The following is a 57,671-nucleotide window of genomic DNA, read 5'->3' as shown; positions in this document are numbered from 1 at the left end:
ATGGTCGCCGATCCGGCAATCGGGCGGCATCTGGAGACGCGCACTTCGCTGGGTCGTTGGGGCCGCCCGCAGGAAGTGGTCGGCCCCGTGGTCTTCCTTGCCTCACCCGCCGCGTCTTATGTCACCGGCCAGGTGCTTGCGGTGGACGGCGGCTATCTGGCGCACTTCTAGCTGTTCAAGTGGCCGACCACTGCCGCAGCAGGTTGTGGTAGACGTTGGTCAGGGTATCGACCGAGGGGTGTTCGGGGTGATCGGTCGCGACGGATTGGATCGCGCCGTCCAGTTCGAACATCAGCCGCCGCCGCTCGGGCGAGGCGACGAAGCTTTGCGTCCAGAAGAACGACACGAAGCGAACTCCGCGCGTCACCGGCATGACCCGGTGCAGGCTGCTGCCCGGATAGACCACCAGATGCCCGGCCGGCAACTTTACCGTGTGGCTGCCGAACATGTCCTCTATCACCAGTTCGCCGCCATCGTATTCGTCCGGGTCGCTGAGGAATAGTGTGCTGGATATGTCGCTGCGCAAATGTTCGCCGGTGCCGGGGATCGGAAAGATCGCGTTGTCGACGTGATTTCCATAATGCCCGCGCCCGTCATAGCGGCTGAACCGGGGCTGCAGCACGCGCTGGGGCAGGGTAGCGGCGACGAACAGCGGCGTCTGGAACAGGCGTGCGATCACCCGATCGGCAAGTTGCCGTGCCAGCGGGTGGTCGAGCGCCAATTGCTCGTTCTCCTTGACCTGCGCGGCCCGGTGGCCGGCAGTGGCACGCCCGTCCGTCCAATCGGCAGAGGCCAGCGCAGCGCGGATTTCGCGCACTTCGTCTGGCTGGAAAATTTCCGGAATTTCGATGACCATCCGTCATCTCTTGCCGAATACGCCGGCCCTGACAATGACCGCGATCAAGAATGTCCGCGCCGTCAGTCTTTTCCGGTGAACGCGCTTTCCTCCGCATAGAAGGCATCGGCGAAGTCGAATGCGTCGTAGACGATCCGGCGATAGGTCTCGTCGAAGGTCTTGCGGATGCTGCCGTCGCTGATGACCATCGGCCGGTCTTCCTCCACCGCCTTCACCACCAGCTTGCCCACCAGCTCGGCGGGCCGGAAAGTGACCTGCGCATGCCACTGCGCGCCATCGGGGATCTGCACTTCGCCTTCGCCAGGGCCGCCAAAGCGGGCGGGACGATAGCGGGCATTGTTCGCCTTCATGTTGCTGACCACACCATGCGGCACGAAGGCGGTTGTGCCCACACCATATTCGCGCGCCTCCACCGCCAGGTTCAGCATCATGCCGATGATGCCCATCTTCGCTCCCGAATAGGCGGCGTGATAGGGGATCCAGCTGGGCAGCAGGCCGGCGGTGGATGCCGTGGCGCAGACATGGCCGTCGCGCGCGGCCACCATGTCCGGATAGAACGTCTTCACGCAGTTCAGCACGCCGATCAGGTTGGCGTGGACGATCCAGTCGATATCGTCCGCGCTCATGTCGGTTATCCGCTCGAACGAGGTGGCGCCGGCATTGGCGAACAGCAGCGAGACCGGGCCGAGCCGATCACTCGCCATCCGTTTGGCATCGGCCAGGGAGGCCATGTCCGTCACGTCGCATTCGATGGCCAGCGCCTTGCCGCCCTTCGCTGCGATCTCTTCCGCGACGGTACGGGCATTATCCGGCAGGATATCGGCGATGGCCACCGATGCGCCCTTTGCGGCCAGTTCCAGTGCCAATCCGCGCCCGATTCCGCTGCCGCCGCCGGTCACCAAGGCCGTGCGGCCCGCCACCTTCGTCATCCGTGACTCTCCCTTGGGCTTCTGTTCGTCAACCTATATTGTCACCGTTGTCGTTTCAATGTCTCTCATTTCACGGGGTGGGAAGGCGCCTTTCCCGGCAATCGGTTATGACTGAGGCGGAAATTAATCACCTGTTCGGTTTCTAATTCATTGACCGACCATCCCCGGCCAACCACCGTTGCGGATGTGCGCTGCCGGAGGGTGCCGACCGCACAAAGCCATAAGGCGAGGCGCGAGGGTGCGACTTCGCAAAGGGAGAGGCGCCACGCACTGCGCGCGGCGCAATGCACGATGTGGAGGCCTTACCATGAACGGACTTCGTCTGCCGTCCAGCCGCGTTCTGCCGCGTACTCGCCGCGGAACGCTGGCTCTTTTGCTGGCGGGTGCGCCTGTCGCAGCCCTGGCGCAGGAAGCTCCGCCGCCGGCCGCTTCCGCCTCGGCCGGGCAGGATGACAGTCACGGCGTGAAGGAAATCATCGTCACGGCGCAGCGGCGTGCCGAAAATCTGCAAGACGTTCCCATCGCGATCACGGCCGTCGGTTCCGAAGCGCTGAAATCCGCCGGCATTTCCGAAACCAACACGCTGACACAGGCGGTTCCGGCGGTCCAGTTCTCCCGTTCCGGTGCCAGCGGACTGTTCTTCGTGCGCGGCGTGGGCACGACGAACGCCTCGATCGGGGACGAGGGCTCGAACGCCTTCTACGTCGACGGCGTCTACATGCCGGATCTGTCCAGCACGGTCATGCAGTTCAACAATATCGAACGCGTGGAAGTGCTGAAGGGGCCCCAGGGCACGCTGTTCGGCCGTAATGCCTTCGGCGGCCTGATCCACGTCATCACCAAGGAGCCGGGCGACCATCTGGAGGCATCGGCGCAGGCCGGCTATGCGAATTACAACACGATCCAGGGGCAGGCCTATATCGGCGGCCCGATCACCGAAGGGATCAGCGCCGACCTTGCACTGACCGGTTACGACCAGCAGGACGGCTGGGGCCGCAACGTCACGCTCGATCGCGACATCAAGAAGATGAAATACTGGGGCGCCCGTTCCAAGATCGTGGTGCGGCCCAGCGATGCCGTGAAATTCGTGCTGGCGGGAGATTATTACGACACCGACGACAATACCGCCATCGGCTGGAGCGTGGATGAGGATTTCCTCGTCACCGGCGGAATCCGCTCGATCGGGAGCATGGACACGGCATCGAACGATTATTCGCTGACGCAGCTTCGGAACTGGGGCGTAAGCCTGACCGGCGAATTCGATCTGGGCTTTGCAACGCTGACCAGCATCAGTTCGCTGCGCGACAGCCGCAACCATTCGGACTTCGACGTGGACGCGACGCAAGTGCCTTACCTGCGGATCGCCTTCACGTCCGGGTCGCGCGCCTATCAGCAGGAACTGCGGCTCGCCTCGGCAGACACCGATCCGATCAGCTGGCAGATCGGCGCCTTCTATCTCCATTCCGAAGTCTACAACCGGTCGCGCTTTACCGGGCTTGCGCTGGGCGGGCTGACAACGGGGCAGTACATCGATGCCACGCTGGATACCGACTCGATTGCCGGCTTTGGCGAGGTAACCTGGGCAATCACGCCCACCACGAAACTGACCGGCGGCGTGCGCTATACCAACGACAAGCGGCAACTGGGCGGCGGATATGCCGCGCTGGTCAGCGACGTGGTGGGGCCGCTGATCCCCACCGATGATGAACTGAGCTACGGCAAGTTTACCTGGCGCGCCGCACTGCGGCAGGACATCACGCGCGACATCAGCGTCTACGCCTCATACAATCGGGGCTTCAAGGCGGGCACGTATTCATTGCAGAATCCGCAGCTGCCGCCGGTGAAGCCGCAATACATCAATGCCTATGAAGTGGGCATCAAGTCCGAACTGTTCGGCCGCGCGCTACGTCTGAACGCATCGGCGTTCCACTATGACATTTCCGACTATCAGGTCCGCTCCGCCGCGGTCGGCACGCTGGGGTCGGCAGTGCTGCTCAACGCCGCGTCGGTAAAGGTGGACGGCGTGGACGTCGATTTCGAAGCGGCGCCGGTGGAGGGCATTCGCCTGTTCGGCGGGTTCACCTGGCTCAATTCGCGGTTCCACTACTTCGGGCCGACCGATACGCTGGCCGGCGCGCCGTTCATCTATCCCAACCCGGCGGTCTGCGATGCGCAGGGCACCAGCGATCCAGGCACCACCACCGGGCCGCAGACGGGCGGTTTCAAGACTTGCTTCGGCGACGCCTCCGGCTTCCAGACGCCTACTGCGCCCGATTTTTCGGCCAGTTTCGGCGCCAGTGCGACGATCCCGATCGATCAGGTGCAGCAACTGCGCGCGACGATGCTGGCCAGCTACAACAGCGGCTATCCGTTCGAGAGCGACGGCGTTCTGCGGCAGGATCCCTACATGCTGCTGAATGGTTCCGTGGAATACCGGCCGACTGACAAGTGGGGGCTGGAATTCTGGATGAAGAACATCTCCGACACGAAGTACTTCCAGCAGAAGATCTCGACCGGGCTGGGCGCGACCACCGCCCGCGCCGCGCCGCGCACTTACGGCGTGACGGTGCGCTTCGATTATTGAAGGTAAACCGGGGACGCTGACGGCAGAACGGCCCCGTTACATCATAATATCGGGCACGGCAACCATGGGCGCGGATTCAAAACGGCCCAGGCCATAGTCCCCGGCGATGGTGGTGCGCTGCATCGTCCGGCCATGGGCGGGATCGTTGCCCGAAACGGCATGGAGCATCCGCCAGTTGTCCCAGATCAGCATCTGGTCCAGTCGCCAGGCATGATGGTAGCTCTGGCCGGCGGCAATTCGGTTGATCGTCTGGCAGACTTCTTCCAGCAGCGCCTCGCCCTCCGCCGTCTCCAACCCGAGAATCCCTTCCGCCATGTAGGGGGAGACGTGAAGACAGCGATCGCCGTTGGCGCGGGTCCAGATTGCCGGATGGATCGCGCGCGGCGATCCCTTGCGGTTCGCCATCATCTCCAGCGCGCCGGGCTTTTCGCGAACGATCCGGATGTCTTCCGGCTGGCCGAAGCGATTGGTGCCGTAGGCGACATTCAGGGTGTAGAGGATTTCCGCCTGCTCCAGCCTGTCTCGCAAATGGGCGGGAAAGGCGCGGTAGAGTGCCACTCCGTCGACGAACCCGGTCAGCCCGCCTTCCGGCGTGATCCGGGTGGCACGCAGCACGCCGGCGCGGTTCAGTTCATCGTTGTAGCAGTGATCGAAATGCCAAGGCAGCCAGTGGGCGAGCGGGCGGCCTGCAATCTCGACCACGCCGGAGGCATTGGGCTCCTGCCTGATCTCCACCACGCCGGGCAGGCGATCGCCGTCCACGCGGCTGACTTCCTTCAGCGGGTGTTCTTTCAAGGGGCCGAACACGCCGCTCAGCGCCACCTGCATTTCGTCGCTCTGCTCGATGGCGTCGAAGACTATCAGGCCCTCGCGTTCGAAGGCATCGGCGATCGCGCGGCGATTGGCCGCGTCCGCCAGAGCCTCATGCGTGACGCGCGAAATCCGCACGCCGAACGGCAGATCCGGCCGAAGCGGTGCAATCGTCAATTCGCTCATGTTGTTGCTTCCTTCCCGTGTGACGCTCCGGCGTTTTCGCCGGTAGCGGCGCGCCCTAGGGCGCCTGTGTTCGCAGCATGGAATCGACCAGCAATCGCCGCAACTGCTCGTTTTCGTGCTGGAGCCGCTCGATTTCGGCGATGTCCGACGCTTCCGCCGACATGCGCGGGGCGGCGGTGTGCAGCAGACCATGGAGCAGCACATGCACGGCGTAGCGAATGTTGGCGTCGATTTCCTCGGCGCTGACGGGAACACCCCAGGCGGCGGCAGTCGGCGGCCCACCGACGGCGATGTTCATGAAGGCGATCGCCGCCTTGCGCGCATCGGCCTCCCCGCAATCCAGGCGGCGGCGGAAGAGCTGGGCCAGCCAGTCGATCGTGGGGCCGGTGCCGGCCTCGTACGTAAAGGCGCCGATCTCGGGAATGCGGGGACTTTCCGCGTTGGTGATGCGCAATAGCCGGATGCCGTCCTCGCTCATCACATTGGCCACAAGGCGGCGGCCGATCAGCAGGAGCGTCTCCTCCAGATCGTCCTTTACGCATTCCTCCAGCGCTTCCAGCGGCAGGATCCATTGCTCTATCGCGCGTTCCAGCGTGGCCTTGAAGAAGGTCAGCTTGTCGCCATAGCGCTGGTAGAACGTGCGCTTCGCCATGCCGGCCGCGCTGCAGATGGCATCGATGCTGGTCCGTTCGAAGCCGTTTTCCAGAAACAGCACCAGCGACCGATCCAGCAGTTCCTGATTGCTGAGCGAGGGACGGCCTGGTCCGCGATTGGGCGCGGCAAGATTGCGCACTTCGCCCTCATCGTACGGCACCTTCATACCAATGCTCCACTAATTAAAACGATGTAGGTATTAAATGCTTGCATGGCGCCATCTTATGAGAGAGTGTATAACGCACAAAGCGATTTTTGAAACGGATTGGGTGATAATCGGCGGTCGCAAGGCCGTGGTCAAGTCCCGAAAGTGCATCCGGTATCGCGCGGCGCAAATGTCGGCACCAGAACCGGGAAAGGAGAGGCGGAGCATGGCATTCGCAAGCGGAACGCCCGAGGCGGGCGCCATTCAGGCGGTGGACCTGACGCCGCGCATCGCTTCCCGCATCATGATCGACAAGCCGGCGCTGCTGTCCGGCACACATGCCGAGGAAATTCGATCCTTGCTGATCGCGCGCGGGGTGGTGGTGGTCCGCGACATTGCGCTGGATGATGACGAACTTCGCACGATCGCGCGCACGCTGGGCCAGCTTCGCATCGGAGCCGTCCGGCGCGGGGCCGATGGCGCGATTCTGACCGAGGGAGACGGCGGCATCCTGCGCGTCACGCTGGATGAGACGCGAAACCCTGAATATGCGCGCTTTCTGTTCGGCAACCAACTTTGGCACATGGACGGCACTTACGAGGAAGTACCGCCGTTTGCGACGCTGCTGGCCCCGGTGCGCCTTTCCGCCCGAGGTGGCGACACCCTGTTCGCCAACACCGCCGCCGCCTTTGCCGACCTGCCCGAGGACGAGCAACGCCGGCTGGAGACGCTGCGCGTGCTCCACACGATGCAGGCGGCATTGTTTCCGGCGAAACGCGATTGCTCCGTCGAGGAATTCGCGCTGTGGAGTTCCTATCCCCAGCGCTCGCACCCGCTGGTGTGGCAGCATCGGTCGGGCGTGCGCTCGCTCGTGCTCAGCACCTCTGGTGCATATGTGGAGGGCATGGAGCCGGCCGAGAGCCACGATCTGCTCCAGCGCCTGATGATCCACGCCACGCAGGACCGCTACGTCTATCGCCACAAGTGGCAGCCCGGCGATCTCGCGATCTGGGACAATACCGCGACGATGCACCGCGTGGAGCCGTTCGACCGCGAAAGCGGCCGCGAACTCCACCGCTGCACGCTGAATGGCGAGGAACCCGTTACCGCGCCGGCCTGATCCGGCGCGCCGTCGAAACCGAAAAATCAGGGAAAGATCCATGCAGGTTGGCATTCATCTGGGCTTTCAGAACCTCCACGGCATGCCGGATGGAGACTTCTTCCGCCGCGAAACCCAGCTGGCGATCGAGGCGGAGGCGATGGGCTTCGACTTCGCGGCGGCGGTGGAGCACCACTTCACGGACTACGCCGCGTGCCCCGATCCGCTGCAATTGCTGACTTATGTCGCGGCGAAAACCAGCACGATCAAGCTGATGCCTGCGGCGGTGATCCTGCCGTGGAACGATCCGTTGCGCGTGGTGGAGAAGACCGCGATGCTGGATCACCTCAGTAACGGGCGGGTGATCCTGGGCATGGGGCGCGGTGCGGCACGGCGCGAATTCACCGGCTTTCGCACCGATCTGGCCGATTCCCGCGATCGCTTCGACGAGGCTGCGCCGATGATCCTAGCGGGGCTGGAAACCGGCTTCGTGGAAGGGGCGGGACCGCATTTCCCGCAGCCACGCGTGGAGGTGCGGCCGCGGCCGGAGGGATGGTCGAAGGATCGCTGCGTCATGGTCTCCATGTCGCGATCGTCGGTGGAGGAAGCGGCCGAACTGGGGCTGCGCACGCTGCGCTTTTCGCAGGGGGACTGGACCAAGGCGCTGCCCGAAATCGAATTCTATCGCGATACTTTCGCCCGGCTGCACGGCAAGGCCGCGCCACCCTTCGTCATCAGCGACTTCGTAGTCTGCTTCGAGGATGAGGCGCAGGTGGTCGACTATACGGACAAGTATTTTTCCGCGCAGTTCCAGCAAGTTGCCGAACACTACGAATTTGGTGCCGAGCACTTCCGCAGCCTGCCGTCCTATTCCACCTACGTCTACATGGGCGAAGCGGCAAAGGCGGCAGGGGGGCCGGACAAGGCCTATCGCGACTATATTTCGGGCAACATGATCGGCACGCCGGATCAGTTGGTGGAAAAGCACTTCACGCGTCAGCGCATGGTGGGCGACTATTGGATCATCGCCAATTTCAGCTTCGGCGGAATGCCGTACGAGGATGTCTATCGCCAGATGCGCGTCTTTGCCGAAAAGGTGATGCCGCGGCTGAAGGAAGGCGCGCCCGTGGCGGCCTGAGGCGATGCATCCGCGCTATCCGCACGTCTTCTCGCCAATCGCGCTTGGCCCGGTCACGATTCCGAACCGCTTCTTCTTCGCGCCGCATGGCAGCGCGCTGAGTGTGGGGACCAAGCCTTCGGACGACCTTGTCGCCTATAGCGCCGAGCGGGTGAGGGACGGCGGTTGCGGACTGGTGATGGTGGCGCTGGTTGCGCACGAACGCGGGCGTACGCGGCAGCCGTCGCCGCACCTTGACGAGAACGTTGCCGCCTTCGCCCGCATGGCGGATGCCATTCACGCGGCCGGCGGCAAGATTTTCGGGCAGATCTTCTACTGGTGGGGCGGCGCTGGCTGGTGGCAGCCGTTGAGCCCGCCGGCACCGGCGCTGGGCCCATCCAGCCGGCAGTTTGCGCATGGCCGCCGGGCATCGACCACGCGGGCGATGACCTTGGGAGAGATCGCGGGAATGCACGAGGCCGTCCGCCGCTCTGCCGCCAACTTGCGCAAGGCGGGTTTCGACGGAGTGATGCTGCACGGATCGCATGCCGGCCTGATCGAGCAGTTCCTTTCGCCCTACTACAACGCGCGGGAGGACGATTACGGCGGAAGCTTTGCCAACCGTATACGCTTCGTGGCGGAATCGCTGGAGGCCGCGCGCGCGGGGGCCGGCCCCGAGATGGCCGTGGGGATGCGCTTCAACTGCGACGAGGGCGTGGCGGGCGGCTATGGCATCGACGGGGCGCGCGATGCGGTCTCGCATCTGACAGGGCGCGGCTTGCTGGACTTTCTGGACCTCGATCAGGGCATGGAGCCGCAGCAGTTCGCACATGGAATGCCGACTGGCTTCTCGGAAAAACAGCTCTATCGCCCGGCAGTCGCACAAGTGCGCGAGGCGGCGGGCACGGTGCCGTTGCTTTCCGTGCTTGGCCGAGTGACCCGCATGGCGGAGGCGGAGGAGGCCATTGCGTCGGGTGTGATCGACATGGCGGGGTGCGCACGGCAATTGATTGCGGAACCGCAATTCGTCGCCCTCGCGCGGGAGGGGCGCGAAGCGGAAGGGCGCACCTGCATTGCCTGCAACTGGTGCACAGCGGCCGGCGGCGATGGCGCGCAAGGCTGCACGATCAATCCGGCCAGCTATCGCGAACGGCTATGGGGCGTGGACAGTTTCGGACCCGCGCCGCAACCGTCGCGCGTGGTGGTCATCGGGGCGGGGCCCGGCGGGATGGAGGCGGCGCGGGTTGCGGCGAAACGCGGCCACCGGGTCTCGCTGTTCGAAGCGCGCGCCGAGCCCGGCGGCGCGCTGGCGGATTGGGCGCGCTTGCCCGGACGGGCGCATTATGGCGATGCCGTGCGCTGGTGGTGGGCCGAACTCGAACGTCTTGGCGTCGATCTGCGCTTGGGCATTCGCGCCTGTGCCGAAACGGTGCTGGCCGAGGCGCCTGATGCGGTGATCGTCGCGACCGGTGCGCGCTATCGCTCCGGCGGGCAGGGGATCGCGAGCGAAATGCCGATTCCCGGCCATGATCGGCCCTTCGTTCATACACCGGAAGCGGTCTTGGCCGGTGGGCTCGATCTTTCCGGCCACGTGCTGGTGACCGATGGGGAGGGCTATCACGCCGGCAGTGGTATCGCCGAGATGCTGGCTGCGCGCGGCGCGCAGGTCACGCTCGTCTCCGCCGAGATGTCGCCCGTTTCCGCACGGCTGAGCGATGCGTGGGAAGAGCGCTTCGTGCTCGCACGGCTGAAACAGGTCGGCGTCACTCTGCAGACGGGAACGTGGGTCGATGAGATCGGTGAACGCCGGGTGACGCTGCGCGATGTCCATACCGGCACGACGCGGACGGCCCCGGTGGATGCGGTGATCCTGGCCACCTCGCGCGAGCCGGTGGACGATCTGGCCCGTGCTCTGGAGGGACGTGTGCGGCAACTCTTCACGATCGGCGATGCGCTGGGGCCGCGCATGTTCGCGGCGGCAAGTTACGAAGGGCAGATGTTCGCGCGCATGATCGGCGAACCGGACGCCCCCCGCGATTTCGAACAGGCCTGGTTTGCTGCCGACGCGGCCTGCCTCAATCCCCTGCCTGCCGACATGGTTCGCCCTGCGGGTTGAGGGCGCCCCCGGGTGTATCCCAAGGGCGCACGCAATCAGTATTTCACGCCAAGTGTCACGCCGTAAGTCGCCGGTTCGGCCCAGACGCTGCCAATACCGAGCGAGGCGTAGTTGACGGCGGAGCGATAGCGGTGGTCGGTGACGTTCTCACCATAGACTGCGATCGAGTACTTGTCCGAGGCGTCCGTCCATTCCGCGCGCAGGCCCAGTTGGGCGTAGCCGCTCTGCTTGAATTGCTCGGCAATGCCGAAATAGAAGGATGAGGTGTAGTAGAGGTTGCTGGACAGGTTCAGGCGCCCGCCGGCAAGATCCAGCCCGTAGGAAGCGGCAAGGTTCGCGGTGAATTCCGGCGAGCGCTGCATCTTGAAGCCGCTGGCGTCGGTGGTCGTTTCCACCAGCGATCCCGGCCCAAGGCCGCCAAGGCTAGTAGGTACGCAGGCCACCGGCGAAGTGCCGAAGGTGAGCGACGGATCGCAGAACTGATAGAACGGCGCATTGGGGAACTTCTTGTACCGGGCGTGGGTCCAGGCCGCGCCGCCGGAGATCGTGAAGTCGGACGTCACGCGGGCGCTGACCTGCCCCTCGATGCCATAGATTTCCGAACTGGCGGCATTGGTGATCCGCGCCGTACCGGCCTGGAAGCTGGATACCTGCAGGTTCTTGTAGTCATAGTAGAACCCGGAAAGCTCCGCAGAGAACGGGCCCTTGGCATACTTGTATCCCAGTTCGTAGGCATTGATCGTTTCCGGCTTTACGGGGCGGTACGAATAGCCGCCGACGTTCAGCAGGCCGGCCTTGTACCCCTGGGTGAACGAGGCATAGAGGCTGGATTCCTCATTAGGCTTGAAACGCAGCACGAAGCGCGGTGTCACGCGGTCGTTGGTGAGGTTCGGCACGTCGTAGCGCGTGTAGAGCGGCACGTTCGACGGGAATGCCACCGGATTGCCGTTGGCGTCTTCGTAGACCGAGGCGGTAAGCGCGCGCAGAAAGTAGGCGTCGGACACCCAGTCATGGCTGTAACGCGCGCCAGCGGTGACGAAGAGTTGCGGCGTGATTTCGTAAGTGGCGTCCCCGAAGACCGCGATCGACTGGGTCAGGGTGCCGGATTCGCCATTGCGTACGAACGGGTTGGTGCCCAACTTGGCGTCGGTGGGCCAGGTGTCGCGGTTGTTGAAGTAGTAGACGCCAGTGGTCCACTGCAGCCGCGAACCGGCCTTGGAGTTCAGCAGCAGTTCCTGCGTGAAGGTTTCGCTGTTCGATCCGATGCGGATGGTGAAGATTGGCAGCGCCGTCGCGTCCAGGTCCTGCACGCTGGTCACCCGCTCATTGCGGTACTGCGTGTAGGAGGTGAGGTCCGCGAAGCCGAGGTCAGCCTTGATCGTGCCTTGCACGATATCCGAATTGCTGTGTGCACCGATGCCGTCGCTGGGCTGCAGGGCCACCTGATTGGGCTTGGTCGCGTAATAGCCGGTGGGTGTATACTGGTAGATCCAGCGGGTTCCGTCCTCATCCACGAAGGCATTGTGCATCAGTGCCGAAGGATCGTCGGTGGCGGAATGGATATAGCGCAGCAGGAAACTGACGTCAGGCGTCACTTCCACTTTCAGGCCGGTGCGCACTGACCAGCGGTTGTATTTGCCGACATGGTCGTTGTCGTCGATGATGTTGGTCTGGAAGCCGTCACCACGGCGGTAGAGCCCCTCCACATCGAAGGCGACGCCGGGCGCGATGCCCGATGTGGCATAGCCTTGCACTTCCACGGTGTTGAAGCGGCCATAGGTGGCCTTCATCTCGCCGCCGGGCGTCTCGCTGGGATCGGCGGTGGTCACCAGGATCGCGCCGCCTGTGGTGTTGCGGCCGAACAGCGTGCCCTGCGGCCCCTTCAGCACCTGCACCGACTGGACCTTCATCAGCTGGAAGTCGGTTGCCGCCGCGCTGGGCGAGAAGAAGCCGTCCACATACGTTGCGACGTTGGGGCCGCCGCCAGAGGTCGTGATCGCCGTACCGACACCGCGGATGGTCGGCTGCGTGTAGACGCCCGACTTGTCGAAGCGCAGTGCGGGCACCACGCGCGACATGTCGGAAAGCTGGCGGACGCCCGCATCGATCAGCGCCTTATCGCTGACCGTTGTGATCGTGATCGGCACGTTCAGCGAGCGTTCCGAACGCCGCTGCGCGGTCACGTAGATTTCACCGGTGGGTGCGGATGGAGCGGCCTGTGGAGCGGGCCCCTGATCGGCGGATGTTTGAGCGGCATCCTGTGCGAAAGCCTGTTGTGAGAGCAACGCGGTTGCCAGAACGGCAGCGGACGATACGGCAAGGGACGATGTTGCGCATCGCCGGAAACGGTTTGACATTTTTTCCTCCCGATGTGTCGTTGGCCCGGTCTTTTCAACGCGGTGCCTAGTACGTTTTCGCACTAGCCCGGCTTCCGGCAAAGTTTGGCGACGGGCATATCGTCACGGCGCTTTCGCTAGCGAAAGCGGCTCGTCACCAGCCATCTCGCCCGGCGATGAAGGCGGCGACCGCACGGCGGATCCAGTCCTGCCGTGCCGGGCGGGGAACCGGCCGGTTGGTCAGCATGACGTTCACGTAATAGCCGCGCAGCATCAGGATGAACGCTTCGGCCGCCGCCTGCGGATCGGCAGGCACGCGGCCCTGCGCGGCCGCGCAGTGGACGATGAAGTCCGCGATCTGCCCAACGCCGATCTGGGTGCGTTCCGCTGCGGCGATGCCCAGTTCGGGAAACCGGTGGGATTCGCTGTAGATCAGCCGGTTCACGCTCAGAAAGCTGCCCTGGAAGCTGAGATCCAGAGAGCGGTCGGCATAGGCGACAAGGCCTTTCTCCAGATCCGTGTCGCTGATCTGCAATTGCACCAGCGTCGCCCCCAGCGCACGGTCCATCTGCTGCACCATGATGGCGCGAAACAGTTGCTCTTTCGAGGAATAGCGCGAATAGAGCGTGGTCTTGGAAATACCCGCCGCCTTCACGATCCGCGTCATGGAGGTGCCGCCATATCCGTGGCGCAGGAATTCCTGCAGGGCGACGTCCAGCAACTGCCCGTCTATTTCCGCACCTTCCTCCAGCGTCGGTCGCCCCGGCGCCCGGGGTGTTGTCGGGCGGGATGTTGTCGGGCGCGCGGCCGACGACGGAGTGGCAATGTTCATGAACCGGCCATTCCGCGCATGTCAGCGCTCTTCCATTTCATGGCGCCGACGCTCGACATCGGCGAGCAGGGGAAGGATCTTCTCGTCCGCCAGCAGCGTGCAGTAGTATTCGTTGACGTGCCGAATCCTGCCTTCGTGCAGGGTGAAGGCCATGCAGTACTGGTTGCAATAGGCCTCCCCATTGGCCAGCACCGCGTCGCCTTCGAATTCCACGACGACACGGTCGTCCTCGGCAGTCACCGTCTTGAACGCGGGGCGAAGCCCGGTGGGGATGAGGTCGCGGAACGCGGCCGTTGTCGCCAGGATCATCTCGCGGACCCGCGGGCCGGAGAGTTTGCCGAAGCCCTTGGCGTCTGTCACCGCATCAGGGGCAAGGCACTTTTCGGCGGCCACGGCATCGCCCCGGCTGAATGCCTCTATGAATTCGATCACGATCCGCTTGTTCGCTTCGCTCATGACATTCCCTTTCTTTCGATCGCGGCGGGCCGTCCGAACAGCTTCCCGATCAGCCGGAGCAAGCGGGCCAGCACAGAGGGGCGGGGGGCCGTTTGGGCCATCGTTTCCCGTGCAGCCTCTACCTCCGCCGTCTCGATCTCGGCCTTCAACTGCTGGGCGAAACTCCGCGCGAACTGCGGCAGCAGCGGTTTGCCCATGGCTTCCCACATCATCGCCATCTGGCCGCTGCCGATCACCTGCACCTGCAGCGTCACTTCGGTTTCCGCCGGCCCCAGCGACCGCGCCCGATAGGTGCCTGCGCCTTGCACGGGATCGCCATCCAGATCGTAGGTGAAGGCGACGCGTTCCGGCCCGTCCCACGCGCCCACATGCACGTTGACGTGAACGGTGCGCACCAACCCGCCGGCGCCGATTTTCAGCACCCAGCTGGAATTGTCCGCGTCGACGATCCGGCATTCGCGAAGCCCGGGCATCAGATTGGCCCAGCGCTCGATATCGCGCACATGGGCCCAGACCTCCTCTATGCCCCGCCCGATGGTGACGGTCTGTTCGGTTTCGATCATTCGGCGGCTTCCGCCTGCGGGCGCCGCGCCAACGCCTCGTCCAGCAGAATGCTGGGGCGGCCGATGGCGTGGAGTGCCGCCAGATAGCCGTGCGTCATCCCGCGCGCATTGGTCATGCCGCTCTGCATGACGGCGCCATTGTCCAGCCGGGCCATCGAATTGCCGGCGACGTACAGCCCCTCGATCGGCGCATCGTCCCAGCCGATCACCCGGCAATGTTCATCACCCAGCAGCCCGGCAGAGGCGATGCCCCCGCCTGCCAGACGGTGCAGCGGCACGGCATAGAAAGGGCCCTGTTCCAGCGGGCCCAGATTGGCATTGGGCTTCTGGTTGGGATCGCCGCACATGGTGACGCTCCATGGGAAAGCGCCGCGCCGGAATTCGGGGTCTTCCCCGGCGGTCGAATAGCGGTTGAACGCCGCCACCGTCTGTTCCAGCCCCGGCCCGTCCACGCCGATCATGGCGGCGAGTTCGGCCAGACTGCCCGCCTTCGCGCCCATGCCATCGGGCAGGTCCTGCCCCGGCATGACGCCGCCGAACGGATATTTCTCCCGCGCCTGGCTGTCGAAGATCGCCCAGCAGGGATAGTTGACGTGGGTCTGCGAATTGCCGTCGATCGCATTCATGGCGTGGGCGATCGACCGGTAGAACGCCTCGTTCCCGAAACGCTTGCCCGCGCGGTTGACCACGATGGTATGGGGCAGGCCCATGTAGGGCAGGGCGCCGCGCCAGAGTGGCAGGTCTCCCTCCTGTTCCTCTCCCGGGGTGTGGACGCCCAGGATCGTCCCGTCCGGAACGCGGGCGATCCGCGCCCCGAATGGCCCGGCCAGCCGCAGGTGTGCCCCGTCGATCGTCTGCATCACCATCGATTCCGGATCGATCAGGTTGCCCAGCGTGCGTGAATAGGCGGGATCACGCTCGTAACTGCTCACCGCGATCACCACGCCGCGATTGGCCTTGATGAAGATGTCCTTGCCGTCGCGCTTGGCCTGCACGCCGACGATGCGCTCTCCGTCGCCGATCAGCTTTTCCGCATTGACGCCGGTGAGCAGGGGAATGCCGCGATCCAGCGCACCCTTCACGAAGTAGGCGGCAAGGCCGGGGCCAAGGCAGCGCTCGTCATTGCCCATGCGCTCTGCCATCGTGGCATAGTCCCAGTTGCGCATGTTCGCAGTGCCGCCATTGGCGAAGATGTCATGGTGTGTCATGCCATAGGGCACATGCGGCGAAACCCGCGTGCGGAACTGCCATTCGCCCAGCGAGGCGGCGGGGAACGGCACGGGTTCCAGCAACCGCCCCTCTGCCACGCTATCGTTGCTGTGGGGATAGTAATAGTCCGGGCAGTCCGGGATCGCCGCCAGTTGCAGCCCGATTGCATCCTCAAAATACTTCAGCGCGACGGGGGCGTGGATCGCCTGATTGAGGATGGCAACCTCATCCGCATAGCCGGCGGCAAGCCCCTGCACGTAGCGGAAGCCGCTTTCGGGGGAATCGTCGATGCCCAGCCCCTTGGCCAGATGATTGCCGGCGATCCAGACCTCGCCCATCGAATAGGCGGTAACGCCGCCCACCTGATCCGACCGTTCAAGGATCAAGGCGGAGCAGCCATGGTCCTGCGCGGTGATCGCTGCGCACAACCCGCCCGCGCCGGAGCCGATTGCCACCACATCTGCTTCCAGATCCCATTGTTCAGGTACGCTGTCCGCTTTCACCGGCTGTCTCCCAGCTTCCGCCAACCTCTTCATGGCCGAAGACGCGCCGCGTTCGCCCGGCGCTTTTCCCGGCAGGTCGGTCCTGCTGCGATTATGATACGGCATGGACCGATTAATGGCCAGTCCGCCCCGGCGATGGGTTTTCATCGAATGCCGTCGCCGGTGATTGCTTTTTCACGCCTCGCGCTTGCCAGCCGCCACGTTACCGGCCAGCAGCGACCCGAAGCGCGCGCCCCAAAAGCACGCCCGTCGGAGAATGCAGTGAGCCCATCGAGACATCCCCTCTCGTTTCCCGCCTTCCGGCTGTTCTGGGTGGCTCGGCTATGCACGACGATGGCGCAGGGCGGCATGGTCGTGGTGCTGGGCTGGCAGGTTTACGAAGTCGCCCGGCTGACGCGCAGCATTAAGGATGCGGCCTTCCAACTGGGCGTAGTGGGGCTGGTCCAGTTCATCCCGCTGTTCCTGCTGGTGCTGGTTACGGGCTGGACGGCGGACCATGTCGACCGGCGCGTGATCGCGCGGCTGTGCGGGGTGGTGCAACTGGGGTGCGCGGTGCTGCTGGGTTGGCTCAATTCGGGCCATGGCGTCACCCTGGCGGCGCTGTTCGTGGTGGCAGGGCTGTTCGGCGTGGTCAGGGCATTTTCGATGCCGGCGCTGAGTGCGCTGGCGCCGGATCTTGTTCCGGCCGAAGTGCTGCCCCGGGCCATCGCGATCAACTCCATCGCCAGCCGGCTGGGCGCCATCGTCGGTCCGGCGTCGGTCGGGTTCCTCTATGCGGTCGGGCCGGTCTTTCCCTATGTCGCGGCCTCTGCGCTGTTTGCGGTTTCGCTGCTGTGCTTCATGCTGATCCTGCCGGTGCCGCGCACGCGACGGAATGCCGGCGTGCATCCCTGGCAGCAGATGGTGGAGGGGATATCTTATGTGCGCCACCATCCGCTGATTCTGGGCGCGATCTCGCTGGACCTGATGGCCGTGTTGCTGGGGGGGGCGACTGCGCTGCTGCCGGTTTTCGCGCATGACATTCTGGCGATCGGTCCAAGCGGGCTGGGCACCCTGCGCGCCGCGCCCGCATTGGGGGCGATGCTGGCTGCATTCTGGTTTTCATGGCGGCCGCTCAATCGCGACGTGGGGGTGAAGATGCTGGCGGCAGTGGCCGTCTATGGCGCGGCCATCCTCGGCTTCGGCCTGTCACGCTGGCTGCCCCTTTCGTTGCTGTGCCTGACCGTATCGGGCGCGGCCGACATGTTCTCGGTCTATGTGCGACAATCGCTGATCCAGCTTTCCACGCCGCAGGACATGCGCGGCCGGGTGGGGGCGGTCTCCTCCCTCTTCATATCCGCATCGAACGAGTTGGGCGAAGCCGAGTCGGGCTTCGTGGCCTCCCTCCTCGGGCCCACGGCGACGGTCGTGGTTGGCGGCATCGGCGCGATCGCCGTGACGCTGATCTGGTCCCGGCTGTTCCCCGCGCTGCGGCAGGCGCGCAACTTCGACATCCGCCCTTTCGAACGTGCGCGAAAATAGCCGGCCGGATTCAACGCCAGGGGCGCCTGCAAAGGCTTTTGGTGAAATATATTTTTCCGCGACCGGGGAATACGCGACCATACTATATTTACGTTTGAAACACCGTTACTTAGCTATGCTCGCACGCCCGGGGGGGATTGGTGGGTGCCATGCTGTTGCAAATGCACGGGAATCAGTTTGCGGAGCCGTTCCGCCCGGATAATCGGCCCCGCCTGCGGGGCCGTGACCTTTTGCCTGCCGCATTGATGCTGATCCTGCTGGTAGGCGGGCTGCTGGCCGCCTCGCTCGGTCTGGGCGGCGGTGCAGGACAGGGCGAGGGCTATCTTGTGATCGCGCCTCCTGGCTGGACGCTGGCGCGGACGACCGGGCTGGTGCGTGCCGCCGGCGGCAGGCTGGTGCGGCCGGGCGGATTTTCCAACACGGTGATCGCGGCATCGGCAGATCCGCATTTCGGACAGGCACTGGAAAACGCGGGGGCCCTTTTCGTCCGCCGCGTTTCCGGCCCGCTTGGCTGCGCTTCGCCACAAGAAACGGCCCCCCGTCCACAAACGAGCCAAAAGCCATGAACGACGAAATCGCCGCCCTTCGCACCAAGTTCGGCCGCTTTCTGGTCGTACTGCTCTGGCTCCACGTTCCGCTGCATGCGCTGGTTGCGCTGCTGCAGGGCGAATCACCGCTCTAAGCCGCGCTGGCAGGCGCGGCGCTGGCGGGATCCTATCACCTGATGTGGGTTCTGCAGGGGCCGGCACCGGCAACCCGCTATCTTTCCGCCGTCGCCCTGATGGGCGAAGCGGCGATCCTGCTGTTCCTGCTGCGTGGCCATCCGTGGCAGATGGACATGCACATGTACTTCTTCGCGATGCTGGCACTGACCATCGCGTGGCTTGATCGCGAGGCGATCCTGGTTGCCGCCATCGCCATCGCATTGCACCATCTGTTGTTGCTTTATCTGCTGCCATACGCGGTCTTCTCGCAGGCCGGGACGTTTGAGCGCGTCCTGCTGCACGCCGGGATCGTGGCGTTCCAGACGGCGGTGCTGGTCTGGCTCAATGGCATGTTGACTGCCAGCTTCCAGCGCATCGGCCGGATGAGCGACGAGATCCTGCTGAAGAACGAGGCGCTGGAAGAACGCACGCGCGAGGCGGAAGAGGCCACGCGCGTGAAAAGCATGTTCCTGGCCAACATGAGCCACGAAATCCGTACGCCCATGAACGCGATCCTTGGCTACAGCCACCTGATCGGACACACCAGCCTGGACGACCGGCAGCGCGATTTCGTGGAAAAGATCAAGGGCGCCGGATCGTCGCTGCTGCGCCTGATCAACGACATTCTGGACTTTTCGAAGAACGAAGCCGGCAAACTGATGCTGGAATCGCACGATTTCGATCTGCGCACGACGATTGCCGATCAGGTCCAGCTGGTGTCGTTCGAGGCGCAGGCCAAGGGCGTGCGCATCTTCACCCATATCGGCCCGGATGTACCGCCGGCGGTCTGCGGCGATCCGCTGCGCCTGGCGCAAGTGGCGATCAACCTCCTGAGCAACGCAGTCAAGTTCTCGGCCGGTGGCCGGGTGGAGATCGGGCTTGAACTGGTGGGCAAGCGCAGCGGCCCGACGGGTGAGCTTGCCATGCTGGAACTGATCGTGGCCGACGACGGCATTGGCATGAATGCGCAGCAGCAGGCGGGGCTGTACAAGCCATTCTCCCAGGCCGACAATTCGACCACGCGGCGGTTCGGCGGCACCGGGCTGGGGCTGGCGATCTGCAAGCAGATCTTGGAACAGATGGGCGGCTCCATCTCGGTCAAGAGCGCGCCGGGGCAGGGCAGTACGTTCACCTGCCGGTTCGAAGTGGCGGAAGCCGGCGCGGTGCCGGCAAGCCGCGCCGTCTCGTTCGACCAAATCCGCGCGCTGCGCGTGCTGGCGGCGGACGACAATCCGGCATCGCGGGAAATCGTGCAGGGCATCTTCGGGCACTGGGGCATGAGGATCGATCTGGCGGCCTCGGGCGAGGAGGCGCTGGCCGCCTGCGCCGATGCCTGCAAGCGTGACAATCCGTTCGACCTTGTGCTGATCGACTGGAAGATGCCGGGCATGGACGGGATCGAACTGGCCCGTATCCTGCAGGAACGCGCGGGCGACGGCCCCATGCCGATTACGCTGATCCTAACCGCCTACAGCGTGGATGAGGCCATGGCCGAAGCGCAGGGCATCCCGATTTCCGCCGTTCTGGCCAAGCCCATCGATCCGCAGGCGCTGCTTGAAACGATTACCGCGCTCTTTGCCGACGAATATGCCGCGACAGAGGCAACTTCTCGCGAGGAAACCGGAACCCGGCAGGTGGAGCCGCATTTGCGCGGCCAGCGCGTGCTGCTGGTGGAGGATAACGAGATCAATCTGGAGATCGCGACCGAACTGCTGACGCAGGCGGGCCTGATCGTCGATCCGGCGGTGAACGGGCGTATTGCCTGCGATCTGGTCGCGCGCCGCGGTGATACGTATGCCGCCGTCCTCATGGACGTGCAGATGCCCGAGATGGACGGGCTGGAGGCCACCCGCCGCATTCGCGAAACGCGCCCGCGCGGCACGCTGCCCATCCTGGCGATGACGGCGCACGCGTTCGATGAAGAAAAGCGCAAGTGCATCGATGCCGGGATGGACGATCATATCGCCAAGCCGGTCTCGCCCGCGGCGCTGGCGGCGCTGCTGGATCGCTGGCTGAAGCCGGTTACACCCGATGCGGAAGGGCCGGATTCGGCCACCGGCTCCACCACCGTCGAAGCCACGCCGGTCCTGCCCGCCAAGCTGCCGCCTTTCGATATTCCGGTCGCGCTGGAGCGTGTTGGTGGCAAGACCGCGTTGTTGCATCGCCTGATCGTCAGTTTCGGAAGGGACTATGCCGACGTGGCTGAACGGATGCGGGAGGCGCTGGCCGAGGGCGAGCCGGATGAGGCCCGAAGGCTTGCGCATGGCCTGCGCAGCGTTGCCGGCTCGCTGGGGCTGCATATGGTTCAACTCCACGCCACCGAGGCCGAGCGCCACGTGCTCGGCGGCGAGATCGATGTGCTAGGCAGCGAAATCGACGCGTTGGATGAAGCCTTGCGACCGGCGATTGTCGCGGCGCGGTCGCTGGGCGGCTCCGCCACAGGTGGCGGATCGGTACGGGGAGGGGCGGCCGGCGACCCACGCCGTGCGGCACAGGCCCTGGCCGAACTGCGCGGTCTGTTGCTGCGCCGCAGCCTGAGGGCGCGCGATGCCTTCGAGAAATTTGCCGACGCGTCCGGCCTGGAACATCCGGAACGGCAGCACCATCCACTCTGCCAGGCGGTGCTCCGCCTGGACTATGCCGCCGCGCTGGAAATCGTCGACCGGATCGACGATCGCGACGGCCTTGAGGGCAACATCGATGTCATGGGCAGTGATGTCTCAGGCGGCGATGGTGCCGGAACCGATAAACTGGCGGCCGAAGGCTTTGCCCAAAGGACCAATTCGTGAACAAGGCGACGATCCTGATTGTCGATGACGATCTTGCCAATATCGAGATCATGAATGCCGCGCTGGAGGACGAATACGACGTCTGCTTTGCCAGTTCGGGTGAAGACGCGTTGGATGTGGCACGGGCCGTGCAGCCCGATCTTGTCCTGCTGGATGTGGTGATGCCGGGGATCGACGGGTTCGAGGCGTGTCGCAAGTTGAAGAGTGATCCGTTGCTGGCGGATGTGCCGGTTATCTTCACCACCGGGCTTGGCGATTCGGAGGCGGAAGTCCGCGGCCTTTCGCTGGGGGCGATCGATTACATCACGAAACCTGTCCAACCCGCCTTGCTGCGCGCACGCGTTGCCAATCATGTCGAGTTGAAGCGGATGCGCGATCGGTTGGCGCAAATGGCGGTGACTGACGCCCTGACCGGGTTGAGCAACCGTCGCCATTTGGAAATCGACCTCGCCGCCGATTGCGGTCGCCTTGCCCGGTCGGGGGAGTGGCTGTCGGTCATCATGATCGACATCGATTTCTTCAAGCAGTTCAATGACACGTACGGCCATCAGGCCGGCGATCGCTGCATCACGATGATTGCTTCGGCCCTGACAAGGGCGATCCGCCAGTTGAGCGGCAAGGCCGCGCGTTACGGTGGCGAGGAGTTCCTTTGCGCGCTGCCCGGCGCCGATCCGCAATCGGCGGGCGAAGTGGCGCTGGAGATCAAGCGCGAGGTCGACGCGTTGTGCATCCCGCACAAGACATCGCGGATCGGGCCACAGGTGACGGTGAGCATCGGCGTGGCCTGCGCGCGCTGCACCGACGGGATGGCGCCGGATCACTGGATCGCGGCGGCCGATGCCCAACTCTACAAGAGCAAGTCATACGGGCGCGATCGGGTGACGCTGGATTGCTTCGACGGGATCCCCTCCCACTGAGGGGCGCCCGATCCCGCTTCAGATCTCGTATTCGAGTTGCCACCCAGAGGGTGGGACGGCTGATGGGGAATGGCTTCGCTGCGGGTTGCCGGGCTGGCGGCGCATCATTTCGCCGTGCAGTTTCCTGACCATGTTGCTGCCGGTGCGGGTCATCACGCCCGGCAGGAAGCCATGCAGCATGGTTCCCAGGCCCGCCAAGATCATCAGTAGACCGAAGCGATTGGCGACGTACCAATGCTGGCCATACGTTTCTTTCACCGCGCGGGGATGATCCAGGAACAGCTTCCTGAACATTGTCGCCTCCCTTTTACGGATTTCGGCCAGGTCAAGCCTCTGCGCGACACCCGGTCGGATGGACGGTACCGGCGGCGGCGCGGGTGCGGAAGCCCGCACCGCCGTCGGCATGGCGTGTCCGACCGGTCAGGCGGTCGGCGGATAGGGGTGGAGCCCGAAGATCCACTTGGCGCGCAGCTGTTCGGCGCGATCGACTAGAAGAACGCGGGCATCGTGACCGGCCATGCCCGCCTGATGCGCCACATCGATGGCGCGATTGAGCGCGGCCTTCATGTCCGCAAAGACGGCCAGTGCCACGCCATGGAGCGTCACCGCCCAGTTATCGCCCTGCGGGGAGACATGATAGTCGTTCTGTGCCATGTGCCGTATCTCCTTTTTCGCATCCGTGCCGATCCGATGGCGGAAACATGCATTTCCTCGCCATCGGGCCCTCGCGATGAGGTGGACATCTTTCGCTGTCCTCGGCCCCGAGGTGTGTTTTGATTTCGAACATGGTGCTGTCGTGGTCGACCCGCACGATTGGCCGGTTTGATCCGGCCGAAACGCCTTAACTCTATATTCTCAACCTTACCGGTAGACAAGCCGCTGTCAATGCGATTCGGTGCCAGCTCCGTCGCTTGTCGCGCATGCCGCACCGCTCGTCGGCATCCGTTTTTCGACTGGCCCCGCAGGCCGGGCCTTGGCCCTTTCCGCTGCCTGCTATCCGCCTGCCAATCGACTCCAGCGAATATACGGCAGGATCGAGGCGTGGTCATCGGTCCAGGGTTTCGCCGGCCGTTCGCTCAGCACGGTCCATGGCATGTCCGATCGTGCGCGGGCGAGTTGGTCCAGTACGGCGCCATCGGGCGCCAGTGCTATCCAGCGGGACGGGGTGTAGCGCTCCTTGTCCGTCGGAATGTCGAGCCGGGTCAGCGCGGCCAGGCCGCCGTCGTGCGCGTTCGCGGCTACCACGGGGGCAAGATCGATATAGCGGTTCGATATGTGCAGCAGCAGGAGGCCCCGGCTGCTGAGCGCCCTAGTGTACACCCGCAGGGCTTCGCGCGTCAGCAGGTGCATCGGGATGGCGTCAGACGAGAAGGCGTCGATCACCAGCACGTCGAACGAGGCGGGCGGCAATGCGGCCAGTTTTAGCCGGGCATCGCCGATCACGACGCGGGCGCCGGGCGTGCAATCGCGCAGATAAGTGAAGCGCCCCGATGTGGAGAAGCGCAGGACCACGGGATCGATCTCGAAGAAAGTCCAGCGCTGTCCGGGATGGGACTGGCAAGCGAGCGAGCCCGTACCCAGGCCGACCACGCCGACGCGCGCTTGCGGGCCGATGATGATCGGGGCAGCCGCCAGGGCCAGCGATACGCCTGATCCCGGCCCGTAGTAGGTCAGCGCATCGCGCGCATGGGCCGGGTCCAGCGACTGCTCGCCATGAAGCGTGGTTCCGTGCGCCAGCGTGCGCATGTGTTCGTCCGTTCGATCATGGACGGTATAGATGCCGAAATAGCTGCGCGTGCGTTCTCCCTTCAGCGTCGCGCGGATGGTCCAGATCCCGCCTTGCGTCACCATGGCGAGTGCCAGCACCGCCACGAAGGCCCAGCGCCATGCCATCAGCATCACGCCGGTGCCCGTGAGGAAGACCGTCAGCACCAGTGCGATCAGTTCGCCCTCGGGCCGCAACGCATAGCCGTCCAACTGCCAGCCCAGGAACGCCGCGAACAGCAGCAGCAGGGCAAGCGCGATGCGCACTTGGGCGGGATCGCTGTCCTCATCTCCGTTCCAGCGCAGCATCGGTTCCAGCGGCATCAGCAGTGCGGCAGCCAGCACCAGCAAGGGATGCTCCCAGGCCCAGTCGAACATTAGGGGGGCAAGCAGGGCGGTAAAGACGCCCCCCAGCGCGCCGCCAGCCGAGAGGATGAGGTAGAAGCGCGTAAGTTGCGAAGGTTCGGGTCGCAGATCGTAAAGCCGCGCATGGAGCGTGGTGGCCACGCAAAACAGCAGCACGCAGGTTGCCAGTGCCGCCCACAGCCCGCCCGATCCATTCGAGAGCATCGCATAGCTGCCCGCGAATAGCGCGACGACCGGCGCGATGCGGCCGATCACCCGCGCGCCGCCGCGCCGGTCCGCGAAGGCGACGACGAAACTGAGTAGATAGAGGCCCAGCGGAATCACCCAGAGCAGCGGCATCGCGAAGATGTCGGTGGTCAGATGCGTTGTCGTCGACAGCAGGAGGCCGGAAGGAACGGCCGACAGCGCCAGCCACAGCAACACCGTCCGCAGCGGAATGCGTCGGGCCTCGTCATGCCGGGGCCTTGCAGGTGCCGGTACGGTAGAGGAAAAGCGGCTGGCCTCGGCCAGAACCACCAGCATGATCAGCAGCACGAAGCCGGCGGACCAGACCATGCTTTGCTTGCGCAGGCTCAGCAGCGGTTCGGCCAGTAGCGGGTAGGCAAGGAGACCGGCAAAGCTGCCGAGGTTGGAAGCCGCGTAGAGGGCCCAGGGTTCCCCCGCGCGTGGATCGGCGGCGAACCATCGCTGCATCAGTGGCGCTTGCGCCGAAACGGCGAAGAACACCGGACCGATCGACAGGCCCAACAGCAAGGGCACCCAAAGTTCTTCCGGCAGGCCGCCCAGCGGCGTGGCCTTGGCAAGGCCTACCGGCAAAGTCAGGCTGGCCAATGCGAGCACAGCGATATGGATCAGCGCCTGTCGTCGCAGCGTGAACCGGCCCAGCCAATCTGCATAGGCATAGCCGGCCAGCAGCAGTGCCTGATAGACCAGCATCGCGCTGTTCCAGACGTTCGGCGCGCCACCCAGGCGCGGCAGGGCCATGCGCGCGACCATCGGTTGAACTAGGAACAGCAGAAAGCTGCCGACAAGTATCGTCGCGACGAAAAGGCCGCGCGCGGGGCCGCGCAGGCCGGAAATGCGGGAGGTGTCGGCAACGGCCATGGCCCCGTCTATCGCATTGCCCCATCAGTATAAAGCCGCAAGGCGCCGCCTCTTCCCAACTGTGCTGCCGACCGCTGACCTTGCCACGCCTCGCTGCGGCAATGCGGTCTTAAACGACATTGCACGGTCAGACTTAAGTAATAATAATGCAGATCAAACGTCTTTTGGTCGTAAATAAGTCTGAAAACATCCGATTTCTTGAAAACGACTTCAAATCGTCATGGCTTTGCCGCCGAACAGGAGGACCTACCCGCTCGGTTCCAGGGTGGAGTTCTTTCCCATGAAGACAAAACACGCTTTTCGCCTGCTTGCAGGCATCTCGATTCTTGCCTGCATGGTTTCCTCGCCAGCCTTTGCGGATGAGGCCGGTGCCGAACCTGCCGGCGATGCCGCAGCATCCGGCGCCGATGGCTCTAACGGAGAGATCGTCGTTCTCGGCTTCGGCGAAACCCGCCAGACGCAGACCGTAAGCGCCGAAGACATCGCCCTGCTGACCCCCGGCACATCGCCCCTGAAGGCGATTTCGAAGCTGCCGGGCGTCAATTTTCAGTCGGCGGATGCTTTCGGCAGCTACGAATGGTCCGCGCGCATCTCGCTGCGCGGGTTCAACCAGAACCAGCTGGGCTTCACGCTGGACGGTGTGCCGCTGGGCGACATGAGCTATGGCAATTACAACGGGTTGCATATCAGCCGCGCGATCATCTCCGAAGACCTTGGCGCGGTGACCGTCAGCCAGGGCGCTGGTGCGCTGGGCACGGCATCCACCTCCAACCTGGGCGGCACGCTGCTGTTCACTTCGCGCGATCCGGGGCACACGATGGATATCGCCGCCAGCGGCACCTATGGCAGTGAGGATACCGTCCGCGCTTTCGTGCGCGTGGATAGCGGCGATTTCGGCCCGTTCCGTGCCTCCGTCTCCTATGCCCACATGGATGCGGGCAAGTGGAAGGGCGACGGTGCGCAGAAGCAGGATCAGGTGAACGCCAAGCTGGTGGGCGATATGGGCTTCGGCCGCCTGACCGCCTGGCTGGACTACTCCGACCGTCGCGAAAACGACTATCAGGACATGTCGAAGGCGATGATCGATCGCCTGGGCTATAACTGGGACAATTTCGCATCGGACTGGAGGGCGGCCTATGCCGCTGCCGCCGTCTACCAGAACCAGCAGGTCGCCCCCGGCGGCACGCTGCCCTATCCGACTTACGGCACCACTTTCACGCAGCCGGTGGAGACGGTGGACGATGCCTACTACAACGCCGCCGGCCTGCGGCGGGACTGGCTGGGCAGCGTGAAGTTCGAAACCCCGCTGGAGCGTCCGCTGCGCTTCTCGCTGCAGACTTATTACCACGACAACCACGGGCAGGGGCTCTGGTGGACGCCTTACGTGCCCAGCCCGACCGGCGCGCCGCTCTCCGTCCGCACGACCGAGTACGACATCAACCGCGCCGGCGCGATCGCGACGATGAACTGGGACGTCAGCTTCAACAAGCTGGAGCTGGGCGCCTGGTATGAAAGCAACGACTTCCGCCAGGCCCGCCGCTTCTACGCGCTGGACAATACACTGGCCGGCAGTTCGCGAAATTCGCTGGAATTCCAGACCGGACCTTTCGCCACCCAATGGGACTACAAGTTCCAGACCAATACGTTCGTCTACCACGTGTCAGACACGGTCGACATCGGCGATGCGCTGACGATCAGCGGTGGCTGGAAGGGCATCGACGTGGTGAACAAGGCGAACCCGATCGTCCAGTCCACCTACCCGGCCGGGCGTATCAAGGCCAACGACATGTTCCTGCCGCAGATCGGCGCGGTCTATCGGGTGACCGGCAACGCCGAACTCTTCGCCAGCTATACCGAGAACATGCGCGCCTTCGTTTCGGCGGTTACCTCCGGCCCATTTTCCACCACGCAGGACGGCTTTGATTCCATCAGCGGCGAACTCAAGCCGGAAACCTCGCAGACCTTCGAGGGTGGCGCGCGCTTCCGCTCTGGTCCGTTCCAGGGATCGCTTGCCGGCTACTACGTGAATTTCGACAATCGCTTGCTGGCGATTACCTCGGGCCCCGGCATTCAGGGCAACCCCAGTGTTCTGGCCAATGTCGGCTCGGTCCACACCTACGGATTCGAAGCGGCGGCCACGGTGCGTCTGCCGGCCGGGTTCAGTGCGACCGCATCCTACGCCTACAACGTCTCCAAGTATCAGGACGACGTCGTGGACGGTGCGCTCGACCTCAACGGCAACCCCATTGTGATCCCCACAGATGGCAAAACCGTGCCCGACAGCCCGCGCAACATCGCCTCTGCCGAACTGGCCTATACCGGAAACATCCTGTTCGGCCGGATCGGCGGCAACTACATGTCGAAGCGGTACTACAGCTACACCAACGACGTTTCGGTCGGTGGCCGCTTCCTGCTGGACGCATCGCTGGGCGCCAAGGTGCCGGAAGGCCATGGCTATCTGTCCGGTATCGCCCTGGAAGTCTCCGTCACCAACCTGACCGACAAGAAGTACGTCTCCACCGTGGGTTCGAACGGCTTCACCAACTCAGGGGATTCGCAGACGCTGCTGACCGGCGCGCCGCGTCAGTGGTTCGTCACGCTGCGCCGCGGGTTCTGATCTGAAACGGCGACGGGGCCGGGACAAGTCCGGCCCCGTCGGCTCGTCAGTTCGCTCCGCCAGCGGTGCTGCGGATGAAAGCGGCCACGTTGTCGTGCAATTCGTGCAGCGAGGGCAGGTGGGCATAGACCATGTGCCCGGACTCGTAGTGCTTATACTCCACATTGGCCTGCAGCGCCGGGGGGACGGGCAGGTGGCGCATTTCGAATACGCCTTCGAAGTAGGGTGTGGAAACGTCGTAATAGCCGCCGTTCACCATGACCTTCATTGTCGGGTTCTGCTTCATCGCGATGGCCAAATCCGGAAGCACGTTGGGCAGCGCGATCAGCGGCTTGCCGGCGCCGGGAGGCTGGTGACGATAGTCCCAGCTGCCGTAGATGCTCACGCCGGGTTTGAATTGCTTGTCCGCACCATCCTGAGTGCCATAGTGCAGCGTGCCGCGCGCGTACTGGTTAAAGGCGGCGATATAGGCGCCTTCCAGGGCGGCGCTCTGCGGATCGTAATCCGCCACCTTGCTCAGCGGATCCAGTGTCGCGCCGGAAAAGCGCGTGTCCAGCGTGCCGGTGGTCAGGCCCTGATCGGCCAGCAGTTCCTTCTGGAACGCGCCATATTCGATACGCAGGTTGGTCTTGAGCAGATAGGCAGCCGATAGCCCGGTGAAGGCGGAAAGCTGTCCGGCGATCCGCTGGCGCTCCGCATCGGGCAGGGCATTGCCCTGCATCAGCGCCTGCGCATAGTCACCCGTGGCGAATGCCTCCACTTGCGCCAGCAGGGTCTTCAGGTCTGCCGGTTGATTGGCCAGCTTGTGATGATACCAGGCCGTCGCCGCATAAGTCGGCAGGGCGACGATATAGGGCAAGTCCACCGAAGGGTTGGCCTGCGGATCATCCGGCATCAGGTCCCAGTTCAGGATGTCCGACAGCAGGATCACGCCATTCAGGTCGATCGAGCGGTTCTGCAAGGCCAGCGAGAGGCCGGCCGCGCGCATCGTGCCGTAGCTCTCGCCGAACAGATACTTGGGCGAATTCCAGCGCCCGTATTTGTTCAGGAACTGCTCCACGAACTGGGCGAAGGCGTCGATGTCCTGATCCACGCCGTAAAACGCCTTGGCCTTGTCCTTGCCGGCGATGCGGCTGAACCCGGTGCCGGGTGCGTCGATGAACACCAGATCACTGGCGTCCAGCAGGCTCGCATCGTTGTTGACCGTCTTGTAAGGCGCGGGTGCGGTATGGGCATTATCCGCGGTTTCGACGCGCAGCGGGCCGAAAGCGCCCATGTGCAGCCATACGCTGGATGATCCGGGGCCGCCGTTGAACAGGAAAGTGATCGGGCGGCCCGGTGTGCGCACGCCATCCTTGAAGTAGGCGACGTAGAACATCGATGCTTCGGCCTTGCCGGCCTTCGCGTCGTCATCATCGGATGACTTGGCATCGAGGGCGTCGGTATCTTCCCAACCCTTGGCATGGGCGACCAGCGTTCCGGCAACCGTGTGGTAGGCGATCCGCGTCCCGCCCACGGTTACCGATCCGGTGGACTGCACCGCTTCGGGCTGGAACAGCGGGGTTGGGGCATCCGCTGCCGTATCGGCCTTGGCCGCAGGCGCATCGGCCTTGCCGGCCGACGGCGCGGCAAGTGCGGTGGACGCCGCCAGCAGGCAGGCGAAGGGAACGGCGACCAAGGCAGGCTTCATCTATCGTCTTTCGGGAAAGGGCGACCACGATTGGAAGGCGCAGGATTACGACACGATCGCGACATGGCAAGCGCTACAGCCGTTAAATCAACGACTTTGCGCTTGTTCGGCAGGGTCAAAACGCTCCTTAAGTCGATCGTAGAGCGACCTTCGCGCCAACGCCTGATCCAGCCGGGCGAGTGAGGCCGAAACCTCTCCCGCCTCTTGATCGAGTTCCCGCGCGGCATCGTCGAAGGCCTGCCACATCGGCCGGAGGCGGGCGACAAGCTCCTCTCCGGCCGGTGAGAGGCTCAATACCCGCTTGCGACTGTCCTGCGGATCCGGCGTGGCGTGGATCAGCCCGGCACTTTCCAGCGACTTGCGCGCCTCGCTTACGGACGGATGGCTGATGCCCAATGCCTCCGCCAGCGCGCTGACGGTCATCGTGCCTTCGATCGCAAGCTGGTTGATCAGCCCGAACCAGCGCTGTTCGAAACGTATGCCCAGTTCAGCATAGATGCGCGTCGCATCGGCATCGATGGTGGCGCTCAGCCGCCGCAGGCGAGCCCCCAATGTCGCGCCATGCATGCGGCTTACATAGTCGGACATTCCCTTCCTTTCGATTGCCATTGACTGATTGGTAGGCACCTACATATATAATCGCAAGCATGTTCGAGAGGGTTGGAATAATGATCCGGAACGATTTGGGGTATTCGCGGCGGTCGGCGATCGCTGGTGGACTCGCCTTGGCCATCGTGCCGCGCGCGGCCATGGCAGCGGCATCGTTCGATACTTTCGTGACAGACCAGATGCAGGCCGCCACGATCCCCGGACTGGCGGTGGGCATTGCGCGCAAGGGGGTGGTTACCTTCGCGAAAGGCTATGGCCTGGCCGATATCGCGACGCGCCGACCTGTCGGGGCCGATACGATGTTCCATATCGCGTCCATCACCAAGACGGTCACCGGATCGGCGATCATGCAGCTTGTCGACAGTGGCCTGATCGCGCTCGACGATCCGGTCGCCCCGCATCTGGACTTTCCCATCGCGGGCGAAGGGGCGGAGCGGATCACCTTTCGGCACCTGCTCCAACATACGTCCGGCATTTCGGACGATGTCTATTACGAGGTCGATTTCCGCGTCAGGGGCAAAGATTCCACCTTGGGGCTGGGCGAAATGGTGCGGGGCTATCTGGCCCCTGGCGGGCGCTACACGGGCGCCGGCAACGTGAAATCGCTGCCGGGCGCGCGCTGGAGCTACAGCAATATGGGCTTCGCGCTGCTGGGATACCTTTTTCAACGGGTCTGCGGGCAGGACTTGCGGATCTTTACCGCGGAAAAGATGTTCCGGCCGCTCGGCCTGAAGCGCATCGCGTGGGCCTTGGCCAACACTCCGGAGTATCTTCGCGCCACACCCTATGACGTTGCGGATGGCGCACCTGTCGCAGTCGAGCCGGCAGGGTTTCCTGACTACTCGGTAGGGATGATCCGCGCATCGGTGGGCGACCTGACCCAGATCGTCGCGGCTGCAGCCAATCACGGCGTATCGGGGCGCACGCGCCTGCTCAGCGCACAGGCGAACGCACAGATGCTGGAAATGACGAAACCTGCCGATTTGCCTGACTGGCTGACCGGGCAAGGGCTGGCCTGGCAGGAAGGGGCCCTTGGCGGCATCCCGCGCCCCAACCACTGGGGCGGCGATCCCGGCGTGCTCACAATGGCCTACCTCGATCCGGCAACGCGCACGGCCGTGGTCCTGCTGTCCAACCTTTCCGCCACGCGCGAGAGTCGCGATGCGATGAAGGCGATCGCTGCGAAGGCGTTCGACCATCCGGCATAGCTGGAAGTATACGACCTATTTGAAGGCCGGAAACCCGCAGAGTTCCGCGCATCTTGCGCGATCAGACGACTGGTTGATCGAAACGCGATACGCGCAGTCTTGCTCTGCGACCATCTATGTACTAGTTGGTACATAGATCGCGGACGGCGTTGCAGCCGCGCCGTTTCCAATGCATTCTGCGCCGACCCCACTGCTCGCGGCTTCGCGAGGCGGGGCAAGTCCGGCGCGGTCGAAAACGACAAAGGAGGTGCCGCATGTCCGGCACGAGAAACGCGAATGGCTTTCTGGCCAAGGCATGGCTCATCCTGATCGGGGCCATTGTTCTGCTGGCCGGCCTGTTCTTCACCCTGGGCGGCATCAAACTCGCCAGCCTGGGCGGCAGCTTCTACTTCGTGATTGCCGGCATCGCCTTGCTGGTGTCCGGCTTCCTGATCGCCCGCCAGCGCCCGGCGGGCGCTTTGCTGTTCGGCGCGACGTTCCTGCTGACGATCGTCTGGGCGCTGTGGGAAGTGGGCTTTGCCTTCTGGCCGCTGATATCGCGTCTGCTGGCGATGGGCGTCGGGGCCACGGTGATTGCCCTGAGCTACCCCTTGCTGCGCCGCGCCGTGGGTCGCAACCCTGCGTGGCGCACCTCGCTGGCAGCCGCCGCTGTGGTCGGCCTTGCTTCTGCCATCGGTTTCGCCGGCATGTTCGTGGCGCATCCCACAGTGGCGTTTTCGGGCAAGCTGGACGGGTTGATCCCGGTCGATCCCGCGCACGAGCAGAAGAACTGGGAAGCCTACGGCAATACGCCGGGCGGCAGCCGGTTCGTCGCGCTGGACCAGATCACGCGCGACAATGTGAAGAACCTGAAAGTCGCCTGGACCTACCGTACCGGTGACGTCGCCGTCAGCGATGGCAACGGCGCGGAGGATCAGGACACCCCGCTGCAGGTGGGTGACACCGTCTACATCTGCACGCCGCACAACAACGTCATCGCGCTGGATGCGGATACGGGGCACGAGAAGTGGAAGGCGCGGATCGACGCGCGTGCTTCGGTATGGATGCGTTGCCGGGGCCTTGCCTATTTCGACGCGAAGGCGCCGATCCAGCAGCCGAACATGCCCGGCTCAACGCCGGTAACCGCCGTCACCGTGCCTGAAGGTGCGCCGTGCCAGCGCCGCATCCTGATGAACACGATCAATGCCGAACTGATCGCGCTGGACGCCGATACCGGCAAGTTCTGCACCGACTTCGGCAACGGCGGCCGCGTGGACCTCAAGGCAGGCCTGGGCAACGCACCCGATCCGCAGTACCAGCTTACCTCCGCGCCTACTTTGGCCGGCACCACCGTGGTCGTCGGCGGGCGCGTGGCGGACAATGTGCAGGTGGACATGCCGGGCGGCGTGATGCGCGGGTTCGATGTGATCACCGGCAAGCTGCGCTGGGCCTTCGATCCCGGCAATCCGGCGATCACCCAAATGCCTGCCGCGGGGCAGACCTATACCCGGTCCACGCCGAACGTCTGGGCGGCGATGTCCTACGACCCGGCGTCCAACACCGTGTTCATGCCGGTGGGTAGCGCTTCGGTGGACCTTTATGGCGTCACCCGCAGCGAACTCGATCACAAGTACGGTGCTTCGATGCTCGCGCTCGATGCCACCACGGGCAAGGAGAAGTGGCACTTCCAGACGGTCCATAACGACCTGTGGGATTTCGATCTGCCGATGCAGCCCAGCTTCGTGGACTTCGCGATGGGTGGCGGCAAGACGGTGCCCGCGCTGGTCTTCGGCACCAAGGCAGGTCAGCTTTACGTTCTCGACCGTGCAACCGGCAAACCGCTGACGCAGGTGGACAACGTCAAGGTCAAGGCCGCGAACATCCCGAACGAGCCCTATTCGCTAACCCAGCCCCGATCGGTTGGCATGCCGCAGATCGGCGTTGGCCCTCTGACCGAAGCGGACATGTGGGGGGCGACGCCGTTCGACCAGTTGCTCTGCCGCATCGCCTTCAAGGGGATGCGATACGAAGGGCTCTACACCGCGCCGGGCACTGACAAATCGCTGAGCTTCCCCGGATCGCTGGGCGGCATGAACTGGGGCGGCCTTTCGACCGACCCGACCACCGGCACGATCTTTGCCAACGACATGCGCCTGGGCCTGTGGGTGCAGATGTTCCCGCAGACCAAGGCCCAGCAGGGCAAGGCCGGCGCTGCGGGTGAAGCCGTGAACACCGGCATGGGCAGCGTTCCGCTGAAGGGCACGCCCTATTCGGTGGTGAAGGACCGCTTCCTCTCGGCGCTGGGCGTGCCCTGTCAGGCGCCGCCGTTCGGCACGCTGACGGCGATCGACATGAAGACCCGCCAGATCAAGTGGCAGGTTCCGGTCGGCACTGTGCGCGATACCGGCCCGATGGGCATCAAGATGGGCCTGCCGATCCCCATCGGCCTTCCGACGCTGGGCGGAACGCTGGCTACGCAGGGCGGCCTGGTCTTCATCGCCGGTACGCAGGACTATTACCTGCGTGCGTTCAACTCGGCGAATGGCAAGGAAGTCTGGAAGGCCCGCCTGCCGGTGGGCAGCCAGGGTGGCCCGATGAGCTACAAGTCGCCGAAGACCGGCAAGCAGTACGTGGTGATCACCGCCGGCGGTGCGCGCCAGTCGCCCGATCGCGGCGATTACGTGATCGCTTACGCGCTGAAATGACCGTGCCGGTCCGGTGACCGTTCCGGGGGTGGATTCCCAACTCCGCCCCCGGACATCCTTTTCATTTTGAAACAAACCCGCGTCCGTGGAGACGCCGGGGGAGGAGGGGGCCTTGGCCCAGCCTATTCGTACTATCACGCGCATGACCGCCCGCCTGACGGGATACGGTCTGATGATCGCCGCGCCTTTCGCCGCCGACGATGCCCACGCGGAGGATGCGGCAGCGGCGACCGGTCAAGCCGTGACGCCAACCGCCACGGCGGAAACCGCGAACTCCGCACCATCAGCGGCCCCTACTCCTGGCGGCCGCGATACGCTTACCGGCGATTGGGGCGGACTGCGCACGCGGCTGAAGCAGGACGGCGTGACGTTTCGGGGCGACTATGTCTCCGAAACACTGTCGGCAGTCGATGGCGGGCTTCGCAAGGGCACGACTTACGTCCAACAGGTGCGGATCGGCGCCGATTTCGACATGGACAAGCTGGCCGGAGTGGACGGTGCAACGATCCATGTCACCGTCAACGACCGGCGCGGTGTGGGGCTCTCTTCCGATTTCGTGGGCAATCGCCTGCCGATCCAGGAAGCGGCCGGCGGCTACTATGCGCGGTTGACCGAGTTCAGCTGGGAACAGAATCTGATGGCGGGCCGGCTGAACTTGCGGCTCGGCTACTTCGCAATGGGCAACGACCTTGGCGGGATGCCGATCGGCTGCAATTTCGTGAACGCGGCGTTCTGTGCCCATCCGCTCTCGATGTCGGGAGACAGCGGGTGGTACAACTATCCCAATGCCCGCTGGGGCGCGGCGGTGCGCTTCAAGCTGCGGCCGGACGTAACGATCCGCACCGGCGTCTATCAGGTGAACCCGCGCCTCAATGATGAGGACAATGCCTGGAAACCCTTTGCGGGCGGGACGACCGGCGTGGTGCTGCCGATCGAGGTGGAATACGATCCCGGCGCCGCGAAGGACAGCCATGTGCTTCCCGGTCATTACAAGCTGGGCTTCTACTACGACACTTCGCGCGTCACGCTTCAGGGCGGTGGGGGTACCGTGAAGGGCCGGCACGGCGTCTATCTGCTGGCGGACCAGATGATCTGGCGCGATGGCAAGGGTCCGCGCGGGCTCTCCCTGTTCGGACAGGCTACTTTCAATCCGGAGGAAACGGGGCAGATCACCCGCTGGTACGCGGCGGGACTGGTGAAGAACGGCACTTTCAAGGGCCGCGATGCCGATACGGCGGGGCTGGGCTTTGTCTATGCCGAAGTCGATCCGCGCCTGCGCCGCGCCCATGTGGACGTCGCGCCGGTGCCGGGCAGCTATGCTTCGTTGCCGGTTGGCGAGACTGCGATCGAGATGAGTTACGGCTTTCAGGCCAATCGCTGGCTGCTGATCCGGCCCGACGTGCAGTACATCATCGATCCCGGCGCCTTCAGCTATCGCCGTACGCCCGATGCGCTGGCGATAGGCTGCCAAGTCAGGATGCAGTTCTGAAGTTGCCCTCAGCAAGCCGACCGCCCATAGCGCGCGCCATGCAGGATACCGGCTTCACCGAGCGCAACCGGCGAGAGATCATCGCGATCGCCACGGCCCACTTTGCGGACAAGGGCTTCGCCGGAGCCCGCGTGGACGAAATCGCCGCCGCCACGGCGACCTCGAAGCGCATGATCTATTATCATTTCGGCAGCAAGGAGGGGCTCTACCGCGCCGTATTGACCGAAGCCTATCGCGGCATCCGGTCTGCCGAGTTGGAGGCTGGGCTGGATCAGTTGTCACCGCTGGCGGCGCTGGAGCGGTTGGCCGCGCTGACCTTCGACTATCACTTCCAGCATCCCGAACTCGTACGCCTGGTGATGGACGAGAACATGCGCCACGGCCCCCATGTCGCCCTGGTGGGAGAGGCGCGCAACGAACTGGTCCTGCCCAAGACGGCCGCCCTGATCGAGCGGGGCGTTGCCGACGGCAGCTTCCGCGCAGGCATTGATGCGATCGACCTGCACATGACGATCAGCGCACTGGCATTCCACTTCGTGGCCAACCGCTACACGTTCGGTGCGATTTTCGGGGTCGATGTGACGAGCGCGGCGGCGGCGGCGCAGCGTCGCGAGCAGATCGTCGCCATAGTACGGGCTTATTGTGAGGCGGTGTAGGGCAAGAAAAATCCGGCCATACGGCCAGCGCTATGAGTGGCAGTCGCCGACCTTCAAAGTCCGTTCGGCGTTGATCAGTCCCTCAGGTTCGCGCGCAGGCCCTTCATCGTCTCGTTCAATTGCTGAAGTTCCGGGATCGTCATTCCGGTCGCGGCCAGCACTTCCTGCGGGATGCAGCGGGCTTCTTCCATCGTTTCCCGGCCTTTGTCGGTCAGCGCCACCCGCACCACGCGTTCATCGGCCGTGTCGCGCCGGCGGGTGACGAAGCCTGCAGCCTCTAACCGCTTGATCAGCGGCGTCAGCGTGTTCGATTCGAGGAAGAGGCTCTCGCCCAACTCGCTGACCGTCTGGTCGTCGCGGCGGGTGAGGGCAATCAGCGCGAGGTACTGGACATAAGTCAGCCCCAGTCGATCGAGCAGCGGCTTGTAGATGCGATTGAACGCCAGACCCGTCGAGTAGACGGAAAAGCAGAGCAGATCCGCGAAGGGATCGCTGCGGGCAGAGGCGGTCTGTTCGGGCGTTGCGGTCATGCTCAGGATATAAATCGCACACGATTTAATCGCAAGGGTTGACTCTGAGTGAGACTCGATGCATTTAAATCGCACACGATCTAATCGCTACCGATACAAATCCATGTCCCAAGAAAGGAATGCACCATGTCCATCAAGCCCCTCTACAAGACCAGCGCCACTGCAACCGGTGGCCGCGATGGCCAGGCCCGTACCGATGACGGTAGCTTCGCTGTCACTCTGGGTACCCCTACCGAACTTGGCGGCAACGGGCAGGGCAACAATCCCGAGCAGCTCTTCGCATCGGGCTATGCGGCCTGTTTCCTGGGTGCGATGAAGTTCGCGGCCTCTCAGGACAAGGCGCTTCCCCGCGTTCCGGCCGATGCCAGCGTCAACGCCACGGTCGGCATCGGCGCACGCAGCGACAAGGGCTTTGGTCTGACCGTCGCGCTGCAGGTCACGCTGCCGGGCGTCGATCGCGAAGCGGCCGAAAGCACTGGTTGCCGAAGCGGACACCATCTGCCCCTACAGCCATGCGATCCGTGGCAATGTGGAAGTGTCGCTCTCGGTCGCCTGACATCCAGGCGGCACCATGAAAAAGGGCGCGGACTTTGCGAAGTCCGCGCCCTTTTCGTGTCATGTTGGAACGCCTCAGCCGTTGATCCGCAGCCGGGCCAGCAATTGCAGAGAGGCGGCGTAGTAATCGTCCGCCAGCAAGGTGGGCTGGGCCGACCCCAGCAGCAGGCCCGCCACTGCGGCGCCGCCGCTGGACAAGGCATATTCGGCTTCCTGACCGGTATTCACATCCACCCACGCCGGGATCGCCTTCCCGGCCGCGACGCAGGCGCGCCAGTACGCGGCGACATCGGCGACCAGCACCTGTTTTCCGCCCAGCGCGGCCCAGAGCGGCACGCGGATGGCATCAAAACCGAAGCGTGGCGGCTTGTCGGGCGCGGGGGCGACTTGCGACGGCCCTGAAACCGCCATCCAGTCCACCGGCAGATGGCGCGCGCCGAACCGGCCAAGGCCGGCAAGCGCCTGCGCATCCTCGATCACCTTGCCCCATACCTGCTGCCCGTCCAGCCGAGCGAAGGCGTCCAGTGCTGGCCAGACATAGTACGACGGGTTCAGTGTCACCCCGGAATCGGTCACGAAACCCTGCACGCCGGGCAGCAACAGCTGGCGGCCATAGCGGTCCAACACGCACTGCTTGCGGATTGCCGCGCGGATTTCGGCGGCGCGGGCCAGATAGTCGGGCCGGCTCCAGCGCTGGCCAGCCATGCCCAAGGCCCAGGCGATAACGATATCGCCATCGGTCGCGTTGTTGTGATCGGCCACCGGATCGGTGGCATTGGGATCATAGCGCCAGACATGCAGCGCCATGTCCGTGCGTGCGATCGTCTGGCGGGTCCAGTTGGCGATACGGTCGAACGCATCCCGATCGCCGGCATCCAGCGCGAAAAGCAGGCCGTAGCTTTGCCCCTCGCTGTGGCTGACGCCCTTGTTGCCGGTATCGACGATGCGGCCGTCACGCTGAAGATAGAGTTCGCGATAGCTGGCCCAGGTCACCGTCCGGCCGGGCGTACGGCTCTGCGCGCCGCCGTTGCAGGCCGCGGTCAGGGTCAGCATGGCGCCCAGCGTGAAATTCCGGCGGTCGATGCCCGCTCCATCGCTCGTCATCTTCGCGTCAATTCCCGTTCAGCGTCCGTGACGGACTTCCAGAAGGTCATCCTTCCACACCGCGACGGTGCGCAGGGTGGGGCCGCTGCCAAGCGTGCGGAACCACGCATCGTAAGCGCCTTCCAGCACACCCAGCAACATCGCCTGCCAGGAATGCCGCAAGTCCGGCACGACAGGCTCAGGCAGGCGGCGATGACGCACGGTAATCGCATCATCGCCCACCACAAGCTCGATATCGCCCCAGTCGAGATCCTGCCAGAAATCGTTGATCCGATCCTGCAGGGCCGTCGCCTCGCTCACATCCTCAAGCGGGACCAGCGCGGCCATGCGCCGCCCGATCGCGCCGAAGAAACCGCGCGCCTGCTGGGCCGGAAGGTTCTCGGCCACTTCGGCGGCGGTCATCGTCGCCATCAGGGCCAGCCCGCCCACGCCGGTCATATCCCCTTCATGCCGCGGTGGCGGGAATGCCTGGAGCTTCATCTTCCCGTGCTCCCGAAGTTCTGTCTTACGCCAAACAAGCTGCGAAACTCATCATAGTTGCCGAACGTATTATAGCTGGCTTCGCCGCCGATCCGCGTGGTGGGCGTAATCTTGTAATAGAGCGAGAGCAGGGCGGACAATGCGAACCCGGTCTTGCTGGTTTCGTCGTAGTACGACCGTACGTCGTTGTCGGCCGCCTTGTCCGCGTCCAGTTGCGCCTGCAGCACGGGATCGATCGGATAGAGCGGGCTGGCATCCTGGCTGTAACTTTGGAAACCGGGCGTGAACGACGCATGAAGGTCGAAGCGATCGTCCTCCATGGTGTAGTTGACCGGGAAGCCCACAGAGATGAAGCTCTGCGGGCTGAAGTATCCGCCATTGCCCCAGGTGAAGTAGTTCTGGCTCTTGTCGTAGGCCTGATAATTGACGTTCAGGCCTACGGTCAGCGTCGCGTGCGGCGTGGCATAGGCGCGCAGATAGCCACCGACGTTGGCTTCGAACCCATTGTTGTGCGCCACGTTGGTGCCACGGAAGCGATAGTAGCGGCCTTCACCGTAAACGCCGCTGCCATCCTCGTCATAGGACAGGCCACCTCCGCCCGCCGTGCGCATCACCTGGCCCCAGAGCCGGCCGCTGACCGGGTCGCGTGCCCCGGCATAGGATACCACGCTGTCCGTCACCGGCTTGCGCTCAACCATGGCCGTGGCGCGCAGGTTCTGCGTAACCTTCGGCGTGACGGCGGCGCGGAAGGCGACTTGGGTCTTGCCCATGCCCACGGGCGTGGTGCCGACTTCGGCCTGAACCATGTCGCTATCGTACCCGGCGGAGAAGGCGACGCCGGATTCGTTCACACTGCCGGGGCCGGTAAACTGCGCCTCCGTCTGCGCGACGATGTTGTCCGCCTCGATCGTGGCGTTCTGGCCAAAGCGGGCCTGTCCGGATTTGTTGGGGGCGCCAGCATCGATCACCACGGCCTCTGCCCTGGCGAAGACGCGGCCGCCGGGCGCATCGGTAGAGAGGCGGACCGATCCCTTGATCTCGTCCAATCGGCTGAGGCCCTTTTCGCCGGAACGCTGGCGATAGCCGGTTTCCACGTCGACGCGCGGGCCGGTCTCCTGCGTCAGCGATGCCAGTTGCGACTGGATCTGCGCCATCACCGGATCGCCAGAGTAGGGCGTGGCAGAGGTGCCGGACGGTGCCGCAGTCACCGGATAGGCAGACGGCGGGGTACCAGGGGAGCCGACGCCGTAAGATGGTGACGCATAGGCCATAGCACCGGGCGTCTGGGTCTGAGCCGACATCGCGGCCATCGGCGCAGCCATGGCGCGCGGTTCGGCGATCGCGCCCGATGCCGCGGGCAGTCGGGTGCCGGAACCCAGCGCGAAGGGATTGACCGGCTGCGGCGTCGCCACGGCCATGTTGCGGAACGGATTGGCACCACCCGCCGGGCTCATGGCCGCGAAGGGATTGGCGCCGGACAGACCGTCGATCGACGTGCCACCCTGTCGGGCGAGGTAAAGGCTGCGCGCGTCCTTTAGCAGCCGGGCCGCAGCGCGATTATTGCCGCGCGACTGTTCCACGCGGGCCAGCGTCATGCGCACTTCGTAGTCTTGCGGAAATGCGCGCAGCACATCGACCTGTGCCTTGCGCGACAGTTCGGTGTCACCCGCCGCCTGCGCGGTTTCGGCAAGGCCCATAAGCGCATCGCGATCGCCGGGCTTGCGCGCCAGCACCAATTGCCAGGTCTGCGCGGCGCGCGCGGGCATTCCGCCGCTCTGATAGAGGCGGGCGAGCCCGGCCAGCACGTCCATATTGTCCGGCGCGGCGGTCCAGGCCTGCTGCAGAATATCGAAGGAATCGGCGTAGCGGCCTTCCTGTCGGGCGCGGTCGGCGGTGGAGACCATCAGCGCGGCGGTCATGCGCGCATAGGCCTGCTGCCCCTCGGCAGAAGATCCGGCCATGGCGCTGGCACGCTGAAGCGCCTGCTGTGCCAGATCGTCCCGTCCGACGCGCACCAGTGTGCCGATCAGCCCTTCGTAGTCACCGATGTCGGTGATCTGGCCCTGCAGCGCGTTTTCCGCCATGGCACTTGCACCCGCGGTATCGCCCAGCTCGTAAAGCGCATTGGCGATCGCAGCCTGCTTGCCGACGGGAATACCGCTCATGGAGCCGAGCTGGCGCAAGGATGCAAGCGCCTGTGCGGTCTGCCCGGTGGCGGCCATGGCCTTGGCGCGATCGATTGCCTCGTCCGTCTTCACGCCCACGGCGAAGCTGCGCATGGGGGCGCTGCGCTGCGTTTCGGGGATCAGGTCGATCAGCCGCGCCGCCTCAGCCGAACGGCCGAGATCGGCATTGAGCAGGGCAGCAGCATAGATCGCATCGGGCTGGCCCTTGTTGACCAGCGACCGGATCAGCGCCTCGGTTTCGGGAATGCGTCCGCGCTTCAGGTTGAATTCGGCGAATTCGTAGCGAATCCAGGGGTCTTCGGGATCGAGCACCAGTCCCTGCTGGAATTCGCGGATCGCGCCCAGATCGTCGCCATTGGCGGCGGCGGCCAATGCGCGGCTGCGCGCTGCGCGCATCTGCAGGCGCTTGTCCTCGGCAACAGCGTTGCTGCCGGGGCTCTGGCCGGCCTGGCGATAGAGATCAGCGGCATCGGCGTGGCGGCCCTGCCGCTCATAGATGTCGGCCAGCAGTTCCAGCGCGGGTCCGGGCTGGGGATAGCCGGAGCGCACCAGGGCTTCGGCCTTTTGCTGGGCTGCGGCGACTTGGCCCTGCGCAAGCGCGCCACGCGCTTCGTCCATGCCGGCGAAGAACCGGGCAGAGGCCAGCCCCTGTGCCCACTGGTCCGCCTTGCCCAGACGCGAGGCCTGATCCAGCAGATTGGCGGATTCGGCGAAGCGGCTCTGCCGAAGGCGGACGATGCCGAGCCCGCCGAGAGCATCCGGGTCGCGCGCATTGATCGCCAGCGCCCGTTCGAACTGATCCGATGCACCTGCCAGATCGCCGCGATTGAGCGCGGCATAGCCGGCAACACGCGCCTGGCCGCCACGATTTGCGGCGCTGGTGGGGGCAGGATTGGCGGCGCTGGGTTTGGCTGGCGTTGCCGGTTTGGCGGAAACTTGCGCATGCGGTTGTGCCGGCGCGGGCTTTGGCGCGGCAACAGCGGGCTTGGCTGCAACCGGTGGCGGCGGGGCTTTGGGCTCCGCGGCAGGACGCGCGGGCGCCCCTTTCGATGCCGCCATGACGGCGGGATTGTTGGGATCCAACGCCCGCGCGCGGCGAAGCGCCTGTTGGGCCAGATCCTCACGCCCTTTGGACCGCCAGTATCGAGCCTGCTGCAGCAAGGCATCGACGCCCGCCGCCTGCGCGATAGCCGGTCCGGCGCTGGCCACCAGACCGATCGGCGCGGTGGTGAGCAGCAGGGCCAGTCCGGCCAAGCGCATCGGTGTCTTCACGCGGTTCATGCCGTTTCGTCCAGATTGCCGAGGCGGCGCTGGGCCTGACGGCGGAAGTAGAGGTAGGTCGGCCCGGCCAGTATCACCGCGATGGCGAGTGCGCCGATGCCCATCAGCAGCGGGCGCTGGCTGAACCAATAGGCCATCTTCATCCAGATCGGCAGCGATCCGGTCCAGTAGCGGTTGCCGATGGCAAAGCTGCTCATGCCGTCACCGCGGGTAACCGCAAGGTCGCCCTGGATCGATGCGTTAATCTTCACATCGGCCATGCCATCCACCAGCGCAGGCAGCGCGGCGGCATTGTCCGAAAGCAGCGCGACCACCGTGCGGTCGGACGCATAGGGCGACCGGAAACTGACGATGCCGGAGAAGCCCCGCGCGTTGTAGACCAGCGGCGCCGCCTGCATCGGATCGTCGCGCTGGGTGCCGCCGAAGAACGCAGTGATGTACTGCATCGGCGAGCGTTCGGCGACTTCAAGGTGCCCGTTGACGTAACGGACCGGGGCACGGTCGAAAAGCGAACCTGCGCCGGCCAGTTCGATGCCGCCCACGACCAGCACGTCCTGATCCGCGAGCTGGCCAGGATCGACTTGCGAGGCTACGGTCACGGACGTCACCGGAACGCCGGTAGAGTCCCCGAAACGGCCCATCAGGTCCAGAAACGCCTCCACCGATGCGGCTGAGGGGTTCTGCGCCATGATCACCGTCGTTTCGGCAAGATCGGGCGCGACGGTGAAGGGGAAGCCCGCGCCGGCAAACGTGGCAAGGTCGGGCATCAGCAGGGCATGGTAGGCCGAGGTAAAGTCGATCGCGCTATCCGGCCCGATCGAGGTGCGCACGTTCTCTGGCAGGGTGCCCGTGCACTTCTTCTTGTCGGCAATGACCATGTTGTAGTCGAAGGTCAGTTCGTTCTGGCCGAACAGGTTGTAGCGCGGCAGCACGATCGTGGCGGTCGAATCCTGGCTCTTCGCGCCGCTCTGGCCGAACAGTTCCTCCCACCACTTGGAGCCCATCGGCAGGGACTTCAGGTATTGCCCGTTCAGCGAAACGTCGAGGCGCGACGCGCGCTTGTCCAACCACTGTGCGACCGGATAGCGATAGCCCAGGCTCAGCTTGCCGCCTTCGCGGGGCCAGAAGAACAGGTCCGGCGCGACGCGGAAGCTGGCGCTGAGCGGGCCGGGGCGGAAGCCCATCCCTTCCAATGCATAGGCCGGCATGATCTGGCCCAGCTTCACCGGGTGATCGGTGCTGATCCAGCGCAGCGCGCCATAGCGCGGCCAGGAGGGGATGCGCACGTCGTCGAAGCCCATGCGCTGACCGCCGAACACGCCCCGACCCAGCGCAACGGCACCGGCGGCAAGCCGCAGTTCGCCATCACTTCGGCCCATCAACACCAGCAGCGTTCCGTTCGGGTCTGCCGGGTTGCGCATCACCGATGCCGAAGGCCCGCCGATATCGCCAATGGCAAGCCCGGGGATGGACTGCCCCGCCTTCACGAAGACCACGGCGTTGCCCTTGGGCAGCACGCCATAGACCGGCTTGAACGAAAATCCGCGATAGCTGGCCATGGCGCCCAGCCACGAAGCGGTGGCGGCCGCCGCCTCCAGCTCGCCCTTGTGGGGCTGGCCGGCAAAGACGAAGGGCACCTGCAGCTGCGCGTTCTGCCCCTTGTCGAAGAAGGGCATCGGCAGGCGTGCAAGGTCTGGCGCGAACGGCAACGGCTGATACTGGAAGTCGATCCAGGAGCGGACGTTGCTGATATTGGCCCACAGCACTGAGTTGAACGGGTCTTCGCAATCGCGGGCGTAATGGCCGACGAGGCGCAGGTTCAGCTGGTTGTCGCCCGGCAGGAACAGCGCGGGATTGATGGCAATGCGCAGGACCTGACCGGCGGCATCGCCACGCGTCAAGGGCACGGTCTGCACCACTTCGCCGTTCATCATGACCACTAGGTGGCTCATGTCGTCCAGCATCATGGGGGACCACGATGTCTGCAGCGTCAGGATGGCCGAAGTCACCACGCGATCCTGCCGCATGCCAAAGGGAATGCCGATCTCACCCGACGTGCCCTGCAGGCGGATCGGGCGCGTGATGCGCATGTCCTTGAGAGTCAGGCGCTCACCAATGCCGCCGGGCAGAGGGGCCGTGCCGAGGGCCGTTGCAGCGGGCGTTGGCGTTGGCGTCGCAGCCTTGGCGACGGGGGTAGCGTGAACTTCGCGGGTGCCGATCACCATCGTTGCAAGGCCCAGCGCCAGCGCGCCGACGATGGCAGCTGCCTTCGCAGCGCGGCCGAACGACAGGCCGCGCGGCTTCGCTTCCGCCTTCGGCGCGGGCAGGAAAGGATCGGGATCGTCGATCGGGCCAATGAGGGCGGCCTGTTCGCGCATCGCGCGTCGCTCGGCAAAGTTGAGGCGCAACATTCGCTTTATGGTCACCATGTCGACAAGGATGATATCGGCGAGAGAGCGGATCCCGTGGACCTGCTCGTTCGGGCCGGCGGGCTGCCAGGCATCGGCGCGGCCCATCACGGCGCGAACCAGATGGCGCCCGGCAAGGACGTCCAGCTGCTCGAAACGGACGTAGACGTTGGTTCCGCTGGTGCGCAGCGTTTCCACCGGGATCGACAGCACTTCATCGCCCATGGCCATGGTGATGTGGCTGACGGCCAGATCGCGCAACGGTTGCCCCGCGGGCAGCGAAAGCGCCGCGCCGCCCATCGAAATGTCGACGGTGCGGGCCGACACGACGTGGCCGGATTCGAGGTAGGCGGTGATCGGCAGCTCGACCGGGATGCGGATATCCTTGCGCGCCTGCCGCGTCTCGCGCGCCACGGAAACGGCGGCTACGAGGATGATGAGGCTGAACGATGCCCATGCCGCGTTCAGCACCAGCGTATCGGTCTGGACGTTGAACATGTAAGGGAAGAACAGCCATTTCACGACGGCCAGCGCGATCCCCGCCACCAGCAGGCCGATGCAGATCAGGTGCGGACGCACGATCGCCCAATCGAAATAGGTGCGATCGAGCAGACTGCCCTTGTCGGTGACGTTGAACTTGCCCTTGCGGGGCTGGAACAGCGTCATGATGGTCGGCTTGACCAGATGGAACGCCAGGATGGTCTCGTAGACTTCGCCCCAGAACGGCCGACGATCGCCGCCCTGCGTGCGCAAGTTGGCGGCAGCGGCGCAGAACAGGTGCGGCATGGCATAGGCGAAGATCAGCGAGGCAGAGGCCTGAATGATGTTCAGGCCGAAGATCAGGTAAGCCAGCGGACTGGTCAGGAACGCAATGCGCGGCAGCGGATACTGGAAGTGCAGCATCGCGTTCAGGTAGCAAAGTCGCTGCTGCCAGCTGAGGCCCGGCCCGAACAGTGGATTGTCGATGCGCAGAATCTGCGTCATGCCGCGTGCCCAGCGGATGCGCTGGCCGACGTGAAGCACCAGACGCTCGGTCGCAAGGCCGGCCGAAAGGCGCGCGCTGACATAGGCGGTGTTCCAGCCGGTGCGCTGCAGTTTCAGTGCGGTATGCGCGTCCTCGGTCACCGTCTCGCCGGCGAAGCCGTTGGTTTCCATCAGCGCCGTGCGGCGGATGATCGCGCAGGATCCGCAGAAGAAGGCGGCGTTCCACAAGTCGTTGCCGCCCTGCACCGGGCCGTAGAACAAGTCGCCCTCACCGGGCATGCCTTCGATCACGCCGGCCAGATTGCGCTGGACCGGGTCCGGCGAATACATGTGGTGCGGCGTCTGCAGCAGGGCCAGACGCGGATCCTTCTGGAACCAGCCGACGGTCAGCTGCAGGAACGCGCGGGTGGGTACGTGGTCGCAGTCGAAGATGGCGATCAGTTCGCCGTCGGTCTTGCCCATCGCCGCGTTGAGATTGCCTGCCTTGGCGTGCAGGTTGTTGTCGCGGGTTATGTAACCGCAGCCCGCTTCGCGCGCAAAAGCGCGGAATTCCGCACGCTTGCCGTCATCGAGGATGAAGACGCGGTAACGGTCCGCAGGATAGTCCAGGTCCATCGCGGCGAACACCGTGTTGCGCACGATGTCCAGGCTTTCGTTGTAGGTCGGGATATAGATGTCGACCGTCGGCCAGCCTTCCGCCGGGCCCAGCGGCTCGATCACCGGGCGATCGAGCGGCCAACTGGTCTGGATGAAGCCCAGCACCAAAATGACCCAGGCATAGAGTTCGGCTAGGTACAGCCCGCCGCCCAGCAGGAATTCGGGCAGCGTGCCGAAGGCCAGCGTCTGGGTCGTGCGCCAGAACATGTACCGCGTGGAGATCAGCACTGCCAGCAGGCCCAGCGCTAGCGAACCCTTGCGGCCCGGCCATCGCTGCAGCACCACCGTTCCGGCAATGGCTACCGCGGCGAAAATCCACTGCGAACGCGTGTCCAGCGGCACACCCACAACCATTCCCGCCACCAGCACGATCGGCACGATGGCGAGATATTGCAATGCCTTTTGCGGCAAGACTTTACCCGTCATGCAGCGCGGCTCGTGGCTGGGGCGATCCACGATGCGGCAGTGGATTCCAGCGCGGGCACAAGCGCTGTCGAAATCGCCCGCACGTCGTGCAGCGCCGCGCTTGCCGGGGCATAGCGGGACAGCGGCTGCAGCATGGCGATCGCTTCAGGAACCGCTTCGTCCTGCCGGATGCGGCCAATCAGGCGCGGGCCTGCCAATTCGCGCACGAAGGCGGCGCCATGACGCGAAAGGCGGCGTGTTTCGTCCAGTGCGTTGATCACGAAGGCGGTGCGCAGCAGTCCCTCACTCCCAGTCTCGCCGAACATCTGCGGCAGAAGGGCCAAGGTGTCCGGCTGCGCCGTCAGCGTGCAGATATGCGCACAGGCCTGTTCACCAAGCCGCAGCGCGGCGCGAAATTCACCCGCAGGCATGTCGATCACCATTACGCGATCGCGACCGGGGGTAAGGTAGCCGAGATCGCCCAGCATCGGCAGCAGATCGGGATCGTCGGCGGAGCGGTGCCAGTGGCGCAAGTTGATGCCGCCCACCAGCACGGCTTCGTCCGCAGGCGCGGTCAGTGCGGGAAGGGCGATGGCCTGGGACAGGCCGAAATGCAGCGCGAGAGTGTCGCGCGGGGCCATCGTCAGCACGGTAACATCCGCGCCTTCCGCAGCAAGGCCCATCGCCAGATGCGCGGCGACGAAGGTGTTTCCGGTACCGCCCTTGGGCGCATGGCACAGAACCATGGGCATCAGTTTTCTCCCCGCCCGTTCTCGTCGCGATGTTCCCCGGACAGGCGGCGAAGCAGGCCGCGAACGTCCTTCGGCGGCGATACGGCTTCGGACTGCGTTGGCGCGGCCGATGCATCCTGTTCGTAGCGACTGAAGAGGGATTTCAACGGTTCGGCGGCAGGCTCCGTCGTGGGAGTGGCCGCAGCGTCCAGCCGGTCGGAGGGAAGGGCGGAAGCCGGGGGCGCCTTTTGCGGAACGGCCGGATCCAGTGCCTGCAGCCGCGGGTCGCGCAGGAGGGCCTCCAGGATGGGCCAGAGTTCCAGATCGGTGAACCGATCCTCAAATTCCTTGTAAGCAAAATCACTTCTGCCGAGACGGTCCAGCAGGTTGCGGGCATCGATTCTCATGGTTCGTTGTCCTACCTTACTCCGGGCGACCTAATTAAAATTGGTAAATATCTGGTTTGCGCGCAACGGAAAGTCGAAATGCCTGCAGGCCGCGAATTTTCTGGTGCACTGCAGCAGAAACAGCGCATCCATAGAATTATGTATCGGCATGGCGATGACCGCCGCGCGCCAGTGCCGGCACTGGCGCAAATCCCGTGGCTGATTGTCAGCTTGCCGTTTCACCTCCGTTCCTTCGCGGAATTGCGTTTTTTCCTATAATGTGAACCAACTGGGAATGCAGGATTTCCGGCTTCGGTTTCCTGCGTCGTCAAACGACCACCACGACCAAAGCGCAACCAGCGGTGGGGATCGGGACTTTGACAGGAAGACGGCGCCGTAAGAGCTCGCCGCGATAGAGGACTGGCAGGTGCAAAGGGACGGACAGCTCGAACTACCCGTGGCGCAATACCTGCGGCTGAGGCGTCACATCCCGCCGCTCTACGGCGTGCTTGCGGTTAACGCGGGCGCATTGGCGTTTACCCATCGCCATACCGCACCGCTCTATCTGACGCTGGTGATCCCATGCCTGCTGGTGATCGCCTGCCTCCAGCGTATCCACGTCTGGGCCCGCCCGATCGATGCCGAAGCCATCGCGACCGAGGAAGCGCGGCGCATGATGCGGCGCACGACCTGGCTGGGCGTTGCGATGGCGCTGGGTTTCCTTGCTTGGGCGCTGGTGCTCGATCAGTACGGAACGGCGGAACAGAAGGGCCATGTGGTCGTCTTCATCGCCGCAACCGTGCTCGCCTGCATTTTCTGCCTGACCCACCTGCCGCGTGCGGCAGCGGCGATCGGCGTGATCGTTATCGGTGCCTTCACGATCTACAGCGTCGTGGTGGGGCCGGAAGAGCGCATCGCCATGGCTCTGTCGATCGGGCTGGTGACGGCGCTGATCCTCTTCGTGATCCGCGATTCCTTCGCATCCTTCGTGCATCTGGAGGAATCGCGCAGCGCCTTGATCGAGGGCCAGCGCCGCGCCGAGCGGCTCGAAGCCGAAAGTGCGCGACTGGCGCGGACGGACGCATTGACCCAGTTACCCAATCGCCGGCGTTTCTTCGAAGACGTGGAGCAGCGTCTTGCGCAGGCGAGGTCGGAGACGGGAAGAGCAGGCACGGGAACGGGCGCCGCGTTTTCCATCGGCCTGATGGATCTCGATGGGTTCAAGCCGGTAAACGACACGCATGGCCATGCCCAGGGCGACCGATTGCTGCAGATCATCGGCCAACGCCTTGCCCTTGCATGTGCGGGGAAGGGCACAGTGGCCAGACTGGGTGGCGACGAGTTCGGCGTTATCGTTCCCAGCGGGCTGGCAAAGGCACAGGCGCTGGTGCAGGATCTTTGCGTCGCTACGCAGGAAGCCGTGAAACTGGGCGATACGCTGGTATCCGTCGGCGCGTCGGGCGGCGTGGCGGCTTATCCCGTGTCAGGCCAGAACGCCAATGATCTGTTCGATCGCGCGGATTTCGCACTTTACCACGCCAAGCGTCACGCCCGGGGGAATTGCCTGAAGTTTTCGGAGGAGTTCGAAAAGCTGATCCGAGCGGATCACATGATCGAAGCAGCCCTGCAATCGGCCGATCTGTCGACCGAAGTATCGCTGGTTTTTCAGCCGATTTTCTCGCTCGATACGATGGCGCCGGTGGCGGTCGAGGCGCTGGCGCGCTGGACTTCACCGATCGCCGGCCCCGTCGCGCCGGAAACGCTGATGTCCTGCGCGGAAAAACTGGGGATCCTGCGCCCGTTGACCCTGCACCTTTTCGATCTGGCGACGGCAGCGGCGCAGGCATTGCCCAGTCATCTGCGCATGTCCTTCAACCTTTCGGCCGGCGATCTGGCCAACGCGCAGACGGTGGACGGCATCCTTGAACGGATCGCCATTGCGGGCCTGGATGCGCATCGGTTGGTCTTTGAAGTCACCGAAACCTCGTTGATCGCCAATTTCGCGGCGGCGGTGCGCGAACTGCAGCGATTGCGCGCCTGTGGCGCCCGGATCGCGCTCGACGATTTCGGCACCGGCTTCTCCACGTTCAATTCCTTGCAGCGACTTCCGCTCGACATTCTCAAGCTCGACAGAAGCTTTGCCGATCGCATGCAGGACGATTCGTGTCGCCGCGTGCTCGCCGGCATTTGCTCGCTTGCAGCATCGATGTCGCTCGATTGTGTGATCGAAGGGATCGAGAACGAAACCCAGATGGACGTGACGCGCTTGCTGGGTTTCCGCTTCGTGCAGGGCTTTTACCTCGGCGTGCCGCTTCCTTTGCCTGAAATGCTGCAAGTGGTCGCGACCACAAGCGCCCTCAGCCAGTCCGATCAAATTTAACATAAGATATATTATCAATCTAACGTATGCCGGAGGGGGACATGCTGGACGCCCAAGCCATTATCGCGAACGCGGAAGCCACAGTCGGTATTGCGGACAGTGACATCGCCCCTCGCCACAATCTGGACGCGCTACTGGCGTCACTGCGCGAGTCTTTCCCCATGTCGCCGGCCGGCGAAGCGTCCGCTACCGCGGTGTTGCAGATGGACACGGTTAACCGCCTGCAAACGTTGAAGTGGCTGCGCGATCATCCAGAGATCGCGGAGGAACCGGTGAAAGCGCCGGTCTTCCTCATGGGGCTGCCGCGCTCGGGCACGACTTTCCTGCAATATCTGTTCGATCGTGATCACCGGTTTCGGCTGATCCGCACGTGGGAATCGATGATGCCCTCTCCCCCCGCCGGCTTTGCGCCGGAAACGGTCGCGTCAAGGCGGGAAACCTGGATCGAACTCCAGAAGAAGCGGCCCCATTTCGATGGCTTCGACGCCTTGCACCTCTATGACGAGGATGGCTCAGACGAATGCCACGCCTTCCTGGAACAGAGCATCGGGGCTGCCGGGCTTCACAACCTCTACCGAGTTCCCGCCTTCTTCGATTACCTGCTGGATGAGGCCGATCTTGCCGAAACCTATCGCATCCATCGTCGGCAACTGCAGTGCCTGCAATGGCGGCGCGGCCCCAAGCCCTGGGCACTCAAGTATCCGAACCACATAATCGCGATGGACGCGATTCTCGAAGTCTATCCCGATGCGCGCTTCGTGATGACGCATCGCGATCCTGTCCAGGCCTTGGCCTCGATCGCGAAGATGACGGCGAACTTGCGCGGCATGAAAAGCGCGGCTCCGGTGGACCGCACGCAAGTCGGCAGTGACATGCTGCATTTCATCAGCCGTCATATCGATCGGATCATGGATTTCGACGCGGGCCGGCACCGCGATCGGGTGGTTGACGTGGACTATTACGCCCTCGCCGAGGATCCTGTGGGCGTGATGCAGGAAATCCACCGCAGGCTGGGTATCGACACCCCGGAGGAGATCAGCCGAGCGGTCGCCGTCTGGTTTGCGAACAATCCCAAGAACGCCCGCGGCGGCAATTCCTACACGCTGGAGCAGTATGGCCTTGTCGAGCACGACGTTCTCGCACGGTTTGCCGCCTATCGCCGCCGTTTCGACATCCCGCGCGAGGCGGATGGCCTGACAGCCCCTCGCCCAGGGCCCATTTGCAAAGATGTGTTTCAGGGGCCTGCGCAAGCATAGGCAATCGCGAAATCTTTACCTATGAGGTGCGGCATGGATGACAATCTGCGCCGCGCCGCCCTCGATTACCACCGGTACCCCCAGCCGGGCAAACTCCGGATCGAACCGACCAAGCGAATGGTCAACCAGCGTGACCTTGCGCTGGCCTACTCTCCCGGCGTCGCCGCCCCTTGCGAGGAAATCGCCGCCGATCCCGACAAGGCGCTGGATTACACCGCCCGCGGCAATCTGGTCGCCGTGATCTCCAACGGCACCGCGGTGCTGGGGCTTGGCGCCATCGGTGCGCTGGCCTCCAAGCCGGTGATGGAAGGCAAGGCCGTCCTCTTCAAGAAGTTCGCCGACATCGACGTGTTCGATATCGAGGTGGACACCACCGATCCCGACAAGTTCGTGGAAGCTGTGGCGCTGCTGGAGCCCACCTTCGGCGGCATCAATCTGGAGGATATCAAGGCCCCGGAATGCTTCGCGATCGAAGCGCGCCTGAAGGAACGCATGAACATCCCGGTGTTCCATGACGATCAGCACGGCACGGCGATCGTGGTGGCGGCGGCCGTGCGCAATGCGCTGGTGCTGCAGGGCAAGACCTTGGCCGAAGCCCGACTGGTAACCTCCGGCGCAGGCGCGGCGGCCCTCGCCTGCGTGGACCTGCTCGTCTCCATGGGTCTGCCCGTGGAGAACGTGACGCTGACCGACAAGGACGGCGTCATCCATTCGGGCCGCGAAGGCATGTTGCCCAACATGGCGCGCTATGCCCGCCAGACCGACGCACGTTCGCTGCCCGAAGTGCTGCCCGGCGCCAACTTGTTCCTAGGCCTTTCGGCGCCCGGCGTGCTGAAGCCGGAATGGCTGCCGCTGATGGCCCCCAATCCGCTGATCTTTGCCCTGGCCAATCCGGAGCCGGAAATCCGCCCCGAACTGGCGCGCGAGGTGCGGCCCGACGCGATCATCGCCACCGGCCGGTCCGATTATCCCAATCAGGTCAACAACGTCCTGTGCTTCCCCTACATATTCCGCGGCGCGCTGGATGTGGGCGCAACGGCGATCAACGAAGAGATGAAGGCCGCTGCGGCAGAAGCCATCGCCGCCCTCGCCCGCCTGCCCGCACATGACAGCGTGGCCGAGGCCTATGGCGGCCGCAAGCTGGTGTTCGGGCCGGAATACATCATTCCCACCCCGTTCGATCCCCGCCTGATCGGAGAAATCGCGACCGCCGTCGCCCGCGCCGCGATGGCCAGCGGCGTGGCCCGCAGGACGATCGATCTGGACGAATACAAGCGCGCTCTCACCCGCCAGAACGCCCGTTCCGGCCAACTGATGCTGCCCGTGTTCGAAGCCGCGCGCGGCTCCGGCCGCCGCATCGTCTATGGCGAGGGCGAGGACGCCCGTGTGCTGCGCGCCATTCAGGACGCGCTGGACGAAGAGATCGTCCGTCCGACCATCATCGCCCGCCGGCGTATCCTGCGCGAGAAATTGCCGGACCTTGGCCTCAGTTTCGAACTCGACCGCGATGTCGAAGTGATCGATCCCGAAACAGATCATGAGGTGATGGGCGACCTCGTAGAAGCCTATCGCACCATCGCCTCGCGCAAGGGCGTGCCTGCGGACGAGATCTATCGCCACGTCTACCGCCGGCCGACGCTGACTGCGGCGTTGATGCTGCGCACGGGCCGGGTCGAAGCCGCGCTTGTCGGCGGTCGTTCGGAATACTGGGGGCAGATCGAGCACGTCTTGCGCGTGATCGACCGCAAGCCGGGCAGCAGCCGAGTCTATGCCCTCTCCGGCCTGATCCTGGATGCCGGTGCGCTATTCATTACCGACACGCACATGGTGCCCGATCCCACGCCCGAACAGATCGCGGAAATGGCCCAGTTAGGTGCCACCCAGCTGAAGCATTTCGGATTGCGGCCGCGGGTGGCGCTGCTGTCGCATTCCAACTTCGGCGCGTCGCATAGCCCCAGCGCCCGCAAGATGCGCGCTGCGCTGGAGATCGTCAAAGCGGCGGCCCCGGATTTGCTGGTCGATGGCGAAATGCACGCCGATGCCGCGCTGAGCCAGGCGCTGCGCGATCGACTGGTTCCCGATTCCCGGTTCGAGGGGCCGGCGAACCTGCTGGTCATGCCCACGCTGGATGCAGCGAACATCACGCTGACGGCGCTTTCGGCCTCCTCCAGCTCGCCGACAGTCGGCCCGATCCTGATGGGCCTTGCCCAGCCCATCCATGTGTTGACGCCGGGCGTCACCGCGCGTGGCATCCTGAACCTAACTGCGATCGCTGCCGCCGAACTGGACCAGCGCGCGAAGTAAGCTACTTTCGGGAGAGCGAGCGCCCTTTGGTGGCGCCGCGCTCTCCCGCGGGAATTGCGCCCACTCACGAACCATCTGCCTGTTCACGATACGCGAAGCGGAAAAGAAGACGATTTCCGTGGGGTTGACGATCGTCATCGTCGCGTAACGTATTCGCGATTGCCGGCCAGTCGGGCGCTGGCATCCCCTCTCCCACCGGCGACCAAGAGCCGGGCTCTTTGGGACGGGGAGAGACCATGATGAAAGCGCGTTGGCGCAATTGCTCGCTGGCTTTGGCTGTATTCGCGGTAGCCAGCCCTCTGCTTGCCGCGCCGGCAGATGTCGTGCGGACGCGGGTTTCCGGGTTCCGTGAACTGGGCGCAGCCTTCAAGGCGGTGAACGATGGCCTGCGGGGTGATGTGCAGACCGTCCTTATCGCGCAGTCGGCCCGGCAGATCCGCAATGCCGCCCACGCGCAGTATGACTGGTTTCCGGCCGGTTCCGGCCCGCAATCCGGTGCCAAGACCCGCGCGAAGCCGGAAATCTGGCTGCAGGCGGCGAAATTCAAGGCCGCGCAAGATGCCTTTGCCAAGGCGGCGGACGATTTCCAGCGCGTGTCCGGCGGCAAGGACGTCGCCGCCATTCGTGCGGGGGCACAGAAGCTGGGCGGGACGTGCAAGAGTTGCCACGACGCCTTCCGTGGCCCGGAAAATTGACGTGAGCCGGTCTTTTGCAACCGCTTTTGCGCTTCTCGCCGTCATGGCCGTGTCACCGGGCCTTGCCCAACCGGCCGACTTTCCGATTGTCGCAGCCGACGGCAGCGCGTTCCCGGCCGGCGTTCGTGTCAAGAAGGCTGGCGAGCTAAGCGTCTATACGGATGCGCATGGCGATGTCCTTTACGGGATGGACATGCGCACCGTCCTGCGCTGGGCGCCCGACCCCGCGAAATTCTGCGGCGATGCCTGCAAACACGATTGGAAGCCGCTGCTGGCGCCGGCTTCTGCACCGGTAAACATTCGCTACCCCGCCGGTTTCGACAAGGCTGCCGCCGACGACACTTTCGTGGACCCGCGCAAGGCACCGGACTGGACGGTCATCCAGGGCGTCGACGGGCCGCAGTGGGTCTACAAGGGCTGGCACCTCGTGTTCACGCGTCGGGATGGCAATCGCGCTTCCACCGCGTTGGACGGTAGCGATGATCGGACGTGGAATACGCTGAAGTACATTCCGGCGGTTCCGAAAATCGCGGCCCCCGCGGCGGTTTCCACTGCTTTCGTTGCAGGCGCCTATGCCTTCACCGACCGGGATGGCCGCGTCCTGTTCACCGGCAAGTGTGGCGATGGCTGCCAATGGCAACCGCTGGCGGCACCCATGGCAAGCAGCGGCCTTGGCGACTGGAGGGTCGGCCTGAATGGGGATGAACCCGAATGGACGCTCAAGGGCCGGCGGGTGTTCGTCGCCGATGGCGCCGAACCACAAGCCGTGCCCCCCGAAGGCAAAATTCTAAGGCCCTGAAAACAAGAGACAACAGGGAGAGAGATATGAACCACAGCGCGAACGAAAAAAGCGCGCGAAGGCATGGCCTGCTGATCGGTGCGGCGGGGTTCTGCCTTTGTGTGGCGGGCTTTGGCGTCGCCATGGCCGTGCAGCAGCCCGCCCATGCCGACGCGGCGACAGCCGACTTGCCCGATCCGCCGGCGAACGGGGTGATGGGCTTCGTGGTGCAGGACTTCGTCCCGCCGGTGATCCAGGGCAAGGATGCCTGTCCCACCGGAACCAGCCCGAAGATGCGCGATGTCTATCTGGCGTCCCTGCCCGAGGATGAGCGCACCCGCCTGCAGCGCAAGGAGAACGAGCCGGAACTGACCAAGCGTTGGCAGGCCACCGTGTTCGCGCCGGATGGTTCCAATATCTGCTCCCAACCGGACAAGTTCGACCGGCCGTTACTTCACACCGTGCAGAGCCAGACGGCGGGCGGCCTCGATCTGGATGGCGATGCGCCTGGCGAAAGCTGCGCGCATGACCAATTCACCGCGCCCGATGGCCGGACCGGGATCGACAATCAGGAATACCGCGTCATGGGCTGCACGCTGGAATGGCGCGGCAAGGATGGGATCGGCGGCGATCTGCTGACCGGGATGCGGCAGTTCCATGCATCGGGGGAGTGGACGCAAGTTATCCTTTTGCGCGGGGTGGATAGTCTGAAGAACGACAGCGATGTCGAGGTTATCTACGGCAACACTCCCGATCGGCCGCAATTGGACAGCCACGGGAATTTCCTGCCCGGCTACAGCTTCACGATTTCCGACAAGCCACCGCGTCATCGCAACGTGTTGCACGGACGGATCGTCAACGGCGTACTGATCACCGATCCGCAGGACATCAAGCTGACGCAGACCTGGGGCCAGGGTGGCGCGCGGGACATTCGCGGTGCACGTACTGCCTACGATTTCCGCCGTGCGAAACTGCGCCTGGCCTTCCAGTCGGATGGCACTTTACGCGGACTTGCAGGCGGTTACCGCCCGGTCTTCGACGTGATTCAAAGCCCATCCATCGGTGGTGCCGGCGCGGCGCTGGCGGCCGGGATCGATTGCGCAGGCACCCTGGCGACACTGCGCAAGTATGCCGACGGCATTCGCGATCCGAAGACAGGCAAGTGCAGCGGCGTTTCCAGCGCCATGAATCTCTACGCGGTGCCGGCCTTCGTCAATGACGTGCCCGCCCCATCCGCCCACAGGAACCAGGCGCCATGAACCTTTTGCGCACCGTGCCGATCGGCATTGCTGCGACCGCGCTGGCCACGACCTTGTGGCTGGCAGGCGCTGCCTCCACCTCCTCACCCGTCCACGCGGAAGCCAACGATGCCCAGGCGTTGCTGGCCGGCCCACAAATCGTCGGCATGAGGCGGCTGACCGAGGCGCAATACCGCAACGCCATTGCCGACATCTTCGGCCGCGACATCCGCGTTGCCGGCCGCTTCGAACCGATCGTGCGCCCTGCTCATCAATTGATCGCGTCGGGCGCGCGTAGTGCGGCGATCTCTCCTTCAGGGCTGGAACAACTGGACGCGATGGCACGGGACATTGCTCGACAAGTGTTCGATGCCCGCCATCGCGGTCAGTTCGTTCCCTGCACACCCGTCGAACCGGCAGTGGCGGATGCTGAATGCGCCCGCCGCACACTGGCCCCGCTGGGTCGTCTGCTATTCAGGCGGCCGCTTACCGAGCGGGAACTGGCGCTCTACATCGGGATCGCGGGCGACGGAGCCGGTCCCACGCGGTCATTCGACAAGGGGCTGGAACTGGCGCTCGCCTCCATGCTGGTGTCGCCCTGGTTCCTTTATGTGGTGGAAACGGCAGAGCCCGATCCCGCCCATTCGGGTGCAATGAGACTGGATGGTAATTCCCGTGCCGCGCGCCTTAGCTTCATGCTGTGGAATTCGACGCCGAACGCTGCGCTGCTGGATGCCGCCGCCGCCGGGAAGCTGACCGATCAGGCGCAATTGACGGCTACGGTGCAGCACATGGTCGGC

Annotated in this window: 43 protein-coding genes and 1 pseudogene (2 of these 44 running past the window's edge); 23 read left to right on the top strand and 21 right to left on the bottom strand. The window is 64.5% G+C overall.

The features are described 5' to 3' along the window. A protein-coding gene (locus WBP06_RS22685) for an SDR family oxidoreductase (RefSeq protein ID WP_395337388.1) crosses the window boundary here: on the top strand, window positions 1-171 show its 3' end. 603 nt of this gene lie to the left of the window's left edge; 171 of the gene's 774 nt are visible here — the last part of the coding sequence; the start codon falls outside the window, past its left edge; the stop codon is at window positions 169-171. A 4-nt stretch (window positions 172-175) separates the two neighbouring features. On the opposite strand, the gene WBP06_RS22680 is transcribed toward WBP06_RS22685, so the two are convergent. Both WBP06_RS22680 and WBP06_RS22675 read right to left on the bottom strand, forming a co-directional pair. Beyond that, complete coding sequence (locus WBP06_RS22680) at window positions 176-856, bottom strand: Fe2+-dependent dioxygenase (RefSeq protein ID WP_395337387.1); 681 nt, start codon at window positions 854-856, stop codon at window positions 176-178. A gap of 62 nt (window positions 857-918) precedes the next feature. Next, the gene (locus WBP06_RS22675) at window positions 919-1,785 is read right to left on the bottom strand and encodes an SDR family NAD(P)-dependent oxidoreductase (RefSeq protein WP_395337386.1); all 867 of its coding nucleotides are present in this window, start codon (window positions 1,783-1,785) and stop codon (window positions 919-921) included. Between the two features lie 307 nt (window positions 1,786-2,092). Here WBP06_RS22675 and WBP06_RS22670 point away from each other — a divergent pair, with 307 nt between their 5' ends. After that, window positions 2,093-4,369, top strand: coding sequence for a TonB-dependent receptor (locus WBP06_RS22670; protein WP_395337385.1), 2,277 nt, complete (start codon window positions 2,093-2,095; stop codon window positions 4,367-4,369). A 36-nt stretch (window positions 4,370-4,405) separates the two neighbouring features. Here the strand turns inward: WBP06_RS22670 and WBP06_RS22665 are convergent, their stop codons facing one another. Next, window positions 4,406-5,365: a TauD/TfdA dioxygenase family protein gene (locus WBP06_RS22665; protein ID WP_395337384.1), complete on the bottom strand. Its 960-nt coding sequence runs from the start codon at window positions 5,363-5,365 to the stop codon at window positions 4,406-4,408. A 55-nt stretch (window positions 5,366-5,420) separates the two neighbouring features. Then, window positions 5,421-6,185 carry a TetR/AcrR family transcriptional regulator gene (locus WBP06_RS22660; RefSeq protein ID WP_395337383.1) on the bottom strand — a complete coding sequence of 255 codons (765 nt, stop codon included), beginning with the start codon at window positions 6,183-6,185 and terminating at the stop codon, window positions 5,421-5,423. Window positions 6,186-6,390: 205 nt separating this feature from the next. Here WBP06_RS22660 and WBP06_RS22655 point away from each other — a divergent pair, with 205 nt between their 5' ends. From WBP06_RS22655 to WBP06_RS22645, 3 genes are read left to right on the top strand one after another with little or no spacing between them, the layout of a single operon-like run. After that, complete coding sequence (locus tag WBP06_RS22655) at window positions 6,391-7,284, top strand: TauD/TfdA dioxygenase family protein (RefSeq protein WP_395337382.1); 894 nt, start codon at window positions 6,391-6,393, stop codon at window positions 7,282-7,284. Window positions 7,285-7,324: 40 nt separating this feature from the next. After that, entirely contained in the window at window positions 7,325-8,401 is a 1,077-nt protein-coding gene (locus WBP06_RS22650) for an LLM class flavin-dependent oxidoreductase (RefSeq protein WP_395337381.1), read from the top strand. A 4-nt stretch (window positions 8,402-8,405) separates the two neighbouring features. After that, on the top strand, window positions 8,406-10,496 hold the full coding sequence (locus WBP06_RS22645; RefSeq protein WP_395337380.1) for an FAD-dependent oxidoreductase: 2,091 nt from the start codon (window positions 8,406-8,408) through the stop codon (window positions 10,494-10,496). Between the two features lie 35 nt (window positions 10,497-10,531). Here WBP06_RS22645 and WBP06_RS22640 read toward each other — a convergent pair whose 3' ends face one another. The 5 genes from WBP06_RS22640 to WBP06_RS22620 form a co-directional block, all read right to left on the bottom strand. Further along, window positions 10,532-12,853, bottom strand: coding sequence for a TonB-dependent receptor (locus WBP06_RS22640; protein ID WP_395337379.1), 2,322 nt, complete (start codon window positions 12,851-12,853; stop codon window positions 10,532-10,534). 133 nt (window positions 12,854-12,986) lie between these two features. Then, entirely contained in the window at window positions 12,987-13,664 is a 678-nt protein-coding gene (locus tag WBP06_RS22635; RefSeq protein ID WP_395337378.1) for a TetR/AcrR family transcriptional regulator, read from the bottom strand. A 21-nt stretch (window positions 13,665-13,685) separates the two neighbouring features. Then, window positions 13,686-14,120 (bottom strand): nuclear transport factor 2 family protein, encoded by a 435-nt coding sequence (locus tag WBP06_RS22630; RefSeq protein WP_395337376.1) that lies wholly within the window; start codon window positions 14,118-14,120, stop codon window positions 13,686-13,688. Further along, complete coding sequence (locus WBP06_RS22625) at window positions 14,117-14,683, bottom strand: SRPBCC family protein (RefSeq protein ID WP_395337375.1); 567 nt, start codon at window positions 14,681-14,683, stop codon at window positions 14,117-14,119. The genes WBP06_RS22630 and WBP06_RS22625 overlap by 4 nt, the downstream gene beginning before the upstream one ends. After that, the gene (locus WBP06_RS22620) at window positions 14,680-16,395 is read right to left on the bottom strand and encodes an FAD-binding protein (protein WP_395337374.1); all 1,716 of its coding nucleotides are present in this window, start codon (window positions 16,393-16,395) and stop codon (window positions 14,680-14,682) included. The genes WBP06_RS22625 and WBP06_RS22620 overlap by 4 nt, the downstream gene beginning before the upstream one ends. Window positions 16,396-16,656: 261 nt before the next feature. Here WBP06_RS22620 and WBP06_RS22615 point away from each other — a divergent pair, with 261 nt between their 5' ends. The 4 genes from WBP06_RS22615 (at window position 16,657) to WBP06_RS22600 (ending at window position 22,326) form a co-directional block, all read left to right on the top strand. Continuing rightward, window positions 16,657-17,916 carry an MFS transporter gene (locus WBP06_RS22615; protein WP_395337373.1) on the top strand — a complete coding sequence of 420 codons (1,260 nt, stop codon included), beginning with the start codon at window positions 16,657-16,659 and terminating at the stop codon, window positions 17,914-17,916. 140 nt (window positions 17,917-18,056) lie between these two features. After that, complete coding sequence (locus tag WBP06_RS22610; RefSeq protein ID WP_395337372.1) at window positions 18,057-18,482, top strand: hypothetical protein; 426 nt, start codon at window positions 18,057-18,059, stop codon at window positions 18,480-18,482. A gap of 158 nt (window positions 18,483-18,640) precedes the next feature. After that, window positions 18,641-21,409: a response regulator gene (locus WBP06_RS22605; RefSeq protein ID WP_395337371.1), complete on the top strand. Its 2,769-nt coding sequence runs from the start codon at window positions 18,641-18,643 to the stop codon at window positions 21,407-21,409. Further along, window positions 21,406-22,326, top strand: coding sequence for a diguanylate cyclase (locus WBP06_RS22600; RefSeq protein ID WP_395337370.1), 921 nt, complete (start codon window positions 21,406-21,408; stop codon window positions 22,324-22,326). The genes WBP06_RS22605 and WBP06_RS22600 overlap by 4 nt, the downstream gene beginning before the upstream one ends. An 18-nt stretch (window positions 22,327-22,344) precedes the next feature. Here WBP06_RS22600 and WBP06_RS22595 read toward each other — a convergent pair whose 3' ends face one another. From WBP06_RS22595 to WBP06_RS22585, 3 genes are all read right to left on the bottom strand, one after another. Further along, window positions 22,345-22,620 (bottom strand): DUF6356 family protein, encoded by a 276-nt coding sequence (locus WBP06_RS22595; RefSeq protein WP_395337369.1) that lies wholly within the window; start codon window positions 22,618-22,620, stop codon window positions 22,345-22,347. Window positions 22,621-22,746: 126 nt separating this feature from the next. Beyond that, complete coding sequence (locus tag WBP06_RS22590) at window positions 22,747-22,980, bottom strand: hypothetical protein (protein ID WP_395337368.1); 234 nt, start codon at window positions 22,978-22,980, stop codon at window positions 22,747-22,749. Between the two features lie 339 nt (window positions 22,981-23,319). Further along, entirely contained in the window at window positions 23,320-25,560 is a 2,241-nt protein-coding gene (locus tag WBP06_RS22585) for a fused MFS/spermidine synthase (RefSeq protein WP_395337367.1), read from the bottom strand. 280 nt (window positions 25,561-25,840) lie between these two features. Here WBP06_RS22585 and WBP06_RS22580 point away from each other — a divergent pair, with 280 nt between their 5' ends. After that, window positions 25,841-28,177, top strand: a complete 2,337-nt coding sequence (locus WBP06_RS22580) for a TonB-dependent receptor (RefSeq protein WP_395337366.1) — start codon at window positions 25,841-25,843, stop codon at window positions 28,175-28,177. Between the two features lie 46 nt (window positions 28,178-28,223). On the opposite strand, the gene WBP06_RS22575 is transcribed toward WBP06_RS22580, so the two are convergent. Continuing rightward, window positions 28,224-29,867 (bottom strand): S10 family peptidase, encoded by a 1,644-nt coding sequence (locus WBP06_RS22575; RefSeq protein WP_395337365.1) that lies wholly within the window; start codon window positions 29,865-29,867, stop codon window positions 28,224-28,226. A gap of 87 nt (window positions 29,868-29,954) precedes the next feature. Further along, complete coding sequence (locus WBP06_RS22570; protein ID WP_395337364.1) at window positions 29,955-30,455, bottom strand: MarR family winged helix-turn-helix transcriptional regulator; 501 nt, start codon at window positions 30,453-30,455, stop codon at window positions 29,955-29,957. A gap of 80 nt (window positions 30,456-30,535) precedes the next feature. Here WBP06_RS22570 and WBP06_RS22565 point away from each other — a divergent pair, with 80 nt between their 5' ends. The 4 genes from WBP06_RS22565 to WBP06_RS22550 all read left to right on the top strand — a co-directional run bounded on the left by WBP06_RS22565 (window position 30,536) and on the right by WBP06_RS22550 (window position 36,513). Further along, window positions 30,536-31,684 carry a serine hydrolase domain-containing protein gene (locus WBP06_RS22565; RefSeq protein ID WP_395337362.1) on the top strand — a complete coding sequence of 383 codons (1,149 nt, stop codon included), beginning with the start codon at window positions 30,536-30,538 and terminating at the stop codon, window positions 31,682-31,684. Between the two features lie 254 nt (window positions 31,685-31,938). Then, on the top strand, window positions 31,939-34,368 hold the full coding sequence (locus tag WBP06_RS22560; protein ID WP_395337361.1) for a glucose/quinate/shikimate family membrane-bound PQQ-dependent dehydrogenase: 2,430 nt from the start codon (window positions 31,939-31,941) through the stop codon (window positions 34,366-34,368). 112 nt (window positions 34,369-34,480) lie between these two features. Next, window positions 34,481-35,857 (top strand): carbohydrate porin, encoded by a 1,377-nt coding sequence (locus WBP06_RS22555; protein WP_395337360.1) that lies wholly within the window; start codon window positions 34,481-34,483, stop codon window positions 35,855-35,857. Window positions 35,858-35,895: 38 nt separating this feature from the next. Then, window positions 35,896-36,513 (top strand): TetR family transcriptional regulator, encoded by a 618-nt coding sequence (locus WBP06_RS22550; protein ID WP_395337359.1) that lies wholly within the window; start codon window positions 35,896-35,898, stop codon window positions 36,511-36,513. Window positions 36,514-36,587: 74 nt separating this feature from the next. Here the strand turns inward: WBP06_RS22550 and WBP06_RS22545 are convergent, their stop codons facing one another. Beyond that, complete coding sequence (locus WBP06_RS22545; RefSeq protein WP_395337358.1) at window positions 36,588-37,043, bottom strand: MarR family winged helix-turn-helix transcriptional regulator; 456 nt, start codon at window positions 37,041-37,043, stop codon at window positions 36,588-36,590. Window positions 37,044-37,169: 126 nt separating this feature from the next. Between WBP06_RS22545 and WBP06_RS22540 the strand changes: the two are divergent. Next, a pseudogene (locus WBP06_RS22540) lies at window positions 37,170-37,599 on the top strand (organic hydroperoxide resistance protein). Window positions 37,600-37,673: 74 nt separating this feature from the next. On the opposite strand, the gene WBP06_RS22535 reads toward WBP06_RS22540, so the two are convergent. From WBP06_RS22535 to WBP06_RS22510, 6 genes are read right to left on the bottom strand one after another with little or no spacing between them, the layout of a single operon-like run. Next, window positions 37,674-38,702, bottom strand: coding sequence for a glycosyl hydrolase family 8 (locus WBP06_RS22535; RefSeq protein ID WP_395337357.1), 1,029 nt, complete (start codon window positions 38,700-38,702; stop codon window positions 37,674-37,676). Between the two features lie 18 nt (window positions 38,703-38,720). Continuing rightward, complete coding sequence (bcsD, locus tag WBP06_RS22530) at window positions 38,721-39,182, bottom strand: cellulose biosynthesis protein BcsD (protein WP_395337356.1); 462 nt, start codon at window positions 39,180-39,182, stop codon at window positions 38,721-38,723. Continuing rightward, window positions 39,179-42,649, bottom strand: coding sequence for a cellulose synthase subunit BcsC-related outer membrane protein (locus WBP06_RS22525; RefSeq protein WP_395337355.1), 3,471 nt, complete (start codon window positions 42,647-42,649; stop codon window positions 39,179-39,181). Before WBP06_RS22525 ends, bcsD begins: the two co-directional genes overlap by 4 nt. Next, entirely contained in the window at window positions 42,646-47,124 is a 4,479-nt protein-coding gene (bcsA, locus tag WBP06_RS22520; protein ID WP_395337354.1) for a UDP-forming cellulose synthase catalytic subunit, read from the bottom strand. Before bcsA ends, WBP06_RS22525 begins: the two co-directional genes overlap by 4 nt. Next, the gene (locus WBP06_RS22515; RefSeq protein WP_395337353.1) at window positions 47,121-47,855 is read right to left on the bottom strand and encodes a cellulose synthase operon protein YhjQ/BcsQ; all 735 of its coding nucleotides are present in this window, start codon (window positions 47,853-47,855) and stop codon (window positions 47,121-47,123) included. The genes bcsA and WBP06_RS22515 overlap by 4 nt, the downstream gene beginning before the upstream one ends. Next, on the bottom strand, window positions 47,855-48,241 hold the full coding sequence (locus WBP06_RS22510) for a hypothetical protein (protein WP_395337352.1): 387 nt from the start codon (window positions 48,239-48,241) through the stop codon (window positions 47,855-47,857). Before WBP06_RS22510 ends, WBP06_RS22515 begins: the two co-directional genes overlap by 1 nt. A gap of 78 nt (window positions 48,242-48,319) precedes the next feature. Between WBP06_RS22510 and WBP06_RS22505 the strand changes: the two genes are divergently transcribed. From WBP06_RS22505 to WBP06_RS22470, 8 genes are all read left to right on the top strand, one after another. After that, window positions 48,320-48,499: a hypothetical protein gene (locus tag WBP06_RS22505; RefSeq protein WP_395337351.1), complete on the top strand. Its 180-nt coding sequence runs from the start codon at window positions 48,320-48,322 to the stop codon at window positions 48,497-48,499. A gap of 148 nt (window positions 48,500-48,647) precedes the next feature. Beyond that, entirely contained in the window at window positions 48,648-50,600 is a 1,953-nt protein-coding gene (locus WBP06_RS22500; protein ID WP_395337350.1) for a putative bifunctional diguanylate cyclase/phosphodiesterase, read from the top strand. Between the two features lie 41 nt (window positions 50,601-50,641). Next, entirely contained in the window at window positions 50,642-51,856 is a 1,215-nt protein-coding gene (locus WBP06_RS22495; protein WP_395337349.1) for a sulfotransferase family protein, read from the top strand. 33 nt (window positions 51,857-51,889) lie between these two features. Then, window positions 51,890-54,160, top strand: a complete 2,271-nt coding sequence (locus tag WBP06_RS22490) for an NADP-dependent malic enzyme (RefSeq protein ID WP_395337348.1) — start codon at window positions 51,890-51,892, stop codon at window positions 54,158-54,160. A gap of 236 nt (window positions 54,161-54,396) precedes the next feature. Then, a complete protein-coding gene (locus WBP06_RS22485) occupies window positions 54,397-54,855 on the top strand; it encodes a c-type cytochrome (RefSeq protein WP_395337347.1) in 459 nt (152 codons plus the stop codon). Between the two features lies 1 nt (window position 54,856). Then, entirely contained in the window at window positions 54,857-55,654 is a 798-nt protein-coding gene (locus tag WBP06_RS22480; RefSeq protein ID WP_395337346.1) for a hypothetical protein, read from the top strand. Between the two features lie 26 nt (window positions 55,655-55,680). Next, window positions 55,681-56,892 (top strand): hypothetical protein, encoded by a 1,212-nt coding sequence (locus WBP06_RS22475; protein ID WP_395337345.1) that lies wholly within the window; start codon window positions 55,681-55,683, stop codon window positions 56,890-56,892. Next, window positions 56,889-57,671: the 5' end (the start) of a DUF1592 domain-containing protein gene (locus WBP06_RS22470; protein ID WP_395337343.1), read on the top strand. Its footprint extends 909 nt past the window's final position; the window shows 783 of its 1,692 coding nt (coding positions 1-783); the start codon lies at window positions 56,889-56,891; its stop codon lies beyond the right edge, outside the window. Before WBP06_RS22475 ends, WBP06_RS22470 begins: the two co-directional genes overlap by 4 nt.

Origin of the sequence: Novosphingobium mississippiense, from assembly GCF_044029535.1 — a bacterium.
Taxonomy (GTDB): Bacteria; Pseudomonadota; Alphaproteobacteria; order Sphingomonadales; family Sphingomonadaceae; genus Novosphingobium.
This window is presented reverse-complemented; position numbering and strand designations above follow the sequence as displayed.

Bases quoted from the DNA above. Each gene is read 5' to 3' on its own strand.
- WBP06_RS22680 (WP_395337387.1), bottom strand. From the start codon at position 856: ATGGTCATCGAAATTCCGGAAATTTTCCAGCCAGACGAAGTGCGCGAA.
- WBP06_RS22675 (WP_395337386.1), bottom strand. From the start codon at position 1,785: ATGACGAAGGTGGCGGGCCGCACGGCCTTGGTGACCGGCGGCGGCAGC.
- WBP06_RS22670 (WP_395337385.1), top strand. From the start codon at position 2,093: ATGAACGGACTTCGTCTGCCGTCCAGCCGCGTTCTGCCGCGTACTCGC.
- WBP06_RS22665 (WP_395337384.1), bottom strand. From the start codon at position 5,365: ATGAGCGAATTGACGATTGCACCGCTTCGGCCGGATCTGCCGTTCGGC.
- WBP06_RS22660 (WP_395337383.1), bottom strand. From the start codon at position 6,185: ATGAAGGTGCCGTACGATGAGGGCGAAGTGCGCAATCTTGCCGCGCCC.
- WBP06_RS22655 (WP_395337382.1), top strand. From the start codon at position 6,391: ATGGCATTCGCAAGCGGAACGCCCGAGGCGGGCGCCATTCAGGCGGTG.
- WBP06_RS22650 (WP_395337381.1), top strand. From the start codon at position 7,325: ATGCAGGTTGGCATTCATCTGGGCTTTCAGAACCTCCACGGCATGCCG.
- WBP06_RS22645 (WP_395337380.1), top strand. From the start codon at position 8,406: ATGCATCCGCGCTATCCGCACGTCTTCTCGCCAATCGCGCTTGGCCCG.
- WBP06_RS22640 (WP_395337379.1), bottom strand. From the start codon at position 12,853: ATGTCAAACCGTTTCCGGCGATGCGCAACATCGTCCCTTGCCGTATCG.
- WBP06_RS22635 (WP_395337378.1), bottom strand. From the start codon at position 13,664: ATGAACATTGCCACTCCGTCGTCGGCCGCGCGCCCGACAACATCCCGC.
- WBP06_RS22630 (WP_395337376.1), bottom strand. From the start codon at position 14,120: ATGAGCGAAGCGAACAAGCGGATCGTGATCGAATTCATAGAGGCATTC.
- WBP06_RS22625 (WP_395337375.1), bottom strand. From the start codon at position 14,683: ATGATCGAAACCGAACAGACCGTCACCATCGGGCGGGGCATAGAGGAG.
- WBP06_RS22605 (WP_395337371.1), top strand. From the start codon at position 18,641: ATGTGGGTTCTGCAGGGGCCGGCACCGGCAACCCGCTATCTTTCCGCC.
- WBP06_RS22595 (WP_395337369.1), bottom strand. From the start codon at position 22,620: ATGTTCAGGAAGCTGTTCCTGGATCATCCCCGCGCGGTGAAAGAAACG.
- WBP06_RS22590 (WP_395337368.1), bottom strand. From the start codon at position 22,980: ATGGCACAGAACGACTATCATGTCTCCCCGCAGGGCGATAACTGGGCG.
- WBP06_RS22585 (WP_395337367.1), bottom strand. From the start codon at position 25,560: ATGGCCGTTGCCGACACCTCCCGCATTTCCGGCCTGCGCGGCCCCGCG.
- WBP06_RS22580 (WP_395337366.1), top strand. From the start codon at position 25,841: ATGAAGACAAAACACGCTTTTCGCCTGCTTGCAGGCATCTCGATTCTT.
- WBP06_RS22575 (WP_395337365.1), bottom strand. From the start codon at position 29,867: ATGAAGCCTGCCTTGGTCGCCGTTCCCTTCGCCTGCCTGCTGGCGGCG.
- WBP06_RS22570 (WP_395337364.1), bottom strand. From the start codon at position 30,455: ATGTCCGACTATGTAAGCCGCATGCATGGCGCGACATTGGGGGCTCGC.
- WBP06_RS22565 (WP_395337362.1), top strand. From the start codon at position 30,536: ATGATCCGGAACGATTTGGGGTATTCGCGGCGGTCGGCGATCGCTGGT.
- WBP06_RS22560 (WP_395337361.1), top strand. From the start codon at position 31,939: ATGTCCGGCACGAGAAACGCGAATGGCTTTCTGGCCAAGGCATGGCTC.
- WBP06_RS22550 (WP_395337359.1), top strand. From the start codon at position 35,896: ATGCAGGATACCGGCTTCACCGAGCGCAACCGGCGAGAGATCATCGCG.
- WBP06_RS22545 (WP_395337358.1), bottom strand. From the start codon at position 37,043: ATGACCGCAACGCCCGAACAGACCGCCTCTGCCCGCAGCGATCCCTTC.
- WBP06_RS22535 (WP_395337357.1), bottom strand. From the start codon at position 38,702: ATGACGAGCGATGGAGCGGGCATCGACCGCCGGAATTTCACGCTGGGC.
- bcsD (WP_395337356.1), bottom strand. From the start codon at position 39,182: ATGAAGCTCCAGGCATTCCCGCCACCGCGGCATGAAGGGGATATGACC.
- WBP06_RS22525 (WP_395337355.1), bottom strand. From the start codon at position 42,649: ATGAACCGCGTGAAGACACCGATGCGCTTGGCCGGACTGGCCCTGCTG.
- bcsA (WP_395337354.1), bottom strand. From the start codon at position 47,124: ATGACGGGTAAAGTCTTGCCGCAAAAGGCATTGCAATATCTCGCCATC.
- WBP06_RS22515 (WP_395337353.1), bottom strand. From the start codon at position 47,855: ATGCCCATGGTTCTGTGCCATGCGCCCAAGGGCGGTACCGGAAACACC.
- WBP06_RS22510 (WP_395337352.1), bottom strand. From the start codon at position 48,241: ATGAGAATCGATGCCCGCAACCTGCTGGACCGTCTCGGCAGAAGTGAT.
- WBP06_RS22505 (WP_395337351.1), top strand. From the start codon at position 48,320: ATGCCTGCAGGCCGCGAATTTTCTGGTGCACTGCAGCAGAAACAGCGC.
- WBP06_RS22495 (WP_395337349.1), top strand. From the start codon at position 50,642: ATGCTGGACGCCCAAGCCATTATCGCGAACGCGGAAGCCACAGTCGGT.
- WBP06_RS22490 (WP_395337348.1), top strand. From the start codon at position 51,890: ATGGATGACAATCTGCGCCGCGCCGCCCTCGATTACCACCGGTACCCC.
- WBP06_RS22485 (WP_395337347.1), top strand. From the start codon at position 54,397: ATGATGAAAGCGCGTTGGCGCAATTGCTCGCTGGCTTTGGCTGTATTC.
- WBP06_RS22475 (WP_395337345.1), top strand. From the start codon at position 55,681: ATGAACCACAGCGCGAACGAAAAAAGCGCGCGAAGGCATGGCCTGCTG.